This window comes from Pseudoalteromonas sp. CnMc7-15 (genome assembly GCF_022347925.1).
Lineage (GTDB): Bacteria > Pseudomonadota > Gammaproteobacteria > Enterobacterales > Alteromonadaceae > Pseudoalteromonas > Pseudoalteromonas ruthenica.
The window spans coordinates 1-57,671 of sequence record NZ_JAKRFT010000009.1; the positions used below are offsets into that span (position 1 = coordinate 1).

53 protein-coding genes and 1 tRNA gene (1 of these 54 running past the window's edge) are annotated in these 57,671 nt (G+C 47.3%); 14 read left to right on the forward strand and 40 right to left on the reverse strand.

Annotated elements, in window-relative coordinates; all coding sequences use genetic code 11:
- The 15 genes from MHM95_RS17815 to deoC form a co-directional block, all read right to left on the reverse strand.
- Positions 1 to 127, reverse strand: a 127-nt coding sequence (locus MHM95_RS17815; RefSeq protein WP_228553369.1) for a GTP-binding protein, incomplete at its 3' end; no start/stop codon positions are given.
- Positions 128 to 184: 57 nt separating this feature from the next.
- A complete protein-coding gene (gene fusA, locus MHM95_RS17820) occupies positions 185 to 2,302 on the reverse strand; it encodes an elongation factor G (RefSeq protein WP_022944283.1) in 2,118 nt (705 codons plus the stop codon).
- A gap of 27 nt (positions 2,303 to 2,329) precedes the next feature.
- Positions 2,330 to 2,800: a 30S ribosomal protein S7 gene (gene rpsG / locus MHM95_RS17825; protein WP_022944284.1), complete on the reverse strand. Its 471-nt coding sequence runs from the start codon at positions 2,798 to 2,800 to the stop codon at positions 2,330 to 2,332.
- Positions 2,801 to 2,898: 98 nt separating this feature from the next.
- The gene (gene rpsL / locus MHM95_RS17830; protein WP_022944285.1) at positions 2,899 to 3,273 is read right to left on the reverse strand and encodes a 30S ribosomal protein S12; all 375 of its coding nucleotides are present in this window, start codon (positions 3,271 to 3,273) and stop codon (positions 2,899 to 2,901) included.
- Positions 3,274 to 3,464: 191 nt separating this feature from the next.
- Complete coding sequence (gene rpoC / locus MHM95_RS17835; RefSeq protein ID WP_022944286.1) at positions 3,465 to 7,643, reverse strand: DNA-directed RNA polymerase subunit beta'; 4,179 nt, start codon at positions 7,641 to 7,643, stop codon at positions 3,465 to 3,467.
- Positions 7,644 to 7,731: 88 nt separating this feature from the next.
- Positions 7,732 to 11,757: a DNA-directed RNA polymerase subunit beta gene (gene rpoB, locus MHM95_RS17840; protein ID WP_053911724.1), complete on the reverse strand. Its 4,026-nt coding sequence runs from the start codon at positions 11,755 to 11,757 to the stop codon at positions 7,732 to 7,734.
- 274 nt (positions 11,758 to 12,031) lie between these two features.
- Positions 12,032 to 12,394 carry a 50S ribosomal protein L7/L12 gene (gene rplL / locus MHM95_RS17845; protein WP_022944288.1) on the reverse strand — a complete coding sequence of 121 codons (363 nt, stop codon included), beginning with the start codon at positions 12,392 to 12,394 and terminating at the stop codon, positions 12,032 to 12,034.
- 81 nt (positions 12,395 to 12,475) lie between these two features.
- Positions 12,476 to 12,970, reverse strand: a complete 495-nt coding sequence (rplJ, locus tag MHM95_RS17850) for a 50S ribosomal protein L10 (RefSeq protein WP_022944289.1) — start codon at positions 12,968 to 12,970, stop codon at positions 12,476 to 12,478.
- A 284-nt stretch (positions 12,971 to 13,254) separates the two neighbouring features.
- Entirely contained in the window at positions 13,255 to 13,959 is a 705-nt protein-coding gene (gene rplA, locus MHM95_RS17855) for a 50S ribosomal protein L1 (protein ID WP_022944290.1), read from the reverse strand.
- A 4-nt stretch (positions 13,960 to 13,963) separates the two neighbouring features.
- The gene (gene rplK, locus MHM95_RS17860; RefSeq protein WP_022944291.1) at positions 13,964 to 14,392 is read right to left on the reverse strand and encodes a 50S ribosomal protein L11; all 429 of its coding nucleotides are present in this window, start codon (positions 14,390 to 14,392) and stop codon (positions 13,964 to 13,966) included.
- A 179-nt stretch (positions 14,393 to 14,571) separates the two neighbouring features.
- Positions 14,572 to 15,129: a transcription termination/antitermination protein NusG gene (gene nusG / locus MHM95_RS17865; RefSeq protein ID WP_022944292.1), complete on the reverse strand. Its 558-nt coding sequence runs from the start codon at positions 15,127 to 15,129 to the stop codon at positions 14,572 to 14,574.
- A gap of 4 nt (positions 15,130 to 15,133) precedes the next feature.
- Positions 15,134 to 15,511, reverse strand: a complete 378-nt coding sequence (secE, locus tag MHM95_RS17870; protein WP_022944293.1) for a preprotein translocase subunit SecE — start codon at positions 15,509 to 15,511, stop codon at positions 15,134 to 15,136.
- 122 nt (positions 15,512 to 15,633) lie between these two features.
- Positions 15,634 to 15,710 (reverse strand) — tRNA-Trp (locus MHM95_RS17875).
- Between the two features lie 92 nt (positions 15,711 to 15,802).
- Positions 15,803 to 16,312 (reverse strand): hypothetical protein, encoded by a 510-nt coding sequence (locus MHM95_RS17880; protein ID WP_239385927.1) that lies wholly within the window; start codon positions 16,310 to 16,312, stop codon positions 15,803 to 15,805.
- Complete coding sequence (gene deoC, locus MHM95_RS17885) at positions 16,309 to 17,040, reverse strand: deoxyribose-phosphate aldolase (protein WP_239385928.1); 732 nt, start codon at positions 17,038 to 17,040, stop codon at positions 16,309 to 16,311. The genes MHM95_RS17880 and deoC overlap by 4 nt, the downstream gene beginning before the upstream one ends.
- A gap of 255 nt (positions 17,041 to 17,295) precedes the next feature.
- On the opposite strand from deoC, the gene cysG reads away from it, so the two are divergent.
- From cysG to cysQ, 6 genes are read left to right on the forward strand one after another with little or no spacing between them, the layout of a single operon-like run.
- Positions 17,296 to 18,717, forward strand: a complete 1,422-nt coding sequence (gene cysG / locus MHM95_RS17890; protein ID WP_239385929.1) for a siroheme synthase CysG — start codon at positions 17,296 to 17,298, stop codon at positions 18,715 to 18,717.
- Between the two features lie 46 nt (positions 18,718 to 18,763).
- Positions 18,764 to 19,663 (forward strand): sulfate adenylyltransferase subunit CysD, encoded by a 900-nt coding sequence (gene cysD, locus MHM95_RS17895; protein WP_045979801.1) that lies wholly within the window; start codon positions 18,764 to 18,766, stop codon positions 19,661 to 19,663.
- Positions 19,663 to 21,084, forward strand: coding sequence for a sulfate adenylyltransferase subunit CysN (cysN, locus tag MHM95_RS17900; RefSeq protein ID WP_151173562.1), 1,422 nt, complete (start codon positions 19,663 to 19,665; stop codon positions 21,082 to 21,084). Before cysD ends, cysN begins: the two co-directional genes overlap by 1 nt.
- Positions 21,085 to 21,087: 3 nt before the next feature.
- Complete coding sequence (locus MHM95_RS17905; RefSeq protein ID WP_152441333.1) at positions 21,088 to 22,806, forward strand: SLC13 family permease; 1,719 nt, start codon at positions 21,088 to 21,090, stop codon at positions 22,804 to 22,806.
- Positions 22,807 to 22,821: 15 nt separating this feature from the next.
- A complete protein-coding gene (gene cysC / locus MHM95_RS17910) occupies positions 22,822 to 23,418 on the forward strand; it encodes an adenylyl-sulfate kinase (protein WP_022944300.1) in 597 nt (198 codons plus the stop codon).
- Between the two features lie 3 nt (positions 23,419 to 23,421).
- On the forward strand, positions 23,422 to 24,192 hold the full coding sequence (gene cysQ / locus MHM95_RS17915; protein ID WP_239385930.1) for a 3'(2'),5'-bisphosphate nucleotidase CysQ: 771 nt from the start codon (positions 23,422 to 23,424) through the stop codon (positions 24,190 to 24,192).
- An 8-nt stretch (positions 24,193 to 24,200) separates the two neighbouring features.
- Here the strand turns inward: cysQ and MHM95_RS17920 are convergent, their stop codons facing one another.
- Positions 24,201 to 24,848, reverse strand: coding sequence for a hypothetical protein (locus MHM95_RS17920; RefSeq protein ID WP_239385931.1), 648 nt, complete (start codon positions 24,846 to 24,848; stop codon positions 24,201 to 24,203).
- 96 nt (positions 24,849 to 24,944) lie between these two features.
- Positions 24,945 to 25,247, reverse strand: a complete 303-nt coding sequence (locus MHM95_RS17925; RefSeq protein WP_022944303.1) for a hypothetical protein — start codon at positions 25,245 to 25,247, stop codon at positions 24,945 to 24,947.
- A gap of 243 nt (positions 25,248 to 25,490) precedes the next feature.
- Here MHM95_RS17925 and MHM95_RS17930 point away from each other — a divergent pair, with 243 nt between their 5' ends.
- Together MHM95_RS17930 and acnA are read left to right on the forward strand one after the other, a co-directional pair.
- Positions 25,491 to 25,841, forward strand: coding sequence for an RNA-binding S4 domain-containing protein (locus MHM95_RS17930; protein ID WP_045979796.1), 351 nt, complete (start codon positions 25,491 to 25,493; stop codon positions 25,839 to 25,841).
- 142 nt (positions 25,842 to 25,983) lie between these two features.
- Positions 25,984 to 28,722, forward strand: coding sequence for an aconitate hydratase AcnA (gene acnA / locus MHM95_RS17935; RefSeq protein ID WP_239385932.1), 2,739 nt, complete (start codon positions 25,984 to 25,986; stop codon positions 28,720 to 28,722).
- Between the two features lie 17 nt (positions 28,723 to 28,739).
- Here the strand turns inward: acnA and MHM95_RS17940 are convergent, their stop codons facing one another.
- From MHM95_RS17940 to rpsJ, 14 genes are all read right to left on the reverse strand, one after another.
- The gene (locus MHM95_RS17940) at positions 28,740 to 29,567 is read right to left on the reverse strand and encodes an arylamine N-acetyltransferase (RefSeq protein WP_239385933.1); all 828 of its coding nucleotides are present in this window, start codon (positions 29,565 to 29,567) and stop codon (positions 28,740 to 28,742) included.
- A gap of 69 nt (positions 29,568 to 29,636) precedes the next feature.
- Positions 29,637 to 30,518: a hypothetical protein gene (locus MHM95_RS17945; RefSeq protein ID WP_239385934.1), complete on the reverse strand. Its 882-nt coding sequence runs from the start codon at positions 30,516 to 30,518 to the stop codon at positions 29,637 to 29,639.
- Positions 30,519 to 30,619: 101 nt separating this feature from the next.
- Positions 30,620 to 31,213: a hypothetical protein gene (locus MHM95_RS17950; RefSeq protein ID WP_239385935.1), complete on the reverse strand. Its 594-nt coding sequence runs from the start codon at positions 31,211 to 31,213 to the stop codon at positions 30,620 to 30,622.
- 137 nt (positions 31,214 to 31,350) lie between these two features.
- Positions 31,351 to 31,608, reverse strand: coding sequence for a 30S ribosomal protein S17 (gene rpsQ / locus MHM95_RS17955; protein WP_022944309.1), 258 nt, complete (start codon positions 31,606 to 31,608; stop codon positions 31,351 to 31,353).
- A complete protein-coding gene (rpmC, locus tag MHM95_RS17960) occupies positions 31,608 to 31,799 on the reverse strand; it encodes a 50S ribosomal protein L29 (RefSeq protein ID WP_022944310.1) in 192 nt (63 codons plus the stop codon). Before rpmC ends, rpsQ begins: the two co-directional genes overlap by 1 nt.
- Positions 31,799 to 32,212, reverse strand: a complete 414-nt coding sequence (gene rplP / locus MHM95_RS17965) for a 50S ribosomal protein L16 (RefSeq protein ID WP_022944311.1) — start codon at positions 32,210 to 32,212, stop codon at positions 31,799 to 31,801. The genes rpmC and rplP overlap by 1 nt, the downstream gene beginning before the upstream one ends.
- Before the next feature lie 12 nt (positions 32,213 to 32,224).
- Positions 32,225 to 32,926, reverse strand: a complete 702-nt coding sequence (rpsC, locus tag MHM95_RS17970; protein ID WP_022944312.1) for a 30S ribosomal protein S3 — start codon at positions 32,924 to 32,926, stop codon at positions 32,225 to 32,227.
- Between the two features lie 12 nt (positions 32,927 to 32,938).
- Complete coding sequence (gene rplV, locus MHM95_RS17975) at positions 32,939 to 33,271, reverse strand: 50S ribosomal protein L22 (RefSeq protein ID WP_022944313.1); 333 nt, start codon at positions 33,269 to 33,271, stop codon at positions 32,939 to 32,941.
- Positions 33,272 to 33,281: 10 nt separating this feature from the next.
- Complete coding sequence (gene rpsS / locus MHM95_RS17980) at positions 33,282 to 33,560, reverse strand: 30S ribosomal protein S19 (protein ID WP_010367084.1); 279 nt, start codon at positions 33,558 to 33,560, stop codon at positions 33,282 to 33,284.
- 16 nt (positions 33,561 to 33,576) lie between these two features.
- On the reverse strand, positions 33,577 to 34,401 hold the full coding sequence (rplB, locus tag MHM95_RS17985; protein ID WP_022944314.1) for a 50S ribosomal protein L2: 825 nt from the start codon (positions 34,399 to 34,401) through the stop codon (positions 33,577 to 33,579).
- Positions 34,402 to 34,418: 17 nt separating this feature from the next.
- On the reverse strand, positions 34,419 to 34,721 hold the full coding sequence (gene rplW / locus MHM95_RS17990; RefSeq protein WP_022944315.1) for a 50S ribosomal protein L23: 303 nt from the start codon (positions 34,719 to 34,721) through the stop codon (positions 34,419 to 34,421).
- A complete protein-coding gene (gene rplD, locus MHM95_RS17995; RefSeq protein WP_022944316.1) occupies positions 34,718 to 35,323 on the reverse strand; it encodes a 50S ribosomal protein L4 in 606 nt (201 codons plus the stop codon). The genes rplW and rplD overlap by 4 nt, the downstream gene beginning before the upstream one ends.
- Positions 35,324 to 35,340: 17 nt before the next feature.
- Positions 35,341 to 35,976 (reverse strand): 50S ribosomal protein L3, encoded by a 636-nt coding sequence (rplC, locus tag MHM95_RS18000; RefSeq protein WP_022944317.1) that lies wholly within the window; start codon positions 35,974 to 35,976, stop codon positions 35,341 to 35,343.
- A gap of 27 nt (positions 35,977 to 36,003) precedes the next feature.
- On the reverse strand, positions 36,004 to 36,315 hold the full coding sequence (gene rpsJ, locus MHM95_RS18005) for a 30S ribosomal protein S10 (RefSeq protein WP_010376390.1): 312 nt from the start codon (positions 36,313 to 36,315) through the stop codon (positions 36,004 to 36,006).
- A 633-nt stretch (positions 36,316 to 36,948) separates the two neighbouring features.
- On the opposite strand from rpsJ, the gene plsB reads away from it, so the two are divergent.
- Together plsB and MHM95_RS18015 are read left to right on the forward strand one after the other, a co-directional pair.
- Positions 36,949 to 39,387: a glycerol-3-phosphate 1-O-acyltransferase PlsB gene (gene plsB / locus MHM95_RS18010; protein ID WP_022944319.1), complete on the forward strand. Its 2,439-nt coding sequence runs from the start codon at positions 36,949 to 36,951 to the stop codon at positions 39,385 to 39,387.
- 989 nt (positions 39,388 to 40,376) lie between these two features.
- Positions 40,377 to 41,786 (forward strand): S41 family peptidase, encoded by a 1,410-nt coding sequence (locus MHM95_RS18015; protein ID WP_239385936.1) that lies wholly within the window; start codon positions 40,377 to 40,379, stop codon positions 41,784 to 41,786.
- A gap of 238 nt (positions 41,787 to 42,024) precedes the next feature.
- On the opposite strand, the gene MHM95_RS18020 is transcribed toward MHM95_RS18015, so the two are convergent.
- Positions 42,025 to 42,339 carry a hypothetical protein gene (locus tag MHM95_RS18020; RefSeq protein WP_239385937.1) on the reverse strand — a complete coding sequence of 105 codons (315 nt, stop codon included), beginning with the start codon at positions 42,337 to 42,339 and terminating at the stop codon, positions 42,025 to 42,027.
- 700 nt (positions 42,340 to 43,039) lie between these two features.
- The gene (gene tesB / locus MHM95_RS18025; protein WP_022944321.1) at positions 43,040 to 43,897 is read right to left on the reverse strand and encodes an acyl-CoA thioesterase II; all 858 of its coding nucleotides are present in this window, start codon (positions 43,895 to 43,897) and stop codon (positions 43,040 to 43,042) included.
- Positions 43,898 to 43,981: 84 nt separating this feature from the next.
- Between tesB and MHM95_RS18030 the strand changes: the two genes are divergently transcribed.
- The gene (locus tag MHM95_RS18030) at positions 43,982 to 44,443 is read left to right on the forward strand and encodes an EVE domain-containing protein (protein ID WP_138587569.1); all 462 of its coding nucleotides are present in this window, start codon (positions 43,982 to 43,984) and stop codon (positions 44,441 to 44,443) included.
- Positions 44,444 to 44,456: 13 nt separating this feature from the next.
- Here MHM95_RS18030 and MHM95_RS18035 read toward each other — a convergent pair whose 3' ends face one another.
- The 6 genes from MHM95_RS18035 to MHM95_RS18060 all read right to left on the reverse strand — a co-directional run bounded on the left by MHM95_RS18035 (position 44,457) and on the right by MHM95_RS18060 (position 49,952).
- Entirely contained in the window at positions 44,457 to 45,245 is a 789-nt protein-coding gene (locus MHM95_RS18035; RefSeq protein WP_045979791.1) for a TIGR00266 family protein, read from the reverse strand.
- 79 nt (positions 45,246 to 45,324) lie between these two features.
- The gene (locus MHM95_RS18040; protein WP_239385938.1) at positions 45,325 to 45,984 is read right to left on the reverse strand and encodes a CoA transferase subunit B; all 660 of its coding nucleotides are present in this window, start codon (positions 45,982 to 45,984) and stop codon (positions 45,325 to 45,327) included.
- Between the two features lie 4 nt (positions 45,985 to 45,988).
- Positions 45,989 to 46,687 (reverse strand): CoA transferase subunit A, encoded by a 699-nt coding sequence (locus tag MHM95_RS18045; RefSeq protein ID WP_022944325.1) that lies wholly within the window; start codon positions 46,685 to 46,687, stop codon positions 45,989 to 45,991.
- Positions 46,688 to 46,695: 8 nt separating this feature from the next.
- On the reverse strand, positions 46,696 to 47,454 hold the full coding sequence (locus tag MHM95_RS18050) for a 3-hydroxybutyrate dehydrogenase (RefSeq protein ID WP_045979789.1): 759 nt from the start codon (positions 47,452 to 47,454) through the stop codon (positions 46,696 to 46,698).
- Positions 47,455 to 47,456: 2 nt separating this feature from the next.
- On the reverse strand, positions 47,457 to 48,635 hold the full coding sequence (locus MHM95_RS18055; protein WP_239385939.1) for a homoserine O-acetyltransferase: 1,179 nt from the start codon (positions 48,633 to 48,635) through the stop codon (positions 47,457 to 47,459).
- A 12-nt stretch (positions 48,636 to 48,647) separates the two neighbouring features.
- Positions 48,648 to 49,952, reverse strand: a complete 1,305-nt coding sequence (locus tag MHM95_RS18060; RefSeq protein ID WP_239385940.1) for an SLC13 family permease — start codon at positions 49,950 to 49,952, stop codon at positions 48,648 to 48,650.
- A gap of 285 nt (positions 49,953 to 50,237) precedes the next feature.
- Between MHM95_RS18060 and MHM95_RS18065 the strand changes: the two genes are divergently transcribed.
- Together MHM95_RS18065 and MHM95_RS18070 are read left to right on the forward strand one after the other, a co-directional pair.
- Positions 50,238 to 52,517 (forward strand): TonB-dependent receptor, encoded by a 2,280-nt coding sequence (locus tag MHM95_RS18065; RefSeq protein ID WP_045979787.1) that lies wholly within the window; start codon positions 50,238 to 50,240, stop codon positions 52,515 to 52,517.
- 130 nt (positions 52,518 to 52,647) lie between these two features.
- Positions 52,648 to 53,304: a response regulator transcription factor gene (locus tag MHM95_RS18070; RefSeq protein ID WP_138508894.1), complete on the forward strand. Its 657-nt coding sequence runs from the start codon at positions 52,648 to 52,650 to the stop codon at positions 53,302 to 53,304.
- 193 nt (positions 53,305 to 53,497) lie between these two features.
- Here the strand turns inward: MHM95_RS18070 and MHM95_RS18075 are convergent, their stop codons facing one another.
- On the reverse strand, positions 53,498 to 56,944 hold the full coding sequence (locus MHM95_RS18075) for a PAS domain-containing hybrid sensor histidine kinase/response regulator (protein ID WP_239385941.1): 3,447 nt from the start codon (positions 56,942 to 56,944) through the stop codon (positions 53,498 to 53,500).
- Between the two features lie 128 nt (positions 56,945 to 57,072).
- On the opposite strand from MHM95_RS18075, the gene MHM95_RS18080 reads away from it, so the two are divergent.
- A protein-coding gene (locus MHM95_RS18080; protein ID WP_239385942.1) for a DUF3857 domain-containing transglutaminase family protein crosses the window boundary here: on the forward strand, positions 57,073 to 57,671 show its 5' end (the start). Its footprint extends 2,365 nt past the window's final position; only the first 599 of its 2,964 coding nucleotides appear in the window; the start codon lies at positions 57,073 to 57,075; its stop codon lies off the right edge, out of view.

Sequence of the window (57,671 nt, forward strand, 5' to 3'; positions counted from 1 at the left end):
CACCACCGTATACTTTTGCTAGTACGTTAGTGATCGCTGCAGTTAGAGTTGTTTTACCGTGGTCAACGTGGCCGATTGTACCTACGTTTACGTGCGGTTTCGAACGTTCAAACTTTTCTTTTGCCATTTTCAAAATTCCTATAAAGAAATTAAAGTCCGACCCGAAGATCGGACCGAACTCAAATTACTTAACAGCGCGAGCTGCAATAATTCCATCAGCTACATTTTTAGCCGCTTCTGCGTACTTGAGGAATTCCATCGAGTACGAGGCACGACCTTGTGTAGCTGATCGTAAGTCAGTTGCATAACCGAACATTTCTGAAAGTGGTACTTCGGCGTTCACTTGTTTTAAGCCGCCTGGTGCCTCTTCCATTCCTTCGATCATACCGCGACGACGGTTTAGGTCGCCTACAACATCACCCATATTTGCTTCAGGAGTGATCACTTCTACCTTCATGATAGGCTCTAACAACACGGGGTTCGCTTCAAGCGCGCCGTTACGCATTGCCATTGCACCTGCGATCTTAAAGGCCATTTCGTTGGAGTCGACATCGTGGAACGAACCATCGAATAACGTCGCTTTAACGCCCAGAAGCGGATAACCAGCAAGAACACCTTGCTCCATCTGCTCGTGGAGACCTTTTTCTACCGCTGGAATATATTCCTTCGGTACAGTACCACCAACGATTTCGTTAACGAACTCGAATGTTGGTGCTTCTTCATCGCTAATATCAAGCGGTTCAAGTTTGACCCAAACATGACCATATTGGCCACGACCACCCGATTGACGAACAAACTTACCCTCAACCTTAACGGCTGAACGAATCGCCTCACGGTAGGCAACCTGAGGTTTACCAACGTTACATTCAACTTTGAATTCACGCTTCATACGGTCGACGATAATATCGAGGTGTAATTCACCCATACCAGAGATAATAGTCTGGCCAGATTCTTCGTCTGTTTGTACGCGGAAAGAAGGATCTTCTGCCGCTAGTTTACCTAGCGCGATACCCATCTTTTCTTGGTCTGCCTTGGTTTTTGGCTCTACCGCAACAGAGATCACCGGCTCTGGGAATTCCATACGCTCTAGCGTAATGATTGCATTCCCGTCACACAGGGTATCACCTGTTGTTACGTCTTTGAGACCAATCGCAGCGGCGATATCGCCGGCACGAACTTCTTTGATCTCTTCACGTGAGTTTGAGTGCATCTGGACGATACGACCGAAGCGCTCACGCTTTGATTTAACTGGGTTATATACCGTGTCACCCTGGGCAACTGTGCCTGAGTACACACGGAAGAAGGTTAGCGTGCCTACAAACGGGTCGGTAGCAATTTTAAAGGCCAATGCTGAGAAAGGCGCTTTGTCATCTGCTGGACGCGTGTCTTCAGTCTCGCCATCATCAAGAACACCTTGAATCGGTTTAACTTCGGTAGGTGAAGGCATGTATTCAATCACGGCATCAAGCATCGCTTGCACGCCTTTGTTCTTGAACGCACTGCCGCAACTCATCAGCACAATTTCGTTGCTTAGAGTGCGAGCACGAAGGCCTTGCTTGATCTCAGCTTCGCTGAGCTCACCTTCTTCTAAATATTTGTCCATTAGCTCTTCATTGGCCTCAGCCGCCGCTTCCACAAGAAGTGAGCGGTATTCTTCGGCTTGGTCTTGAAGCTCTGCCGGGATCTCCTCAAATGTAAATGACATCCCCTGGTCCGCTTCGTTCCAGTTGATGGCTTTCATCTTGATAAGATCAATTACACCTTTAAAGTCTTCTTCAGCACCAATAGGCAGCTGAATCGGAACAGGAGTTGCACCCAGACGGGTTTTCACCTGATCTACAACCGACAAAAAGTCGGCGCCAATACGGTCCATTTTATTTACGAAGATCATACGTGGAACTTCGTATTTATTGGCCTGCCGCCAGACTGTTTCTGTCTGTGGCTGTACACCTGATGAAGCACAAAGCACGACAACAGCACCATCAAGTACACGCAGTGAACGCTCAACTTCAATGGTGAAGTCTACGTGCCCTGGGGTATCGATGATATTGATGCGATGGTCGTCAAATTGCGCGTCCATCCCTTTCCAGAAACAAGTGGTCGCAGCAGACGTGATGGTAATACCACGCTCCTGCTCTTGCTCCATCCAGTCCATAGTTGCAGCACCATCGTGTACCTCACCAATTTTGTGAGATAGGCCCGTGTAAAAAAGTACACGTTCCGTCGTGGTGGTTTTACCTGCATCTACGTGAGCACAAATACCGATATTGCGGTAGCGCTCAATTGGAGTTGTACGTGCCATATAATCCTCTTAAAGGTTAAGGACAGATTACCAACGGTAATGAGCGAATGCTTTGTTCGCTTCAGCCATACGGTGAACGTCTTCACGTTTCTTAACCGCAGTGCCTTTGTTATCAGCTGCGTCGATCATCTCTTGAGCCAGACGAAGGCCCATAGATTTTTCACCACGCTTACGTGCAGCTTCAACCAACCAACGCATACCTAGTGCGTTGCGGCGAACTGGACGAACTTCAACTGGTACTTGGTACGTTGAACCACCTACACGGCGAGATTTAACCTCTACCTGTGGGCGAACGTTTTCAAGTGCAGACTCAAAGATTTCTAGGTGCGGTTTGCCTGATTTCTCAGCAGCCACGTCTAGCGCACCATAAACGATGTTTTCAGCAGTAGACTTTTTGCCGTCAAGCATTACTACGTTGACGAACTTTGCAAGTAATTCTGATCCGAACTTAGGATCTGGAAGAATTTTACGTTGACCTATTACGCGTCTTCTAGGCATTTTATCTCTCCGATTTCTTCAGGTCTGTTTTTTGAACAGATTCCCAAAACTAATATTTAATTAAAACTTAAGTGCTTGGCCTTACTAACGGAGAACCATTAGCCCTTAGGACGTTTTGCACCGTACTTAGAACGACCTTGTTTACGGTCATTTACGCCGGCACAGTCAAGTGCACCGCGAACAGTGTGGAAACGTACACCAGGTAAGTCTTTAACACGACCACCACGGATAAGGATTACACTGTGCTCTTGAAGGTTGTGGCCTTCACCACCGATGTAAGATGTTACTTCGAAACCGTTTGTTAAACGTACACGGGCTACTTTACGTAGAGCCGAGTTTGGTTTCTTAGGAGTAGTGGTATATACACGAGTACATACACCACGCTTTTGTGGACATGCCTTAAGCGCGGCTGAGTTACTAGTTGTAACCTTGCTGCGACGTGGCTTGCGCACTAGCTGGTTAATAGTTGCCATCAAATAGCTCCTGATGAAAAATTAAAGTTACTACTGAAATTAAAAATTCCGCCCAATTTACACACTGCGATAACACCAGCGAGTAAAAGGGTGGCGGAATTTTAATGAGCAAAGTTTAGCCTGTCAACCAAAACAACGCCGAGAGCGGTATTATACCGCCCTCAGCGTGACTTAATTATGAAATTAAGCGGTTATTCTTGGTCGCCAGACAAATCTGCATTAAGTGCATCAGTCAGTGCTTGGGTTGCTTCCTCGGCACTTACTGTTGGCTCAAGCAGTTCCTCTGCATTCTGTTTACGACGATTTTGGCGGTCTTGGTGATACGCAAAGCCGGTACCGGCTGGGATCAAGCGACCCACGATTACGTTTTCTTTCAGACCGCGAAGTTCATCGCTCTTACCATTTACAGCGGCTTCAGTTAGGACACGTGTCGTCTCCTGGAACGAGGCTGCTGAAATGAATGATTCGGTTGCCAATGATGCTTTGGTAATACCCATTAGCTGAATTTCATACTTCGCTGGGATCTTACCTTCGGCCTCAAGTTCACGGTTTGCGATGCTTACGCGTGCAACTTCAACCTGTTCACCGGCTAGGAATTCAGTGTCGCCACCGTCAAGGATGATACATTTACGTAGCATCTGACGAATAACAGTTTCGATGTGCTTATCGTTAATCTTTACACCCTGCAGACGGTAAACGTCTTGCACTTCATTAACGATGTAGTTAGCAACATCGGTCACACCACGTAGACGAAGGATATCATGTGGAGACTCTGGACCATCGGCGATTACTTCACCTTTGCTCACTGTCTCACCTTCGAACACGTTAAGCTGACGCCACTTTGGAATCATCTCTTCGTATGCATCACCTTCCGCTGGGGTGATTACAAGACGCTTCTTACCTTTGGTTTCTTTACCAAAGCTTACCGTACCTGAGATCTCCGCTAGGATGGCTGGATCTTTCGGCTTACGCGCTTCGAATAGGTCAGCAACACGTGGTAGACCACCGGTAATATCACGAGTTTTCGAACCTTCTTGCGGGATACGTGCAAGCACATCACCTGGGTTCACCGTGGCGCCATCGCTCACCTCAATGGTGGTGAATGACGGTAGGCGAATCTCTTGCAGGCCGCGCTCTTCATTCTCAATGATAAGCTTAGGCTCTTTCGCATTCACCTTGGCTAGGTCTTTAACAACCACACGCGTTAGACCAGTCAACTCGTCGGTCTGAGCTTCGGTGTTAGAGTCATCGATATCGCTGAACGATACTTTTGACTCGTGTTCGATGATGATTGGGTGACTGTGCGGGTCCCACATCGCTACGATGTCGTTGCCTTTCACTTCGGCACCATCTTGTACCGTTAACACTGCACCGTAAGGTACTTTATAACGCTCTTTCTCACGACCATGCTCATCAATGATGGTGATCTCGGTAGAACGTGAAGTGATAACGATCTTGCCTTCTGAATTCAACACATATTTCGCATTGTGAAGTTTCAGACGACCGTTGTTTTTAACTTGTACGCTGTTCTCTGCAGATGCCCGCGATGCCGCACCACCGATGTGGAAGGTACGCATGGTAAGCTGTGTACCTGGCTCACCGATTGACTGTGCTGCAATAACACCGACCGCTTCACCTGGGTTGATGATATGGCCACGAGCCAAGTCACGACCGTAACATTTAGCACATACACCAAAGTCATTGTCACAGGTGATAACAGAACGAACACGTACTTCATCCACTGAGTGCTCTTCAAGTAGGTCACACAGCTTTTCATCAAGCATGATGTTACGCTCAACCAACACTTCCTCAGTGCCTGGCTTAAGTACGTCTTCAGCAACTACACGGCCTAGTACACGCTCGCGTAGCGGCTCTACCACGTCACCACCTTCAATGAGTGGCTTCATAGTTAGACCATCTTCCGTGCCACAGTCGCTCTCATTGATTACCAAGTCTTGCGCTACGTCTACGAGACGACGCGTTAGGTAACCCGAGTTCGCTGTCTTCAATGCGGTATCGGCAAGACCTTTACGCGCACCGTGCGTTGAGATGAAGTACTGAAGTACGTTTAGACCTTCACGGAAGTTCGCGGTAATTGGCGTTTCGATGATTGAACCATCTGGACGAGCCATTAGACCACGCATACCCGCTAGCTGACGAATCTGAGCGGCACTACCCCGTGCGCCCGAGTCGGCCATCATAAACACTGAGTTGAATGAGTCTTGCTCTTCTTCGTTACCCTCAGCATTGATAACAGTGTCTTTCGATAAGTTCGCCATCATTTCGCGTGATAAGTTTTCGTTCACACGTGACCAAATATCGATAACTTTGTTGTACTTCTCACCCGCTGTTACAAGACCAGACTGGAACTGTTGGTTGATTTCGGCAACCTCAGCTTCCGCTGCATCGATGATCTCGGTTTTAACCGGCGGGATTTCCATGTCGTTGATGCCGATTGATACACCCGATTTCATCGCATAGTGGAAACCGGTGTACATCACTTGGTCAGCAAACACTACGGTGTCTTTCAAGCCTAGACGACGGTAACACTCATTAAGCATACCTGAGATTTGCTTCTTACCTAACGCACGGTTAACCAGTGAGAAAGGTAAGCCTTTAGGCATGATCAACGAGAAAATAGCACGACCAACAGTGGTATCGATAACGCCGGTCACTTCTTCAGTGCTGCCGTCTTCTTCGATTACCGTTTCTGTCATCCGTACTTTTACTCGAGCATGTAGCTCGGCAGTACCAGTACGATAGGCTTTTTCAGCTTCTTTCGCGTCTTTAAATACCAGGCCTTCACCTTTGGCATTAATGCGATCACGGGTCATGTAGTAAAGACCCAAAACAACGTCCTGTGAAGGTACGATGATTGGCTCACCGTTCGCAGGCGAAAGAATGTTGTTGGTTGACATCATCAACGCGCGTGCTTCGAGCTGCGCTTCTAGCGTTAATGGTACGTGAACCGCCATTTGGTCACCGTCGAAGTCAGCGTTATACGCCGCACACACCAATGGGTGCAGGTGAATCGCTTTACCTTCGATAAGTACCGGCTCAAACGCCTGAATACCCAAACGGTGAAGGGTTGGTGCACGGTTAAGTAGCACTGGGTGTTCACGAATAACTTCGTCTAGTACGTCCCAAACCTCTGGTACTTCGCGCTCAACCATCTTCTTCGCAGCTTTGATGGTTGTCGCCATACCACGGCGCTCAAGTTTGCCGTAGATGAAAGGCTTGAATAGTTCAAGAGCCATTTTCTTAGGCAGACCACACTGGTGTAGTTTCAGTGTAGGACCTACGGTAATTACAGAACGGCCTGAGTAGTCAACACGCTTACCAAGAAGGTTTTGACGGAAACGACCTTGCTTACCTTTGATCATGTCTGCAAGCGACTTAAGTGGACGCTTGTTGGAACCGGTAATAGCACGACCACGACGACCGTTATCAAGGAGCGCATCGACCGCTTCTTGCAACATACGCTTTTCGTTGCGTACGATGATGTCTGGCGCGGCTAAATCGAGAAGACGCTTCAAACGGTTGTTACGGTTGATCACACGACGATAAAGGTCGTTTAGATCTGACGTCGCAAAACGACCGCCGTCTAGTGGTACAAGTGGACGTAGATCAGGCGGTAGCACTGGAAGAACGCTCATTACCATCCACTCAGGATTGTTACCTGATTGGTGGAATGATTCCATCAACTTCAAACGCTTGGTAATTTTCTTACGCTTGGTTTCAGAGTTGATAGTTGGTAGCTCTTCGCGCATTTCTGCAATCAGCTGACCTAGGTCGAGTTCTTTAAGAAGATCAAGTACAGCTTCTGCACCCATCTTCGCTTCAAATTCATCACCGTGCTCTTCAAGAGCATCAAGGTACTCTTCTTCACCTAAAAGCTGACCACGCTCAAGCGTCGTCATACCAGGTTCGGTTACCACGAATGATTCGAAGTACAGCACACGCTCGATGTCACGAAGCGTCATATCAAGCATTAGGCCGATACGCGATGGCAGTGATTTTAGGAACCAAATGTGTGCCACTGGGCTTGCCAGCTCAATGTGACCCATACGGTCACGACGCACTTTGGTTAGCGTTACTTCAACGCCACACTTTTCACAAATAACACCACGGTGCTTCAAGCGCTTGTATTTACCACACAAACACTCGTAATCTTTCACTGGGCCGAAAATACGGGCACAGAATAAGCCGTCACGCTCAGGCTTGAAAGTACGGTAGTTAATGGTCTCAGGTTTCTTTACTTCACCATATGACCATGAACGCACCATGTCCGGCGAAGCAAGACCAATGCGAATTGCATCGAATTCTTCGGTCTTATTTTGTTGCTTCAGAAACTTAAGTAAGTCTTTCACCTTAGCTCTCCTGTCGGAGGTTAATCTCGAGGGCGGCAAGCCGCCCATTTATTTGTTCGCAGGTTTGGGCGCCTTGCGCCCGACCGGCTTATTCTTCTTCCAGCTCGATGTTGATACCGAGTGAACGGATTTCTTTCAACAATACGTTGAATGATTCTGGCATACCCGGTTCCATCTTGTGGTTACCGTCAACGATGTTCTTATACATCTTAGTACGACCATTCACGTCATCCGACTTCACAGTCAACATCTCTTGCAGGGTATAAGCCGCGCCGTACGCTTCTAGTGCCCAGACTTCCATCTCACCGAAGCGCTGACCACCGAACTGTGCTTTACCACCTAGCGGCTGCTGCGTTACTAGGCTGTATGAGCCAGTAGAACGCGCGTGCATCTTGTCATCAACAAGGTGGTTCAGTTTCAGCATGTACATGTAACCAACCGTTACTTGACGCTCAAACTGATCGCCAGTACGACCATCATACAGCGTTACCTGACCGCTTGATGGGTAACCACCGAGCTCCAACATTTCCTTGATTTCGCTTTCGCGAGCACCGTCAAATGCAGGAGTAGCAATCGGTAGACCGCCTTTTAGATTCTCTGCTAGGCGACGAACTTCGTCATCAGAGAAGCTAGCGATGTCTACTTGCTGGCGACATTCACCCAGTTCGTAAGCTTTCTTGATGAATTCACGCAGTTCGTGAAGCTCACGCTGCTCTTTCATCATTTCTTCAATACGCTCACCGATACCGCGTGCCGCAAGACCCATGTGAGTCTCTAGGATCTGACCGATGTTCATACGCGATGGTACGCCCAGCGGGTTCAATACGATATCAACGGTACGGCCTTTCTCATCGTAAGGCATGTCTTCTACAGGTACGATAGTCGAGATAACACCTTTGTTACCGTGACGACCCGCCATCTTATCACCTGGCTGGATGCGACGTTTAACCGCTAGGTAAACCTTCACAATCTTCAACACGCCTGGCGCTAAGTCATCACCTTGAGTGATCTTGCGACGTTTCGTTTCAAACTTCTTATCGTACTCAGCTTTAAGCTCATCGTACTGCGCTGCTAGTTGCTCAAGTTCTGCTTGCTTGCCTTCATCAGCTAGGCTTTGTGTTAATAGCTTATCAGCAGCGAGACCTTCTAGGCTGGCTGCATCCATGCCTGCGCCGGTCAATAGACCACGAGCACGGCTTAACACACCTTCTTCAAGAATCTTGAACTCTTCGTTGAAGTCTTTCTTCGCTTCACGAAGCTGCATTTCTTCGATTTCAAGCGCACGTTTGTCTTTTTCTACACCGTCACGGGTGAAGACTTGTACGTCGATTACGGTACCTGATACTGAGTTTGGTACACGTAGCGAGCTGTCTTTAACGTCAGACGCTTTCTCACCAAAGATGGCACGCAGTAGCTTCTCTTCAGGCGTAAGCTGAGTTTCACCTTTAGGTGTTACTTTACCTACTAGAATGTCGCCGCCTTTCACTTCTGCACCGATGTAAACAACGCCAGACTCATCTAGCTTGCCCAGTGCAGACTCACCCACGTTCGGGATGTCAGCAGTGATTTCTTCCGGCCCAAGCTTAGTATCGCGAGCAATACACTGAAGCTCTTGGATATGGATAGTCGTTAGACGATCTTCTTTTACAACATTCTCTGAAAGAAGGATTGAATCCTCGAAGTTGTAACCATTCCAAGGCATGAATGCCACGCGTAAGTTTTGACCTAACGCCAAGTCGCCAAGGTCTGTTGACGGACCATCAGCAAGTACGTCACCACGTACAATTGGCTCACCAACCATACAAGTTGGCTTTTGGTTAATACAGGTGTTCTGGTTAGAACGGGTGTACTTAGTTAGGTTGTAGATGTCGATACCCGCTTCGCCAGGTACACGCTCATCTTCATTTACGTTGATAACGATACGGCTCGCATCAGCGTAATCAACCACACCACCACGCTTAGCAACGATAGTTACACCCGAGTCTTTCGCAAGTGTAAGCTCGATACCTGTACCTACTAGTGGTTTATCAGCACGTAGTGTCGGTACAGCCTGACGTTGCATGTTCGATCCCATCAATGCACGGTTCGCATCATCGTGCTCTAGGAATGGGATAAGCGCAGCAGCGACTGAAATAACCTGTTGTGGCGAAACGTCCATATACTGGATATCATCGCGCGGCATCAAGGTTGACTCGCCTTTGTGACGGCAAGTAATCAGCTCTTCTACAAATCCGTTGTCATCGTTTAAGTCAGCATTTGCCTGAGCAATAACGAACTGACCTTCTTCGATAGCAGAAAGGTAATCAACCTCGTCGGTAACCGCACCATCAACCACTTTACGGTAAGGTGTTTCTAGGAAACCAAAGTCATTGGTACGTGCATACGTAGACAATGAGTTAATTAGACCGATGTTTGGACCTTCAGGCGTTTCGATTGGACATACGCGACCGTAGTGCGTTACGTGTACGTCACGTACTTCGAAGCCTGCACGCTCACGCGTAAGACCACCCGGACCTAATGCAGAAATACGACGCTTGTGCGTAACTTCTGATAGCGGGTTGTTTTGGTCCATAAATTGAGAAAGCTGTGATGAACCGAAGAACTCTTTCACCGCTGCCGAAATTGGCTTGGCGTTGATAAGGTCTTGCGGCATGATGGCATCAAGGTCACCAAGGCTTAGACGCTCACGTACAGCACGCTCAACACGAACTAGACCGACACGGAACTGGTTTTCTGCCATTTCGCCTACAGAGCGGATACGACGGTTACCAAGGTGGTCGATGTCATCAACATCGCCTTTACCGTTACGGATATCGATAAGCACTTTCATCACGGCAACGATGTCTTCTTTAGACAAAGTACCTGGGCCTTCGTCGGTGTCATAACCAACGCGGCTGTTGAACTTCATACGACCTACGGTTGATAGGTCATAGCGCTCATCGGTAAAGAATAAGTTTTCAAATAGCGCTTCTGCAGCTTCTTTTGTCGGCGGCTCACCTGGGCGCATCATTCGGTAGATTTCTACCAAGGCCTCAAGGCGATTTGTAGTTGAGTCGATACGAACGGTATCTGACATGTAAGAGCCGCTGTCTACTTCATTGATATATAAAGTAGCAATTTCGGTGTGACCTGCTTTAACAAGCTCAGCCATTAGCTCAAGCGATAGTTCATCGTTAGCATTGGCGATTACTTCACCTGTTGACTCATCAACATAGTTTTTCGCTAATACTCGGCCAATGACGTACTCATGCGGTACTTCTAGCTGCTTGATGCCTTTTTTCTCGATGCTCTTGATGTGACGCGCAGTAATACGACGGCCTTGTTCTACCAAGACTTCGCCATCTTCGCCTTTAATGTCAAAGGCTGCGGTTTCACCACGTAGACGCGCAGGCACAAGCTCCATAAGAACTTTACCGTCACTCACCTCAAAGGTAGTGGTTTCAAAGAAGATATTAAGAATTTCTTCTGTTGAGTAATCAAGCGCGCGCAAAATGATCGACGACGGCAACTTACGGCGACGGTCGATACGTACGTAGAGATTATCTTTAGCGTCGAATTCAAAGTCGAGCCATGAACCACGGTAAGGAATAACGCGAGCGTTATAAAGCACCTTACCAGAGGAGTGCGTTTTACCGCGGTCGTTATCAAAGAATACACCAGGTGAACGGTGTAGCTGAGAAACGATAACACGCTCAGTACCATTGATAACAAAGGTACCTGTGTCAGTCATGAGCGGAATTTCGCCCATGTAAACTTCTTGCTCTTTGATGTCTTTAACTGTGCCGGGTGCTTCTTTGTCCATAAGCACAAGACGAAGTTTTACGCGAAGTGGAGCAGAATAAGTCACACCGCGGATTTGACATTCTTTAACATCGAACACTGGCTCACCAATACGATAACTTACGTATTGAAGCTCAGAGTTGCCCGAATAGCTTTTAATCGGGAAAACGGAGCGGAAGGCAGCTTCCAAACCGAAATCGCCGTCAGCGTCCGGAGTTAAGAATTTTTTAAACGATTCTAACTGCATTTGCAGTAAGAAAGGTACGTCCAAAACCTGTGGACGTTTACCAAAATCCTTACGGATACGTTTCTTTTCAGAATAAGAGTAAGCCATGGGGTTCCTCAGCTTGCTGATCTTTGACCCTACCTGTTCTTGTAAGAACAGACATAACTGGCATCTATGCCAATATTTACAACATTTAGAATTGTTGTTCCTAAATGTCACTGCTATTGCCAATGAAGTTGCGTAACCAATTGAAAATAAAAGTGAAATTTAGGTTTAGAGCACCCTGGAGCAAATTTTCGCTCTATAGCGCAAAAGGGCCGGTGATTAAATAATCACCAGCCCTTGCCTGATTACTCAGGCAGCGAACCTAGCATACGCTAGATTACTTGATCTCAACTTCAGCACCAGCTTCTTCAAGATCTTTCTTAAGTGCTTCAGCTTCTTCCTTAGAAACACCTTCTTTGATAGGTGCAGGAGCTGATTCAACAAGTGCTTTAGCTTCTTTAAGGCCAAGACCTGTTGCGCCACGTACCGCTTTGATAGCAGCAACTTTGTTACCGCCAGCGCCAGCTAGGATTACGTCGAACTCAGTCTTCTCTTCAGCAGCTTCAGCAGGACCAGCAGCAACAACAGCAGCAGCTGCAGTTACGCCGAATTTTTCTTCCATTGCTTCTACTAGTTCAACAACTTCCATTACTGACATTTCAGCAATAGCGTCAAGGATTTGGTCTTTAGTTACAGACATTATAAATTTCCTAATATTCTCGAACCCGAGGGTTCATTAAATTCATTACACCGATAAAGAACAATAGCTTATAAATAAAAATTAAGCAGCTTGTTCTTGTTTCTGGTCGCGAACTGCAGCAAGAGTTTTTGCCAACTTGCCTGCAGAAGCTTCTTTCATAGCGCTCATTAGACGTGCAACTGCTTCGTCGTATGTAGGTAGCTTAGCTAGCATATCTACATCTACGATTTCACCGTCAAATACAGCCGTTTTAAGCTCAAATGCTTCGTTACTCTTTGCGAAATCTGTGAAGATACGCGCTGCAGCACCTGGGTGCTCAGAAGAGAAAGCGATTAGGCTAGGGCCTACTAGTGAATCGTTAAGACACTCGTAATCAGTCCCTTCGATAGCGCGTTTAGCTAGAGTGTTACGAACGACTTTCATCCATACACCTGCTTCACGAGCTTCTTTACGAAGTGAAGTGATAGCGTCAACAGTTACACCACGAGAATCTGCAACTACTGCAGATAGAGCACCTTTGGCAGCTTCGTTGACTTCAGCAACAATTGCTTTTTTGTCTTGAAGATTTAAAGCCATGGGTGTTACTCCTGGTTCAGTGAGATACCGAAATACCTCAGTTTTACTCTACTCCATCATCATGACGGAGCTGCTTGTTACGGCGAGAGCCAGAAGATTAGGAAAAATCTAGCTGGGATTCACACCGTCTACGTAGGAAATTAAGCAATACGTGACTGCACCTACGGTCTTGGACGGAAGCCAACAACGTTGGCTTCAACCCGAATTCGTTGATTGTTGAGTTCAATACTCAACAAAATGGCGCGAAATTATAGTATAAAAATCGCGCCACGTAAACTCCTAAATTACGCTACTTGCGTGCTTAGTGAGTTTTGGTCAACAGCAACACCTGCGCCCATAGTAGTCGAGATGCTTACTTTCTTGATGTAAGTACCTTTTGCTTGTGAAGGCTTAGCCTTCTTAAGCGCTACGATAAGAGACTCAAGGTTTTGTTGTAGCTGTTCAGCAGTGAAGTCAACTTTACCAATGGTAGAGTGGACGATACCGTTCTTGTCGTTGCGGTAACGAACCTGACCCGCTTTCGCGTTTTTAACTGCTTCAGCAACATTAGGTGTTACAGTACCAGTTTTAGGGTTAGGCATAAGACCACGTGGACCTAGGATTTGACCTAGTTGACCAACAACGCGCATTGCATCTGGAGAAGCAACAACAACGTCAAAGTCCATCTCGCCAGCTTTTACTTTGTCAGCAAGATCTTCCATACCTACGATATCCGCGCCAGCTTCTTTAGCTGCGTCTGCATTAGCACCTGAAGTGAATACAGCAACGCGAACGTCACGACCAGTACCATTTGGAAGTACAGTCGCACCACGTACGTTTTGGTCAGATTTACGTGCATCGATACCAAGGTTAACAGCAACGTCAACACTTTCAACGAACTTAGCAGTTGCTAGCTCTTTTAGAAGTGCAACAGCTTCGTTGATTTCGTAATCTTTAGTGACATCCACTTTTTCGCGGATAGTACGCATACGTTTAGTTAATTTTGCCATTATCTTAGTCCTCTACGTTCAAGCCCATTGCACGCGCAGAACCTGCGATAGTGCGTACCGCAGCGTCCATATCAGCCGCTGTAAGGTCAGGTTTCTTCATCTCAACGATCTCTTCAAGTTGAGCACGAGTAACTGTACCCACTTTTTCAGTGTTAGGACGGCCTGAACCAGACTTAATGCCTGCAGCTTTCTTAAGTAGGTAAGCAGCAGGTGGCGTTTTCATGTCAAACGTGAAAGAACGGTCATTGTAAACAGAGATGATTACAGGAACCGGAGCGCCTTTCTCTAGAGACTCTGTACGAGCGTTGAACGCTTTACAGAATTCCATGATGTTTACACCGTGTTGACCTAGAGCAGGACCTACTGGTGGACTAGGGTTAGCCATACCAGCAGCAACTTGTAGCTTGATTAAAGCTTCAACTTTTTTAGCCATGATTATACCTCGTTAGGTGGGTCTTAGCCTCGTGCGCGCGAGGACGCGTACTCAAACGGCTTCCCAATTAATAAAAAACCTATTTTGCAGCCAGCATTTTCAGCTGCTACAAAAAGGCCGCTGATTATAAGTTAGTCAGCGGCCTTTTTCAACATTAGTTTGCGTGTTTTACGAGCAACTTACTTGTCTTGTTCAACCTGACCAAATTCAAGTTCAACAGGGGTAGAACGACCGAAGATAAGTACTGATACTTTCAAGCGGCTTTTCTCGTAATCCACTTCTTCAACCACACCGTTGAAATCAGCAAATGGGCCATCAATAACACGAACCACTTCACCTGCTTCAAACAAGGTGGCTGGCTTCGGCGCTTCAGCATTTTCTTCGAGACGATTAAGAATGCGGTCGGCTTCGCGCTTGCTGATTGGTGCTGGACGATCAGAAGTACCACCAATGAAACCCATCACGCGAGGGGTGCTGTTCACTAGGTGCCAGCTCTCATCATTCATGTCCATTTCTACCAGTACGTAACCTGGGAAAAATTTACGTTCTGATTTGCGCTTTTGACCGGCGCGCATTTCCACTACTTCTTCAGTTGGCACCAACACCTCTCCAAAGCTATCTTCAAGGCCTTGGATTTTGATGTGCTCTTTGATGGTTTGCGCAACACGCTTCTCAAAACCTGAGAAAGCCTGGATTACATACCAACGTAATTTCTTTTCTTTGTTCTCATCCGTCATGGGATTAGATCTCCAATCCAGTTAAAAAGCCCACTAGGCGGAATAAAATTCCGTCCAATCCCCACAAGATAAGCGCCATAATCACTGTTGCGATCATCACGATAAATGTTGTGTGTGTGGTTTCTTGGCGTGTTGGCCAAACAACTTTGCGTACTTCGATGCGAGCTTCTTTCGCAAACGAGATGAAGGAGCGACCTTTGCCTGTCGTTGCCGCAATACCCAGGGCAACGGCGATTGCAGCAACCACGCCAATAGCTCGAATTAACGCAGACTCTTCACCATACATGGTGTTGCCTACTACTGCTGCTGCCAGCAACGCAATGGCGATAAGCCATTTTACCAAGTCCATCGGGCTTGACGAGTTTTCTACATTTGCACTCATAATCCTAATACCTTAAATACAGACACAACAACCCCGTCACACGACAGGGTAAATCTATCCAAATCTAACCTTAAAAACATGCTTTAAAACAGATTTTTAGACTTAGACTTGTCTGTGAAAAGTGGCAGGGGCGGAGAGATTCGAACTCCCAACCGTCGGTTTTGGAGACCGCTGTTCTACCAATTGGAACTACGCCCCTGCAAAGTGGATGCCCATTATACTGACCAGTGACGCTAAAACAAGAGCAAAACAAAGGCCATCGAAAATTAATTTAGTGGTCGTGGCTGTGATTTATTTAGCGCTATAAAGCTGTAGTGGCTCATGCGTGCCTTGCCAGTCGGTTAATAGCCAAATTTGTTCGAATGGATGACCAAGGGCAAGGACCAACTGCGGCTTTACTTCAAGAAAGTCTTGATGATGCCAAAGCGTGCTAGCATTACGAATTAGCAGCCATACGCGCTTGCTGTCATAACGTTTGGCGGCCTTGGCACTGAGTAGTTTAGAGAGTGCATAGCGCAGCTGCTCTGTATCTGGGTTTAGTGCCAACTGCGCCAGTTGGCGTTGTATATCAAGGCTCAAAGGTCGACCAAGCACGGCCATCGCTTCATGCTCGTTGGCATACAAATGCGCAATCTCTATATCTAAGCGCTCACTTTCCATGTAGCAACTGACATCGGGCTTCGCTGGTTGATTGTGCCAAATATGGCGCATCGGAATATGATAATAGCGCTCATAGGCGCGCAGAAAGCGTCGCGCAGCATCATGCTCTAGCGCTATTTTTTCCGCTTCACTGTCACTCATAACACTTTGTACAACTCACCCAGTAATGATGATGCCCCGAAACGAAAGTTAAAAGGCGTCAACCATGCTCCACCCATAGTGTTTACCGCCATATCCAGATATAACTGCGCTTGGCTTAGGTTTTTTACGCCACCAGAGACTTTAACACCCACTGCTCGTTCACTGTGCGCAACTTCGTCAAAAATCACCGCGACGGCCTCTGGCGTCGCGTTGATCGCCACTTTCCCGGTGCTGGTTTTAATAAAGTCGGCGCCGCCGGCTATGGCAATGCGACTGGCAATACGTACTTGCGACAAGCTCAATTCGCCACTTTCAATAATCACCTTTAGCTTCGCTTTATTGGCACAGAGTTCACGGCTTTGACGTACATAATCCAAAGCTTTTTGCTCGTCGCCCTGCTGCAACGCTCGATAAGGTAGCACCAAGTCAATTTCATTGGTGCCTAATTGCAGCGCTTCGCGCGTCTGCGCCAAAACAGTGGTCAAATCCTCGTCACCAGTTGGAAAGTTGGTCACTGTGGCCAACGGAATTTGTTGTAAGTTGCGATTATCGAGCTCGCGACGGGTTAGCTGCAACCATTGTGGGTAGACGCACAGCGCTGCAGGCAGTGCATAAGCGGTATTAATTTGCGCCACGAATTGACACATTGCATCCTCACTGTCGTGCTCTTGCAATCGGGTGTAATCTAAACAAGCGAGCGCTAACTGCGCATCGTGAACGTCACTCATGGTCATCTCCTGGTCCTGCGCTTAGTGATTATATCGCCGTTATCGCTTTCAATTTTATCACTTTAATCTACTTAAAATAGCGCCTTAATATTGATTTTCATTGCCTTAAGCCATTTCACAAGTCGGCATATAACTTTTAGATATATAAGCTTGGAACAAATTATTTTTTAACCGTTAATGCTGCCTATATCCTTGCATTCTCCAAGCTCAATAAAACATTGTCGCTTTCGGTGTTAACAAATTAGGTGGTGTGCGGTGCAATATTTACCCATTTTTACAAAACTTGATGACAAGCCGGTACTCGTGATCGGCGGCGGCGAGGTCGCACTGCGTAAGTCACAAGCTTTCCTCAAAGCACGCGCTAAAGTTACGGTTATTGCACCTGAGTTTTGCGCTGAACTTGAAGCCCTTGCAAAGCAGCAAAAATTAACGTTGCAAAGAGCTTATTTTCAGCCAGAGCAAGTGCTTGGCTATATGTTGATTATTGCTGCTACTGATAACGATACCGTAAATACCCAAGTATTCGAAGCCGCTGAACAGCATAATATTTTCGTTAATGTTGTCGACGATCAACCTAAATGCCGGTTTATTTTTCCCTCTATCGTGGATAGAGATCCAATCACCATTGCCATTTCCAGTGCAGGAACTGCGCCGGTATTGGCTCGCCGACTACGGGAAAAGTTGGAAACGCTAATTCCTCAGCATATAGGCGCATTGGCCAAATTAGTAGGTAGTTTCCGAAAACAAGTAAAGCAACGTTTTACAAGCTTTGATGATCGCCGTCAATTTTGGGAACGGGTGTTTGATTCCAATGTCGTAAGCACCGTGCAAAAAGGCAATATCGAACAAGCCAGTGACGAGCTTACCACCATGCTTGATGACAACCTACCACCTCAAGGCGAAGTATTTGTAGTTGGCGCAGGCCCTGGCGATCCTGAGTTATTGACCCTCAAAGCCCTGCAATTGATGCAGCAAGCCGATGTGGTGGTATATGACTACTTGGTATCAGATGAAATTATGGAGCTTGTGCGGCGCGACGCTGAGCTCATATGCGTGGGCAAACGCGCTGGCGACCACAGTGTGCCACAAGAGCGCACTAATGAGCTGCTCGTTGAGTTGGCACAACAAGGTAAGAAGGTCTGCCGCATTAAGGGCGGTGACCCCTTTATTTATGGTCGTGGTGGTGAGGAAGTACAGGTGCTAGCCAGTCACGGTGTAAGCTACCAAATTGTACCTGGTATCACTGCAGCAGCAGGGTGCAGCGCCTATGCGGGCATCCCGCTGACACATCGCGACCATGCTCAGGCCATCCAATTTGTCACCGGACACTGCAAAAAAGATGGTCAAGAACTGGATTGGCCCTCTTTGGCTAAACCCAATCAAACTTTGGCTATCTATATGGGTGTGATTAAGTCACCGCATATTCAAAGCCAGCTGCTGGCTCATGGGCGCAGTGCTACTACTCCTGTGGCGATAGTAGAAAATGGCACGCGCAAAGAGCAGCGTGTAATCACCGGGCAGCTGGCGCAGCTCAGCGAACTGATTGAAACACATGCGATTCAATCCCCAGCGTTATTAATAATTGGCGAGGTCGCTTCGCTACATCAGCAACTTGCGTGGTTCGGTAAAACAACGCAAACTAGCAGTTTTGCTCAGCCTCTCACTGATGTGGCCTAACCCTTGGTATTAACAGGTTTATCTAGAAATTAGTAGGACGGAAGCTATGGCTTTAACCCATCTTCAGCAACTTGAGGCTGAAAGTATCAAAATCATCCGCGAGGTTGCGGCTGAGTTTGACAACCCGGTGATGCTTTACTCCATTGGTAAAGACTCATCGGTGTTACTCCATTTAGCACGTAAGGCGTTTTATCCAGCCAAGATCCCCTTCCCTTTGCTGCATGTAGACACCAACTGGAAGTTTCGGGAAATGATTGCCTTTCGCGATCGCATGGCCAAAGAATATGGCTTTGACTTGCTAGTGCATAAAAACCCTGAGGGCTTGGCGATGAATATCAGCCCCTTTGAGCACGGTTCGGCCAAGCACACTGACATAATGAAGACTCAAGGTTTGAAACAAGCCTTGAATCAATACGGGTTCGACGCCGCCTTCGGTGGCGCTCGCCGTGATGAAGAGAAATCGCGTGCCAAAGAGCGAGTTTATTCATTCCGCGACAAGCATCACAGATGGGACCCAAAAAACCAGCGTCCAGAACTATGGAGCACTTTCAATGGTGAAGTAAACCAAGGTGAAAGTATTCGTGTATTCCCACTTTCAAATTGGACCGAGCTGGATATTTGGCAATATATCTACCAAGAAAACATCGAGATTGTGCCGCTGTACCTAGCAAAAGAGCGTCCGGTGGTCGAACGTGACGGCACCCTAATCATGGTGGACGATGAACGTATGCCTCTTAATGAAGGTGAACAGCCACAAATGAAGTCGGTCCGTTTCCGTACCTTAGGCTGCTACCCTCTGACTGGAGCAGTCGAGTCGACGGCTGACTCACTAACGGGGATCATCGAGGAGATGCTGCTATCAACCTCATCAGAGCGTGAGGGTCGGGTCATTGACCATGATTCAGCAGGGTCTATGGAGAAGAAAAAGCGTGAGGGGTATTTCTAATGTCAGCAACTGCTAATGAAGTCAAAGAGCTAGGCATCGAAGCCTATCTAGCACGTCAACAAGACAAAAGTTTATTGCGTTTATTAACTTGTGGCAGTGTCGATGACGGTAAATCAACCTTAATTGGTCGTTTGCTACATGATAGTCACCAAATCTATGAAGATCAGTTAGCCGCACTGCATAAAGACAATGAGAAAGTTGGGAATGCGGGTGAAGAGCTTGATTTAGCGCTGTTAGTCGATGGCTTGCAAGCTGAGCGCGAGCAAGGTATTACCATTGACGTGGCCTATCGTTACTTCTCTACCGCCAAGCGTAAGTTCATCATTGCCGACACTCCAGGGCATGAACAGTACACCCGCAACATGGTAACGGGTGCATCAACCAGCGATCTTGCTGTCATTCTGGTTGATGCTCGCTATGGCGTGCAAGTGCAAACCAAACGCCACAGCTTTATCTGTGACTCACTAGGCATTGAACAGTTCGTAGTCGCGATTAACAAAATGGATATTGTCGACTTTGATGAAACTGTTTATGAAAAAATTAAGGCGGACTATTTAAAATTTGCTGAGCAACTTAATGTTAAAGACATTAAGTTCGTACCAATGTCGGCGCTTAAAGGCGATAACGTGGTTACCCGCTCAGAGCATACTCCTTACTACACCGACAAACCGCTACTAGAGCTGTTAGAAGACTCGCCTGCAGCAGCGACCGATAACGGCTTTGAGCCACGGTTACCGGTGCAATATGTAGTACGTCCGAACCTTGACTTTAGGGGCTTCCAAGGAACCATTACGTCAGGACAATTTAAAGTTGGTGATGCCGTAAAAGTGTTGCCTTCAGGTAAAATATCCAGCGTCAAGGAGCTGGTCACTTTCAATGGTCACCTTGATCATGCTGAGGCAGGTCAAGCTATCACTATGACTTTGAACGATGAAATTGACGTAAGCCGTGGGGATGTCATTGTGCCTGCGCACTCGAGTGCGCAAGCAACCAACCAACTGCAAGCAAAATTGGTATGGATGCACGAGCAACCCTTAGAGCTGGGTAAAACCTATAATTTCAAGCTAGGTACTAAAAAAACCGCAGCGGTGGTGTCACGCATTGACCACACCATTGACGTCAACACGCTAGAAAAGGGTCAAGCTGAGAGCTTACAGCTCAACGAAATTGCCATCGTCACGTTGGAGTTAACCGAGCCAATGATGGCCGATATTTATCGTGATAACCGCGAAACCGGCGCCTTTATTCTTATTGATCGTCTCAGTAACCTGACCGTGGGAGCGGGAATGGTCGAGCAAGTGCTAGCGGCTCAAACGTCTCAGCATAACGCTCAGTACAGCGATTTTGAAATCGAGTTCAATGCCTTAGTACGTAAGCACTTCCCGCATTGGCAAGCCATCGATATTAGCAAGTTGAAATAAACGATGGATGTGGTCTTTTATGCAGCAATTATAGTCGCGTTGTTTGCCGGGTTGGTACTGACTCATGTACGCCCAGCAACACTCTTTTTCGCTGCATTATTAGGCTGCTATGTGTTGGGGTATATTGATACCCCAACATTACTTGGCAACTTTACTAATACTGGTTTAGTCACTCTGGTGTTGTTGATGTTGGTGTCTATCGCCTTGGAACGCACGTCGCTGTTACAGCACGTTGCTAAAGGTATCGTCAGCCCATCATTGCGAGCCAGTATTGTTAAAGTAAGCACCGTGACCGCTGCCGCCTCGGCTTTTTTGAATAACACCGCCGTAGTCGCTTCATTGGTGGGGCCCCTTACTCGCAATAAGTATCACGCACCTTCTAAGCTACTTATCCCGCTATCCTATGCTGCCATTTTAGGAGGAACGACCACGCTTATTGGTACCTCAACAAACCTCATTGTGAATAGCTTTACGCAGCAGTATGACGGCTTCAACCTCGCCATGTTTAGCTTTTTACCCATAGGTATCGCAGTGACCTTAAGTGGAATAGCCGTGCTGATTTTGTGTCGGCGACTACTGCCAAACTACCCAAGGGTAGAAGGTGAGCACAAAGAGTATCTCCTTGAAGCAAAGGTCAATGCAGACTCACCACTCATTGGTAAAACCATAGAAAAAAATGGCTTGCGAGATCTTGATGGCCTGTTTCTGGTTGAGATTGTCCGCGAGCGACGGTTGATAAGCCCCGTACGGCCAGAGAATAAAGTGCGGGCTGGCGATAAGCTTATTTTTACCGGTCATGTGCACAGCGTCGCCGCCTTACAGCGCATCCCGGGCTTAACTTTATTTGCCGACAGCAATGGACTATTGAGCTCGAACCTACAAGAAGTGATTGTCACACACACCTCAACGCTTGTGGGACGAACCTTAAAAGCAACGGGCTTTCGTGCGAAGTTCGACGCCGCTGTCGTGGCTATTCACCGCAATGGTGAGCGCCTCTCCGGTAAGCTTGGCGAAGTGACAATCCGCCCGGGCGACCGCTTTATGCTCGCAGTCGGTCATGATTTTCATAATCGCTCCAACCTGGATAAAAACTTTTACTTCGTCAGTGAACATGAGGTTGATAAAACCTATGGCCGTAAAAGTGAAGCCACTTTATTGGCAGGGTTTGCCGCTGTTATCGCCCTGGCGGCGACGGGGACGATTGCCTTGGTGCAAGGGCTATTGCTGTTTATTGCCTTGCTTTTAGCCACTAAGGTGCTTGATGGTCAAGAGCTCAAAAGGCGCTTTCCTTTTGAGTTAGTCATTATTATTGCCTCAGCACTGGGCTTAGCTCACGCTTTCAGTGGCTCCGGAGCAGAGCAAGCCTTACAACAATGGTTGGCTGGCTACAGCGCACTCACACCGTTTGTCGCGCTTATAGTGGTGTATGTGATCACCGTGGTGATGACTGAGCTCATCACCAATAATGCCGCTGCGGCGCTGATGTTTCCATTGGCCTATGGCTTAGCCAGCTCCTTGGAGGTGAATTTGATGCCCTTTGCCATGGCTGTTGCTTATGGCGCTAGTGCCGCATTTATAAGCCCTTATAGTTATCAAACTAATATGATTGTAATGAATGCGGGGCAGTATCGCTTTGCCGATTTTGCCCGCATAGGCGTGATCATGTCTATCGCCTATGCGGTGGTAGTGCTCAGCCTCATTACTTATGTCTTTCCGTTTTAATATCGAGACCGAGAAATGGACGAAAACATTGTGTGGCACCACCATGGTGTCGATAAAGCCAAGCGCCAACAGCTTAACAAGCATAAAAGTTGCATTATTTGGTTTACTGGCTTTTCAGGCTCAGGAAAAAGCACCATCGCCGGAGCCTTAGAGTCAGCGCTTTATCATTTAGGTCATCATACTTACTTACTGGATGGTGATAATGTTCGCCATGGTTTGTGTGGTGATTTAGGATTTAGCGATGCTGATCGTAAGGAAAATATCCGCCGTGTCGGCGAAAGTGCCAAACTCATGGTAGATGCGGGTTTGTTGGTACTGACCGCCTTTATTTCTCCCTTTCAAGCTGAGCGTGATATGGTTCGTAACCTAGTGCAAGAGCATGAGTTTATTGAGGTATACCTTGATACGCCATTGGCAACCTGCGAACAGCGCGATCCAAAAGGCTTATATAAAAAGGCCCGTGCTGGAGAAATTGCCCACTTTACAGGCATTGACTCCGATTATGAAATTCCGCAGCATCCCGAGCTCACACTAAATACCGCTGAGTTGGATGTACAAGCATGTGTCGCCCAGCTCATTGCCCATTTACGTACCCGAAATATCATAGGCTAGAGTATGAACCCTCCAGAGTTGCTAGAAAATATCCTCGACCTTGCTCGTGACGCAGGCCAAGCTGCGATGACAATCTATAACAAAGATTTCGCCGTGGAGTATAAGGATGATAAAAGCCCGATCACTGATGCCGATTTAGCGGCTCACAAGGTGATCGTCGCAGGGCTTCAAGCACTGACTCCGGAGCTTCCCATTCTCAGTGAAGAAAACGCGGGTATTTCATGGCAGCAGCGCCAGCAGTGGCAACGTTACTGGCTCGTTGATCCTATCGACGGGACCAAAGAATTTATAAAGAAAAATGGTGAGTTTACAGTCAATATTGCGCTGATTGACAAGGGTGAGCCAGTACTGGGTGTCGTTGATGCACCCGCTCTGGGAGTCAGCTATCTTGCTGCAAAAGAGATTGGCGCCTTTAAACAACAAGGCGAAGAGCGCATTGAACTTAAAGTGACGGCAAAGCAAAACCAAGGGTTAATAAGAGTGGTCGGCAGTCGCTCGCACCCATCTGAGGAGTTAGCGCAATACCTTACTCAGTTCGATGAGGTGGATATGGTCGCTAAAGGCAGTTCGCTCAAGCTATGCCTAGTCGCCGAAGGAGAAGCTGATATATATCCACGTTTAGGGCCGACATCGGAGTGGGATACCGGCGCCGGGCACGCTGTTGCCGCAATTGCCGGAGCCCGGGTCACAACGATTGAAGGTGAGCCACTGCGCTACAACCAAAAAGACAGCTACCTTAATCCGTACTTCATCGTTAGCGCATTAAACGACTAATATCGTCTTTAATTCATATTAATAGCAACAAAGGTGCACTTGAATGCACCTTGTGTGCCTGGCAACGCTTTAAGTACATGCGCCGGGCGCTCACCCCGGTAGGTTACCCGCGTGGTACGCTCATAATGAAGGTGGGTATCAACGCCGCTATCGCTAGTTAACACCACACGGTCACCTTGGCGACGCCAAGTACCAGCGAGAGGTTTTGAGACAAAATCATCAAGCTGCCATCGACCCTCTGGCGTTAGCATTAACGTGCGATAAGGGGTGCAATCCTCGCTCTCCACATATAAAGGCAACCTTTGCTCTTTAGGTAACAATAAATAGACACCGATGTGCCCTTCATAATAAAACTGTTGCTGCTGAGCGAAACGCAGTTCGTCCACCTTGTAATAACCTGCGCTGCGCAGCGCATCCTTTACTAAGCCCAATAACTTGAAGTCAGCAAATGTTGGGCTCATGGTGATGCTTGCCTCATTGAACTCGCTCGGGGCAAGCACTCCTTGAGCAAAGTTAACCTTCAAGTTTTGATCAGCAAAATGCTGTGCTAGCTGCTGCTTTTGCTGCTTATCAAAACTCGGCGCGACTATATGAATGTGAGCACTTTGGCAGCCTGCCAAAACGAAAATACCGATAAATAGTAATAATTCCTTCATTACTCACCAATTGATTACACTTGTAATCAATTAATTTACAGCAATTAAAAAAGCAGCACAAGGTGCTGCTCGTATATAAACTCATTATTGTAGTGGCTAAAGGTTTACTGTGTTTACACCGTGATTCGCCAACCACTTATTGATGCTGTCTTTGTGATAAGTCACTTCTTTGAACAGCTTATGGTGGCAATAAGTAAGCTCAGCTTCGCCACTGTGCCCTTGGTACAGAATGCGGTTATGATTGTCATTAAAACGAGATAATAAAGTGAAGAGCAACTCACGTTGTGGCGAATTAGCCTTAATAGCACGTGTTAACGATGTACGGACTTGCTCTGCACTGCAATGGTCTGCAAATTTACTACTTAAAAGCTCTTCGAATACAGCTTGTCTTGCGCCCATTTTCTTAGCTCCATTTGTTAAAGTTGGTGGGCCATTACACCTACCTGAAATATTTGGCTGGCACTTACCAGCAAATACTGCGCCAAAATCTCAAAGCGCTATTTTAATAGGCCTCAATGGCACTTTCATGAAGGTCACAGCAGTTAGAGTGGTAAATTTTGCATGAGTTCAGTGCAAATTTTCTCATTGTGGTGCAGCCTATCGGGTATACTGTACGTAATAACGATTCGCTTTGGTTCAACTATGAATGACGACATGATTGAAGTGCAATTAGAGGAAGAGCCTATTGAGCTATGTAAGCTCTTAAAAGTGCTCGACTTAGCTGAAGGTGGTGGCCATGCTAAACTACTTATCGCCGACGGCTACGTAGGTGTTAACGGAGAGGTCTGCACACAAAAGCGCAAGAAAATGCGTGCAGGAGACACCTTATATTTCAATGGCGAGCTATTTGCGCTAAGCGCGGCAGAAAATATGGTGCAACGACAACCTAAGCCCCATCCAGAAGCTAAAACTCACACTCCTGCAAAAAAACAAAAAGCCAAAAAGCCACAACGGGATGAGCGCACCGGACGCAAGCCTATTTCTTTTGGATAACCCTAAGACCCCTTGAAAACATCCTTTTCTACCCCACTTCTAATTTATGACTAAAATTTAGTCATAACCAAGGGCATTATTCATGTTGGATCGCATCTTGCGTTACCCATGAAGGAATAATGGAAAAATAAAAGGGGTCACAATGAACAACAGCTTCAAAACGCTTGAACAGCTTACTGTTAATGCTGAGCAATATCATATCCACTCTCTTCGTCCGCTCGGTAATGCTGCGAAACGTTTACCATTTTCGTTGAAAATTTTACTCGAAAACCTCCTACGCCATGAAGATGGCGAAAACATTACCAAAGACGACATTCAAGCTCTGCTTGATTGGGACCCTAGTGCCAAGCCAAGTAAAGAAGTCGCGTTCACACCCGCTCGGGTAGTGATGCAAGACTTCACTGGTGTACCGGCTATCGTCGACTTAGCGGCCATGCGCGATGCCATGGAGCAATTAGGTGGCGACCCCAGCAAGATTAACCCGTTATCGCCGGCTGAGTTAGTCATTGATCACTCGGTCCAAGTTGATAGCTATGGTAAAGACGGTGCCTTTGATCTGAATGCCAAACTTGAATACGAGCGCAATAAAGAGCGCTATGAATTTTTACGTTGGGGACAAACTGCTTTTGATAACTTGAAAGTTGTGCCACCGGCAACCGGTATTGTTCACCAAGTTAACCTCGAATATTTAGCGCGCGTAGTGTTTACCAAAGAGGATAATGGCCAGCGCGTAGCGTACCCCGATAGCCTCGTGGGCACCGATTCACACACCACCATGATTAATGGCCTAGGTGTATTAGGTTGGGGTGTGGGCGGTATCGAAGCCGAAGCAGCGATGTTAGGCCAGCCAATAAGTCTCCTGATCCCACAAGTGATTGGCTTCAAACTCAAAGGCGCTCTACCCGAGGGCACCACTGCAACCGATTTAGTACTCACAGTGACACAGATGCTCAGAGAGAAAGGCGTCGTAGGTAAATTTGTGGAGTTCTACGGTGACGGCCTAGCAGATTTACCGCTCGCTGACCGCGCGACTATCGCTAATATGGCACCAGAGTATGGCGCCACCTGCGGTATCTTCCCGATTGACCAAGAAACACTAGAGTACCTTAAGCTCACAAATCGCAGCGATGAGCAAATCGAACTCATTGAGTCTTACGCCAAACATCAAGGCATGTGGCGAGAGCCAGGCGACGAACCCATGTACACCGACACCTTGGAGCTCGACTTAGGTGACGTTGTACCCAGCTTAGCAGGGCCAAAACGCCCACAAGACCGCATTCCGCTCAATGAGGCGGGTGACACCATCACCAAACACCTGCGCGGCTTTCAAGATGAACGCGCAGAGAAGAAAGCATTGGAAGTTGAAGACGAAGCTCGCATCGTTTCCGAAGGCGGCCAGCCGAAGCAGTCTAAAACTGAACCTGAGGTCACCGGTGTTGCCAAAGTAAACTACAAGGGTGAAGAATTCGAGTTAAACGATGGTGCCTGCGTCATCGCCGCGATCACTAGTTGTACTAATACCTCCAACCCCAGTGTCATTCTTGCTGCGGGCTTGGTAGCGAAAAAAGCCAAAGAGATGGGGCTAAACGTTAAGCCTTGGGTGAAGACGTCTTTAGCGCCAGGCTCTCAGGTGGTCACTGATTATCTGAAAAAGGCTGAATTAATGGACGACTTGGAAGCCCTTGGCTTTAACCTAGTAGGCTACGGGTGTACAACCTGCATCGGTAACTCTGGCCCGCTACCTGATGAAATTCAGGAAGCCGTTTCTCAGCACAAACTCGTGGTAAGCTCGATTCTTTCCGGTAACCGCAATTTCGAGGGTCGTATTCACCAAGATGTGAAGATGAACTTTTTGGCCTCGCCGCCCTTAGTCGTCGCTTATGCTATTGCCGGGCGCACCGATATAGATGTATACAACGAGCCACTGACGCAAGATAGCAATGGCGAAGATGTCTATCTAAAAGATATTTGGCCATCGGTTAGTGAGGTGGCGGAACTGGTGAAATCAACGGTTACCAAAGAAATGTTCGCGAAAAGCTATGCCGATGTCTACAAAGGCGACGAGCGCTGGCGAAATATCAAGGTACCCGAGGCCAAACGCTATGAGTGGAGTGACGACTCAACCTATATTCGTAAAGCGCCTTTCTTTGACAACATGAGTAAGGAAGCCCCAGGTATTCCAACCATTGAGGGTGCGCGCTGTCTAGCCAAGTTAGGCGATTCGGTGACCACCGACCATATCTCACCAGCAGGTGCCATCAAAGCCGATGCTCCCGCAGGTCAGTATTTACTTGAAAATGGCGTAGCTAAAGGCGACTTTAACTCCTACGGCTCACGTCGCGGTAACCACGAAGTAATGATGCGTGGCACCTTCGCTAATGTCCGTCTGCGCAATCAGCTTGCCCCCGGCACCGAGGGCGGAATTACTCGCACTCAACCCGAGGATGACATTGCCAGTATTTACGATGCCGCGATGCAGTACCAAGAGCAAGGCACGCCATTGGTCGTGCTTGCTGGCGCAGAGTACGGCACAGGCTCGTCGCGTGACTGGGCTGCAAAGGGCTCTTTATTGCTAGGCATAAAAGCCGTGATTGCAAAAAGCTACGAGCGTATACACCGTTCGAACCTAATCGGCATGGGCGTGCTACCCCTGCAATTTAAAGAAGGCGAAGGGCACGAAGAGCTGGGGCTTACCGGCAAAGAAACCTTCGATATTAATGGCCTATTCGATAAAGCCGATGAACTTGAGATTATAGCCACCGACGAGGATGGCAATAAAACCGAGTTTAAAGCCGATGTAAGAATAGACACGCCCAAAGAGTGGGATTACTACAAGCACGGTGGAATCTTGCAATACGTGCTGCGACAGATGGTTGCTTAAATGTATCAAGCCGCGCATTATGCGCGGCTTTTTATTGTCTCGACTTTATTCACAAAGCGCTGAAAAAGCAGCTGTGAATCTGCCAAGCCAATATTGACCTGCAGTTGATTGCTCAGCAAACAGTGCAAATGATCAACACTGCGTATAGCCTGCTGGTGTTGTTGCCATCGTCCTTGTTGTAGCTCAAAGTGAGTAAAGCTGTCATTGCGCAACAACCACCGTTGCTCAGCGGTAATACGAGACACCACCAGGTTATTGACGAACGCCGCCTTATCATGCCGGTGGCTATAAAAGTGAGCGACTTCACAATCCTGTTCGTAAAATCTCGCCAAAGAAACCTGATATAAGCACACTTGCTCGGGAGCAACCTGCCATACTAAATATTCACCATCTCGCGCCTCTACACGATACTGCCGCCCAAAGGCCGACTGTATAGCAGTGTTATCGAGCTCTATTGCTACAGCCGGCGTCAATACGCCAAAGCCGACATCAACTAGAAAGGTTTTTTGCTGCCACCGTAATACGGTTAAGCGATGGGAACGGGGGTTGTCATTGCGACCATTAACCATGACCCTTGCAATCACTGGACGAACGTCATAACCCAAGAGCTGTAGCAATGTGTACATCAGCTTATTGTGCTCGAAGCAGTAGCCTCCTTGGCGCTTGATAACCACTCTTTCGGTTAAATCATCAGGCGCTAAACTCAGCGTTCGACCGAGTAGCGAATTGATACTGCTAAAGGCAAATTGCTGCAAATGAGAGCGGATCAACTGGTTAACTTGCGCGAATGAATTCTCGTAGTTGCGAACACTTAGCGCCTGTAGATATTGGTTCATAGGGGTCATGCTTAAGTTCCTTTACTATCAGTGTGATAGCAAAACTGTAAAACCTGAACCTAGCTTAAGGTCAAGCGCTTAATACACTAATTCAGATAATTCTTGTGGCGTGAGCCAATATTTCGGATCCAGCGTGGGTGTACTATCGGGAAGGAGCGGATTATCCAAGCGAATAAACTCGCGATCAGAGAAGTTAAGCATACGCAACGCATTAATATGGTGTGGATTATTGAGAATCATAGCTTTTAGCTCGCCGCTTTGCAGCATGGCCACCAGACCATACTCTAAGCGCTGCGCTAATGAGGCATCTTCATGACGCACAAAAAAATAGCTTGCGGCGGGGTAATGAAGCACCCATTTGGAGTCTATAGTCAGCGCATAGGCCGCTAACCCTTCCCCCTCAGCGCCAATTTCAAGGACGCCCCGAGGAAAATAATCAAACTTATCTTCGGCCAGTAATTTATACATACTTTGATGCCAACTTACGCCACGCACTTTAAAACCATTACTACTCATAATTTCCGTATCCGGCCAATCATGGCCTTGCAACGCAAGTAGTTGCTGTAGTTGTGCTTTGCTAGTTAATGTGGCAAAGCGATGGCGATCTCGCTGCTTAATAACAAAGACGCGATAGCCAATGAGCCCCATAGTAAGTGGTACACGAATAGGTCGGGCTTCAAGCTCACGGGCACGGGACGTCATCGACCATAATACGTCAATATCGGCGCGCGCCAATGCGCGAAATTGCCTTCCTTGCAACATAGGTGTATCTATTGCTTGCGTAGAAATTGCACCAAACTTGGCCTCTGACAAACTCAGTGCACGTTTGAGAACTTGGATATGAAAACTGTTATCACTGGTCGCATCGCCAAAAAAGGGCTCGATATATCGCACCGCCTTGGCACTGGCGCTGCCACAGAGCAAAAATAGGATTAATAAAATAGGTACTGCACTTTTCATCTACACGACACAGCTGTGATTGATAAACTCAGTTTAGAAGTACCATGGCATAATGCCAAGTTAAGCGATATCTGAGGCTATGTCGTCTCGACGCTTTGTGTTCAGGTTAACCACTGTAACTTGCCAGTATCGACAAGTTTGGCAACATAACGCTGCTCTAAGTCCCAAGGGTGCCGCTTCCAACCCTGAAAACCAAACCCGGTGATAGTAACGCGGTGGCCTTGCTGTAAGAAGTGGTCAATCGCTAAGGTACCAGAGCTCGGACAAACTGGCTTATATTGCGGTTTACCATAAGTATGCAAACGCTTTAGTAACTGCTTGCGAGTCTCTTTACTAACACGCCAACCAGACTGGCTTGATGCAAATTTAGCCAGCAGTGCCGCACCATGATCATACTTTCCTTGACGACGGATCAGTCGAAATAGTGATTGCACAACAGGCTGTGCAGGCGGGTCAGTGATCACCACATTTTGTAATCGCTCAGGGTCTACAGCGATAGGCTGTTGCAACAGTTTTGCAGCCTGACGTCCGCGTCCAGTTAACCATAAGTCAGTGCACTTGCTACCCAAATTTACGGGCATTCCGGCACAAAAGTTAAAACGTACTACGCGCTCAAATGCATCGACCTGCGCAGCTAAATTGTCTTTGATTGGCGCATTGCCAAGGATTAATACGTCTTGTAGTGAGGTGCTCATTGAGGCCCCTTTTTCGAGCTGGGCTAGAGAAAGCTAGGTAAGTGAACCCATTATGACACCAAGGTTTAAGGTCGCCAACAACAAAAAGCCCCAGCATATGCCGGGGCTTTTCAGTCGTCTAATCAAACTTAATAAAATTAAGCTTTCTTAGGACGCTCAACAACGTCTACCAAAGTCCAAGACTTAGTCTTAGAGATAGGCGCACATTCACGAATAGTAACTGTATCGCCTGTTTGAGCAGTGTTGTTCTCGTCATGCACGTGCAACTTGGTTGTACGCTTCATGAATTTACCGTATACCGGGTGCTTCACGTAACGTGCCACAGCAACAGTGAAAGACTTGTCCATCTTGTCGCTAATTACACGGCCTTGTAGAGTACGGATCTTCTCGCTCATTATGCACCTGCCTTCTGGTTGATAACCGTTTTAACACGCGCGATATCGCGACGTACTTTACGTAGCATATGAGATTGAGCTAGCTGACCAGTGCTTGCTTGCATGCGCAGGTTGAACTGCTCACGAAGAAGCTCGATAAGTTCAGCGTTAAGCTCTTCTACGCTTTTGTCTTTAAGTTCGCTAGCTTTCATTACATCACCGTCCGAGTTACAAAAGTGGTTTTGAAAGGTAATTTACGAGCAGCTAGGTTAAATGCTTCGCGAGCAAGCTCTTCTGAAACACCTTCCATCTCGTAAAGTACTTTACCAGGCTGAATTTCAGCAACCCAGTATTCAACAGAACCTTTACCTTTACCCATACGAACTTCAAGCGGCTTTTCAGTGATTGGCTTGTCTGGGAATACACGGATCCAGATTTTACCTTGACGCTTGATGTGACGTGTCATAGCTCGACGAGCTGCTTCGATTTGACGTGCAGTCATACGACCACGGCCAGTGGCTTTAAGACCGAAAGTACCGAAGCTTACTTTGTTACCGTTTTGTGCAAGACCACGGTTGCGGCCTTTGTGCACCTTACGGAATTTTGTACGTTTTGGCTGTAACATTACTCGCTACTCCTACTTAGCACTTTTCTTGGCTTTCTTCGGTCCGCGTTTAGCAGGCTTCTCTTGCTCAGCGTTTAGTGGAAGACCACCAATTACTTCGCCTTTGAAGATCCATACTTTAACACCGATGATGCCGTAAGTGGTTGAAGCTTCAGAAGTTGCGTAATCGATATCAGCACGTAGAGTGTGTAGAGGTACACGACCTTCACGGTACCACTCAGCACGTGCGATTTCTGCGCCGCCTAGACGACCGCTTACTTCAACTTTGATACCTTTTGCACCTAAGCGCATTGCATTTTGTACCGAACGCTTCATTGCGCGACGGAACATAACACGACGCTCTAGCTGTGAGGCAATGCCGTCAGCAACTAGTTGTGCATCAAGTTCTGGTTTACGTACTTCCGCAATATTGATTTGCGCAGGTACACCAGCGATTTTAGTTACAGCTTGACGTAGCTTTTCAACGTCTTCGCCTTTTTTACCGATAACAACACCAGGACGAGCTGTGTGAATTGTTACACGGATTGATTTAGCTGGACGCTCGATAACGATTTTAGCCACAGAAGCGTTCTTAAGTTCCTTAGTAAGGAAAGAACGTACTTTGTGATCGCCAAAAAGCTGTTCAGAGAAATCTTTTGTATTCGCGTACCAGGTAGAAACCCAAGGTTTAGAGATACCTAGGCGAATACCAGTAGGATGAACTTTTTGTCCCATTACTTATATCTCCTAGCTATCCGAAACCACAACAGTGATGTGGCTTGTACGCTTAAGGATGCGGTCTGCACGTCCTTTAGCACGAGGCATAATGCGTTTCATTGTAGGACCTTCGTCTACAAATACTTTCGCTACTACAAGCTCATCAATGTCAGCACCTTCGTTGTGCTCCGCGTTCGCGATAGCAGACTCAAGTACTTTTTTAACTAACACAGCCGCTTTTTTAGGGCTGTACGCCAGGATTTCTAGCGCGCGATCGACCGGTAGTCCACGGATCTGATCAGCAACTAGACGTGCTTTTTGCGCCGAACCAGAGGCGAATTTGTGTTTAGCTAATGCTTCCATCTTCAACCCCTTAACGTTTCTTCGCTTTCTTATCAGCAGCATGGCCGCGATAAGTACGTGTAGGTGCAAACTCACCTAGTTTGTGACCGATCATTTCGTCTGTGACAAACACAGGAACGTGCTGACGACCATTATGGACAGCGATGGTCAATCCGATCATGTTAGGTATGATCATTGAACGACGGCTCCAAGTTTTAATTGGCTTCTTGTCACCGCTTTCCAACGCTTTCTCTACCTTCTTCAGCAAGTGCAGGTCAATAAAAGGACCTTTCTTGAGAGAACGTGGCATGGCTATTCCTCAACTATTATTTAGTACGACGACGTACGATGAACTTATCAGTACGCTTGTTCTTACGGGTCTTGTAACCTTTAGTAGGCGTGCCCCATGGAGATACAGGGTGACGACCACCAGAAGTACGACCTTCACCACCACCGTGTGGGTGATCTACCGGGTTCATGGCAACACCACGAACGGTCGGACGAACACCGCGCCAGCGGTTAGCACCAGCTTTACCTAGTGAACGTAGCATGTGCTCTGCATTACCTACTTCACCTAGTGTAGCGCGACAGTCTGACTCAACTTTACGAACTTCGCCTGAACGAAGACGTAGAGTCACGTATTGACCTTCACGTGCTAGGATTTGTACGTATGCACCTGCTGAACGTGCCATCTGGGCACCTTTACCAGGCTTAAGCTCTACGTTGTGTACAGTCGAACCAACCGGCATATTGCGCATAGGCAATGTATTACCAACCTTGATTGGTGCATCTACACCAGATTGGATTGAATCACCGGCCTTAAGACCTTTTGGAGCGATGATGTAACGACGCTCACCGTCTGCATAACAAACCAACGCGATGTTCGCGCTACGGTTTGGATCATACTCTAGACGCTCTACTTTAGCTGGGATGCCATCTTTAGTGCGTTTAAAGTCAATTACACGATAGTGATGCTTGTGACCACCACCGATATGACGAACCGTGATACGACCTTTGTTGTTACGACCACCAGATTTAGAGTTTTTCTCTAGAAGCGGAGCGTATGGCTTACCCTTATGTAGATCAGGGTTTACCACTTTAACGACGTGACGACGACCCGCAGAAGTTGGTTTACACTTTTGAAGTGCCATAATTCTAACTCCCCTTATTACTCGGCGCCGCCGACAAAGTCTAGCTCGCTACCTTCTTTAAGAGTAACGTAGGCTTTCTTCCAGTCGCTGCGGCGGCCGAAACGCATACCAGTACGCTTTGATTTACCCTTAACATTCAGTGTGCGAACACCAGTTACTTCTACTTCGAAAAGCTTCTCTACAGCTGCTTTAACTTCAGCTTTAGTTGCATCTTTTGCTACTTTGAAAACAATGGTGTTGTTTTCTTCAGCAGATACAGTGCTCTTCTCAGAGATGTGTGGAGCAAGGATTACTTTTAAAAGACGTTCTTCACGGATCATGCTAGCGCCTCCTCAAGTTGCTTAACAGCACCCTTAGTAATAAGAACCTTATCGAATGCGATTAGGCTTACAGGGTCAATGCCAGCTACATCACGGACGTCAACCTTATAAAGGTTACGTGCAGCAAGGAATAGATTTTCTTCTACTTCCTCAGTCACGATAAGCACGTCTTTAAGCTCAAGCTCTTTAAGCTTAGCTACAAGCTCTTTTGTCTTAGGAGCTTCAACAGCGAAGTTCTCAACGACAACTAAACGCTCTTGACGAACAAGCTCAGACAAGATGCTCTTAATCGCACCGCGATACATCTTACGGTTAACTTTTTGGCTGTGATCTTGCGGCTTAGCTGCAAAAGTCACACCACCGCTGCGCCAGATTGGGCTGCGGATTGTACCAGCACGAGCACGGCCAGTACCTTTTTGACGCCATGGCTTCTTACCGCCACCGCTTACTTCAGAACGTGTCTTCTGAGCTTTAGTACCTTGACGAGCACCTGCTGCATAAGCAACAACTACTTGGTGTACTAAGGCTTCGTTAAACTCACGTCCAAAAGTAGCTTCGGAAACTTCAAGAGCGCCTGACGCGTCTTTAATTGCTAATTCCATCACTAAATCTCCAGGACTTATGCTTTAACAGCAGGTTTAACGATAACGTCACCGCCGATAGCGCCAGGTACTGCACCTTTAACTAGAAGCAGATTACGCTCAGCGTCAACACGTACTAGCTCAAGGTTCTGAGTTGTGGATTGCACATTACCCATTTGACCAGCCATTTTCTTACCTTTAAACACCTTACCAGGTGATTGGTTTTGACCGATTGAACCAGGAGCACGGTGAGAAATTGAGTTACCGTGAGTCGCGTCTTGCATGGAGAAGTTCCAGCGCTTAACACCACCTTGGAAACCTTTACCTTTTGAAGTACCAGTAACGTCTACTTTTTTCACTTCGTTGAATACATCAACAGTGATTTCGCTACCTACTTCAAAGTCGCCTTCACCGCCATTAAGACGGAATTCCCACAGACCGCGACCCGCTTCAACACCAGCTTTAGCGAAGTGACCCGCTGCTGGTTTGTTTACACGGCTAGCTTTTTTCTCGCCTGCGGTTACTTGAAGCGCGTTATAACCGTCTGTTTCGTCAGATTTAATCTGCGTAACACGGTTAGGAGTCGCTTCGATAACTGTCACAGGGATAGATACGCCATCTTCAGTGAAGATGCGAGTCATACCCACTTTACGACCGACTAGACCTAATGCCATTTTCCTAAAACCTCTCTAATCTTCCGATTAACCCAGGCTGATTTGAACATCAACACCAGCAGCAAGGTCTAGGCGCATAAGTGCGTCTACAGTCTTGTCAGTTGGCTCTACGATGTCGATCAGACGTTTGTGGGTGCGGATCTCGTACTGATCACGCGCGTCTTTGTTAACGTGCGGAGAGATCAATACAGTGAAACGTTCTTTGCGTGTAGGAAGTGGGATTGGACCACGTACCTGAGCACCTGTGCGTTTCGCAGTTTCCACAATTTCCGCCGTTGATTGGTCAATCAAACGGTGGTCAAAAGCTTTTAGGCGAATGCGAATGCGTTGATTTGACATTCTAAAACCTCAATTAAAAGAGCATTTAAAAAGAGCATAAAAAAACCGCCGAAGCATCCCTAATATTTTAAGGAGTCGGTTGTTCTCTTATATCTACGTTGAGTTCCAAATCGGAACTCCTGTTTATTGCTTGAAATCCAAGCCTATATTTAACTTCCTTCTACCTAGGCGAGCCTATGGCAAAGAAAGTCTGCGTATTATAGAGAGATTGGCGATAAATGCAACAACTATTTGCATAATAAAAGAAGTACGTTAGACAAGAAGAAGTACGCCTACAGAGCAAGGGTGCTGCTGCTATGCAAACGCCCTCTTCATGTCCTTCGTAACGAGGTAATTAGTCCCAGGGATACGACTTATTACCTAGCCTGATGCTTGATGTAAGCGCCATTGTTCGTATTATCCGTTTTGGGAACTGACAACAAGCTTAAAGCCAGGTTATTTTATAATCAACGCATTAGTAACCCCTTATTAGAAAAGCTAACGTGAAGATTTCTAATATGAATAGCCTTCAGCTTCTTGCCCAAAAATGGTCAGTCCAGTGATAACTTGGTATCCTATCGCACTATTTTGTGTTTTCTTATCCATTGCCAATGGTGGCAAAGTGATAAAGTGCTTTAGTGAGTGACCCATTCCATGAAAGTGTTAAGCCGTGGTATAGATTTCTTAGCGCGCATCCTCAACGCCTTGAGCGTGAACTCTAAGGTGCTCCCCAAGGAGCCTGTGACAGAGTACGAGCTTGATGTGAACGTACCGACCTTTTATATTGGTCGACTCAATTCGCGCACCGATATCGCCGCCTTAGCCAAGGTATGTCGACGCCTAAACCTCCCAGATCCAACCAAAGAACAATTGTTGGCTTCAAAGTCGTTACCACGCTTTATTGGTATCCAAAACCCGCCGCCATTGTTCGGCTCAACGAGTAAACCCAGTGACGCCACCGAACAAGGCAAGCGTATTTTCGCTGCGTTAGAGCAAGCTCCGGAGCAGAAAATTCAAATAATACCGGTGACCATTTTATGGGGTCGTAATCCAGGAAAAGAAAAGCCTGGTTTAGGAACGTTAATTTCTCACTCGCTCACTCCGAGCTGGTTTCGCAAAATATTTGTGGTGCTTTTTTCCGGGCGCGACAACTTTATTCGCTTTAGCCAACCGCTGGATTTAACCCAACTAGTGCATGAAAAAGGGGATAAAGACGAGCTACCTCACAAACTTATTCGCGTGGCGCGGGTGCACTTTCGCCGTCAAAAGTTAGCCGCCACCGGGCCTAAACTCCCCTCGAGAGAACAGCTTTTTAACTCACTGTTGGCCTCACCGACGATCAAAAAGGCCATTGCTGATGAAGCCAAAGCGAAGGGCTTAAGTCATGAAGAAGCACGACAAAACGCCTTACGTTTACTCGATGAAGTCGCAGCCAATTATTCTGACGCCATGGTTCGTGTTGCCGATAGAATCTTAACTTGGCTTTGGAACAAGCTGTATAACGGTATTGATGTACGTTACGCCGAACAAGTGCGTGAGCTCACCGACAAAGGCCACGAAGTCATTTATGTCCCCTGTCATCGCAGCCATATGGATTATCTACTGCTCACGTATGTAATTTATCACCAAGGCTTAGTACCGCCGCATATTGCCGCCGGCATTAATCTGGATTTTTTCCCTGCAGGGCCGATATTCCGTCGCAGTGGTGCGTTCTTTATTCGTCGCTCGTTTAGCGGTAATAAACTCTACTCAGCGGTATTCAAAGAGTACCTCAGTCAACTCTTTATTAAAGGCTACTCGGTAAAGTTTTATACCGAGGGTGGACGCAGCCGTACTGGCCGTTTACTTCCCCCAAAAACCGGAATGCTGGCAATGACATTGCAAGCGATGCTAAGGGGGATTGACCGCCCAATTTCTATTGTACCGGTGTACATTGGTTACGAGCACGTCATGGAAATTAACACCTACCTAAAAGAATTGGCGGGTAATAATAAAAAGAACGAATCGGTCTTTGGGGTGTTTAAAGCCATCAAGAACCTGAAGAACTATGGCCGTGGTAATGTGAATTTTGGCGCCCCCATTAACGTTAATCAATTCCTTAATGAGCAACAGCCTGATTGGCGCGACGCCATTCACCCTACCGATGTACAAAAACCAGCATGGCTAGGCTCTCAGGTAAGCAAGCTAGCCGATGAAATTATGGTCAATATTAATAGTGCTGCCGCCATCAACTCGGTCAACCTATTAGCTACCATTTTACTGACTAACGACCAGTTTGCGCTCAGTAAAGTGCAGCTAATTGAGCAAATGAACTTTTATCTGCGCATGCTCAGCGATGCGCCATTAAGCGAACAAATAACCTTACCCGAACAAAACGCCGAGCAATTACTGGAACATGCACTGACACTCAACAAGTTTGATGTGCTTAAAGACCAATTCGGCGACATCATTGCCATAACCGAAAAAGAGCGCACCTTATTTAATTACTACCGTAACAATGTGCTGCACTTATTTGCTGTGCCTAGCGTTATTGCACAACAACTGTTTAACAACCATCGAATTACCCGCAGTGAATGCAAAGCCCAAGTTAAACGTCTATACCCGCTGTTTGCCAAAGAATGGTTCTTACTGGAGCTAAAAGATGAGTATATCGACAATATTCTTAGTAGCTTTGTTGACCAAGGGCTGATCCGCGAACAGGGCGACCAGCTTGAAGTACTTAAAGACGGAGACAACCCAGCAACGCTTGAAATGCTGGGTAAAGTGGTACACCACACCTTGATGCGCTACGCCTTAGTCATTGGCTTACTCAGTGAAGACAAAAGCTTAAGTCCAGCAGAACTGGAAAAAGAAAGCACCGCCGTGGCGCAACGTTTAGGCACTTTGCATGGCATTAAGAGCCCCGAGTTCTTTGACAAAAAAGTGCTTTCCAGCTTTATTGCCAACCTAAGCGAGCAACAATTAATCAGCAAACAAGATGACAATAAACTAATACACAGTGATGCCCTGCTTATTCTCAATGAGGATTTACATCAGCTGTTACCCGCACGGATTTGGCAATCGATTAGTGATACGGTGGCAGCAACACGCTAACGAAGAGTCAGGTGCAAGCCTGACTGACAGCCTCGCTTGAATTAATACTTGTAGGTCAGGCTGTGCCACCAAGAACGGCGTTACTAGGGTAAGGCAGGAGCAGTTACCTAGTAGCCTGCCCTGAGTTTGTTATCTGTGGGTCAGGTTTTAACCTGACAAATCAATCGATTTTATTTAGGTTTATCACATTAGCCAACCGTTGTAGGTCAGGCTTTAGCCTGACAACTCAGTGACACAGTTTAGATCTTGTCGGGCCGCCGACAACGGGTTAGAGGAAATGCGCGCCCATTCCCTCTAACAACTCCTAAGGCGCCCGTGATTCGCCAATGCTTACGAACTCAGGTTTTTGTTAAACGCTCCGCTTAGCTTTCAACATGGTTTAACTCGTCGTCCTAACTCGATAAACCTAACTTCGCATCCATGCTCAGTTGTTTTAAGCACACTGCACAACAAAAGCTGAAATCGAAAGCGCGAATCATAACGGGATTAGGTGATACCTTTAGTTCAGGCTTTGCCACCTAGGACGGCGTTACTAGGGTAACGCAGGAGCTATTACCTAGTAGCCTGCCCGTCATCTCTGAATTAGTTATCTGTGGGTCAGGTTTTAACCTGACAACTCAGTGAAATAGTTTAGATACTGTTGGCGACCTGACAATCTCGAGATTAACTTACACAGTTATCAGGCTAAAGCCTGACCTACAACTAATCACACCCTATGTGGACGTGCCCTGCCCTATAAAGAATAACTGCAATCATAGACATCGCAGTATCAAAAGGTGCCAGCGTAGTGCTACACCTACAATAATCTAAATCGCCACTTAGACAAATAACGCCCTAAAGCTGCTGATTGTACATATAGCACTTAATCCGCCGGGAAATAGCCCTGCTACCAACGCAACTAGATATAAAAGATAGCTCTAGGTTTAATATTTCTTAGGGTATAGTACTGACATACCCCCCTACTTATATATGAAAGGACTTCGCCACCTATGAAAAAGTTAGCATTTTTACTGTTATTTTTCCCATTGACATCTACCGCCAGTGACTATAGCTGTGAACAGGAATTTAATTGGCTAAAGAAAACTTTTGAGAACAACGATGCGGGCTTTCAGTATGCGCTATCTCAAAAAGGCGAAAGAAACTACCTCGAACATAATAAAGCATCTCTTAAGGCTATAAAAAATGCTGACGACATAAGTGACTGCCACCAAAAGCTTCAACAATGGTTGTTATTCTTCCGTGAAGGCCATATAGGGCTCAGCCTCAATGTAAAAAAAGAGAATAACGCTTCTGTGCATAACTTTAATAAAACAGAGTTCCAACAGCATTTAAATAATAAAAGTAAAGAGGGTATAGAGGGCATATGGCGCTTGCCGAGCTATACAGTTGGACTAAAAAAAGAAGGCAGTGATTATAATGGCTATGTGATTGAGTCGACAAATCCAAAGTGGCAACCAGGCCAACTGAAACTCATCCTCAATGAGGAGAATGATGGTACTTATAAAGCCACCTATTATATGGCTGACCATTCTATACGCCATGTAGATTCAGTAGACTTTATAGATCAAAACCATCTTAGCTTGGGAAATAATTGGCTGACCTTATCAAGACAGAACCCCAAAGAAGAGAGCAAAGCTGAAGTTCTTCAATATGTTCAACTTATGGAGTCTAAAACACCATTGGTTAAACAATTAAGTAAGGAAACAGCCTTACTTAGAATTCCATCATTTTCATATACCGATAAAAAACACATTGATACCGTCATTCGAGACAACCTAGAAACCATTCTAAGTACCGAAAATCTTATCATAGATATACGCGGCAACGGCGGTGGTAGTGATATCAGTTATGAAGAAATATTGCCTATCATCTACACCAACCCTATACGCAATGTAGGAGTTGAGTTCTTATCAACACCGCTGAATAATTCAAGAATGCTAAAGTTTATCGACGATGAGAATTTCAGTGACGACGATAAAAAATGGGCCAAAGAGGGTTACAAGACGCTGCAACAACGCTTAGGTCAATTTGTTAATTTGGATGCACAATCAGTTAGCGTAAAGAAATTAGAAAACGTTAATCCTTTACCAAAGAAGGTGGGTATTTTAATCGATGAGAGTAATGGCAGCACAGCAGAGCAGTTTTTACTTGCCGCAAAACAAAGCTATAAAGTGAAGCTATTAGGCGCTCCAACGCGTGGTGTTTTGGATATCTCTAATATGCACCAAGTCGATTCCCCAAGTAAGAATCTAACGCTGCACTACAGCCTTAGTAAAAGCCTGCGAATCCCAGAAATGACAATTGACGGTAAAGGCATTCAACCTGATTTCTATCTTGATTCAAGTATTCCCGCTTACCAATGGGTTTCTTACACGCGTGGTATGTTAGAAGAGATGTGATCTTTCGCGCTTTCGATCTCAGCTTTTGTATTGGAGTGTAAAGTTGATAACGAGGCAGAACGCCGAGCTAAATTGTCCAGTACATGGATGTGCGGTTAAATCGAATCAACGGCTAAACGGAGCGATTAACAAAAACCTGAATTTGCAAGAAAGAGTAAATGAGAAATCGGTGAACCCGAGGGGAAATCTATCATCCCCCCTTTTTGGTGCCGTTGTTGAAGCGGTCAGAAACTCCCTTTTAGTGAGTTAAATCAATAGCCTCTTTCAGGGTCAAACCCTTAGCTAGCCACTTTGACGTTTGCTCCGCACTAAACCCAGCTCGATGCCAACTAATAATAGTATCTGTCGAATTAATCCCTAATTGCACCCAATCTTTTACATCTAATGGTGTAAAACCGTTTCTTCTAAACTCCTTAGCTTCATATGCTTGAATACCGATACCTGACCAAGCATTTCTTTCCTGGCTGGGAATTCCACTCCAGGGAGAAGTACTTGCACAACCAGTAGCAAATAAAACTCCAGTTATAGTTGCAACTGCTGCTAGCTTTTTCATTTAAATTTTCCTTTTAAAACTATCTTATCAACCAATATAAAAATAATTTAATGTTCACCCTTGCCAAGGAAGTTATCCATAACCTCGACTTTCCCACTAAATTAATAACTCTTTATAAACAGCACTAAGTTATCAGGCATTTGAATTACAAGCAATTAAAGTGGAAATTAGACAAACAAGTCAACCACGTTGAAAGCTAAAAGGAACGATTAACAAAAACCTGAGTTCGCAAGCTTTTGCGAATTACGGGCGCCTAGGAGCTGTTAGAGGAAATGAGCGCGCATTTCCTCTAACCCGAGGTCGGCGGTCCGACAATAATTTACTTTGAAGACCTGAGTTAGACGAGTGCAAGCAATTCCTCCATGAAGCTGTGTTCCAGTCGACACCCATGCCTCCACCTCCTCGCGCTGCGAAGCGGTGCTTCGGTCACTCGTCGCCCACCGCGACAGGCTCTAACCATTATTACATGGTTTTCATGCTGCTAGGTAACTGCTCCTGCGTTACCCGAGTACCGCCGTCCTTGGCGCGAAGGCCGACCTATGGGTAACCTGTTCAAATAGATTGTCAGGCTAAAGCCTGACCTACAACGAGTGCCTCCGACAAGAGGCCATCAATGTCAGGTTGAAACCTGACCTACAGCCGCGCCGTGGGCTTTGAAGCGATTTTTAACGCTGTGCTGATGAGCGCAGCAGTTTGATGCCTAGCGCTCGCGCATCACCCCTTCTTGAATGGTCGAGGCTACGAGTTCGCCGGCACGGTTAAAGAACTGTCCACGCACAAGGCCGCGTCCGCCGCTGGCACTGGGGCTGTCGACGCTATACAGCATCCACTCATCCATACGGAATGGGCGGTGGAACCACATGGCGTGATCGATGGTCGCCACTTGCATGCTGGGGTGCATAAATGATTTACCGTGGGGCTGGAGCGCCGTAGGTAGAAACTCGAAGTCAGAAGCGTAGGCTAGCAGATAATTGTGAATACGCTGGTCATCTGGCATCTCGCCATTGGCTTTAAACCAAATGTGCTTCACTGGCTCAGAAACTTCTGGCTTAAAGGGGTTTTGGAAGTTCACCGGGCGCATTTCAATGGGCTTTTCACTGATAAATTTATTGCGGATTGGCTCAGGGATCTGATGAGCGTGCTCTTGATAAAATTCAAGTGCTGGGCGCAGCCCCTCAGGTGCTGGCACATCCGGCATAGCGCTTTGGTGTTCAAGGCCTTGAGATTCACCAGAAAATGACGCCGTCATGTAGAAAATGGGCTTACCATACTGAATAGCGCTGACGCGGCGCGTACTTAGACTTCGACCATCGCGAATATTTTCGACATCGTAAACAATGGGGCGAGAGGCATCGCCAGGGCGCAGGAAGTACGAGTGCAATGAGTGAACAACGCGCCCCTCTGGCAAAGTTTCCTTCGCAGCCGACAGCGCTTGGCCCATTACTTGGCCACCAAATACCGCTTTAAAGCCAAGGTCTTGGCTGGCACCACGATAAAGACCGAGTTCGATTTCTTCTAACTTGAGTAAGGAAAGTAATTTATCTAATGCTTGGCTCATTGCGTCCTCATTACCACATTGCAGCTAATACAATGATAATACTATACAATGAACCTGATTACCTAGTTCAGCACAGGATAGAGCATGGCTTACTGGTTATTAAAAACAGAGCCCGACGCGTTTTCGTTGGCAGACTTACAAGCCGCCGAAAACGGCACTACAGTATGGGATGGGGTACGCAATTACCAAGCCCGTAATTTTATCCGCGATGGCATGCAAGTGGGTGACAAGGTCTTTATCTATCACTCTAGTTGCAAGGTGCCCGCGATTGTCGGTATCGGTGAAGTGACACGAGGCCCCTATGCAGACCCCACGCAGTTCGATGCCAGTAGTGATTATTATGACCCTAAGGCCACACCAGAGTCACCACGCTGGTTTAGTGTCGATGTGCAATACCGGCAAAGCTTTCAGCAGCCGATAACCTTAAAAGCAATTAAGGCAGACCCCGCCATCGCAGAGCTGGCTTTAAAAAAGTCAGGGCGTTTATCGGTCATGCCGGTGAGCGAACAAGAATGGCAATACCTGTGCGGCATTGCCAAACCGTAATCCAGCTGAGCCCTTAGTCACCGTCAATAAGATCGCCAAGGCCACCTAAGATAGAGCCTTCACCTTGGCGCGAACCGCCCGCTCTCGGAGCATGCTCTAGCACGCGGTCGGCAAGTCGGGAGAATGGTAAGCTTTGCACCCACACCGTGCCATGGCCTCGCAACGTGGCTAAAAATAGCCCCTCGCCGCCGAAGAACATTGACCTAAGTCCTTTCACGCGCTCAATATCAAAGTCGATATCGCCGCTAAAGCCGACTACACAACCGGTGTCTAAGCGCAGGGTTTCGCCATTTAGACGCTTCTCAACTACCGTACCCCCGGCATGAGCAAAGGCCATACCATCACCTTTGAGGTGCTGTAAGATAAACCCTTCACCACCAAAAAAGCCTGCTCCTAGGCGGCGCTGAAAGGCGATATTCACCTCGGTGCCCATCGCCGCACACAGGAACGAATCCTTTTGCAAGTACACTTGCTCGCCTAATTCGGCCATATTTAAAGGGATGATGGAGCCAGGGAAAGGCGCCGCGAAAGCCACACGTTTTTTGCCCTCTCCTTGGTTGGTAAAATGAGTCATAAACAAGGACTCACCACTGATCATGCGCTTACCCGCACTGAACAGCTTACTCATAAAGCCCTGGTTTACCTGCGAGCCATCGCCCATTTTCGCCTCGTAGCTGATCCCTTCTTCGAGGTAGTTCATGGCGCCCGCTTCGGCGATAACTGTTTCACTGGGATCCAGTTCGACCTCCACCATTTGCATCGATTCGCCGATAATTTCGTAATCAATTTCATGACATTGCATTGCACTTTCTCCTTTGCATTAACCGCTTTAGCATGCCGCAAAATACCGCCTTATGCAGCCATGAAAATGTAAGTAAGTTTTACGCCAAGACCATCTCTGGCACTTCATCGGGACAGACTAACTGACCTTGAGTCTTGGCTTTGATTTCTTCCACGCTCACACCCGGTGCGCGCTCTAGCAGATGAAAGGCTCCATCTTTTATTTCTAGTAGCGCTAAATCGGTGATCACCTTGTTTATACAACCTACACCGGTCAGGGGAAGCGCGCATTGCTTTAGCAATTTCGAGTCACCATGCTTGCTGGCATGGGTCATAGTACAAATAATGTTTTTAGCACCGGCAACTAAGTCCATGGCACCCCCCATGCCCTTAACCAACTTCTTGGGGATCATCCAGCTAGCAATATTGCCATTTTGGTCCACTTCAAAGGCTCCGAGCACGGTTAAATCGACATGGCCACCTCGGATCATGGCAAAACTTTCAGCGGAATTAAAAATAGCCGCGCCGGTGCGCGCAGTCACCGTTTCTTTACCCGCGTTTATCATATCGGCATCGACCGTCTCTTCTGTTGGGTACTCACCCATTCCCAGTAAGCCATTTTCCGATTGCAGCATCACATCAATGCCTTGTGGCACATAGTTGGCAACCAAGGTAGGAATACCTATGCCTAAGTTTACATAGTAGCCATCGCGTAATTCCTGAGCCACACGCTGCGCCATTTGTTCTCGCGTTAATGCCATGCTGTTATCCTCTTACCGTGCGTTTTTCAATGCGCTTTTCAAATTGCCCTTTGATCACCCGCTGCACATAAATACCTGGAGTGTGAATCTCACTGGGCTGCAGCTCACCCGGCTCAACAATTTCTTCCGCTTCAACCACAGTGATTTTACCTGCCGTTGCCGCCATAGGGTTGAAGTTCATCGCCGTATGGCGGTACACACAATTGCCATAGCGGTCTGCCTTCCATGCTTTAACAATGGCAAAATCACCGACAATACTCGGTTCAAGCACATAGTCACGGCCGTTAAATTGCTTAATCTCTTTCCCTTCGGCCACTACAGTGCCCACCCCAGTAGCGGTGAAAAAGGCGGGAATGCCGGCGCCACCGGCGCGCATCTTCTCCGCTAGGGTGCCCTGCGGCGTTAATTCCACAGCCAGTTCACCGCTGAGCAATTGCTGCTCGAACAGTGCATTCTCACCCACATAGGAGGCCACCATTTTTTTAATTTGTCGGTCTTCCAGCAAAATACCCAAGCCAAAACCATCGATGCCACAGTTATTGGAAACCACAGTGAGTCCAGTTGTGCCTCTTTCTTTAATTGCTTTTATCAGACCCTCGGGAATTCCACATAAACCAAAACCACCGGCGATCACGGTCATGTCATTTTCTAACCCTGCCATTGCTTCTTGGTAGCTGCTTACAACTTTATTAAAACCTGCCATGTGCTCTCCTATTGCGCGGTCCAACCGCCATCAAGGGCGATGGCTTGAGCGGTGATATTGCGCGCCGCGTCAGCCATTAAAAAATCAACGGTATGGGCTATTTCATCTAAACCAATAAAGGCCTTTTTCGGCATCGGCGCGAGCATAATGGTATCGATCACTTGCTGCTCGGAAATACCATGTTGCTTAGCTTGGCTAGCAATCTGCGCCTCCACCAGCGGTGTTTTTACATAGGCGGGACAAATGGTGTTCACGGTAATATCCACATCTCCTGTTTCCAATGCCAGCACTTTGCCGAGGCCAATCAAACCATGCTTGGCAGCGACATACGCCGACTTATACTTGGACGCCACCTGAGCGTGAATAGAGCCAATATTAATGATGCGGCCAAAATTTTGTTCGCGCATTGCCGGCAACACCGCTTTGGTGAGCATCGCTGGGCCATTAAGCAACACATCTTGCAGGAGCTGCCATTTATCTAAAGGGTAATCCTCTAAGCGCTCCACATGCTGAATGCCCGCATTATTAATTAGCACATCAATTGTTGGCTGACTGGCGATAAAGTGCTCTAACGCTGGCAAGTCTGCAACATTCAAAGCAAGTCCTTGGGCTCGAATGCCCTGCTCTTTGAGTCGATTAGCCTCAGTCTTTGCGCGTTCACCGTCCAAGTCGGTAAGTAATATTTCATGCCCTTGGTTGCCGAGGTGTTCGGCCACGTAGCGACCAATGCCACTGGCCGCGCCGGTAATTAAAATTCGCTTATTCATGGTTACTCCGCTAAAAACTCGGCAATGACAGGCGCTTTTGTTTGAATCGAAAAAATACCATCAAGGTGCCCCCAAATACCGTCTATTTCTTCTATTTTTACGTTTTTCCCTTGTGCTTTTAGCAGCTGCGCAAACGCCCGTACTGGACCTGGGCGCAGCAGTAAGTCATTGCTCGCCGGCATCAATAAGATATCTGCTTTGATTTTCTGTGCAGCAGCGCTTAAGTCTTCTTGCATACCGGCACTGTAGAGCTGAGAAGCGCGAACTAAGTACAAAATATGGTTTGCATCTTGGGTCTGAGCGCGGGCAGCGGCACGTTGATGTAAGGTTTGGCTAATGGCCGGTAAAGTACGAATATCTTGCTTAGCACCTTCATCCTGCACTGTAAAATTAGGGAAGCTCGCTTGGTAAATTTTTGGATGCATGGCATCTTGGGTGATATTCAACATGGTGGCCGTCACCCCAGCCAGTGGGCGTTCTCCGTCGTAGTAATTGCCGTTGTTCCAATTAGCATCAAGGCGAATAGGCAATGCCCACTTCTCTAATGCAGGGACCGTCCAAGCGTCCATTTTTGCTGCGCCAATGACATGCACCAAACGCTCGACCATATCGGGGTAGCGCACCGACCACTCTAAGGCTTGAAATGAGCCCATTGATGCACCTATAACGGCGTGTAATTTGTCGATCCCCAAGCTATCCAGCAGACGCTTTTGTACTTCCACAAAATCGCCAATGGTTACCACCGGGAAGTCTAAACCATAGGGCTTTCCGGTTTTAGGGTTGATAGACGCCGGACCGGTGGTGATCACCTGTTCGTTATGCCAATTGGCGTTTACCAAGGTGTCAGAGCTAATCACATAATATTTGTTGGTATCAATGGCCTTCCCTGGGCCGATAATCGCATCCCAATACCCGGGCTGGGCATCATCAACACTGTATTTACCCGCAGCATGAGACGTCCCCGAGAAAAAGTGGGTGATCAGAATAACGTTGTCTTTGGCTTCGTTAAGGGTGCCGTAGCTTTCCCAGCCGACCTGCACCTCGGGCAGGGTCTCGCCCGATTCAGTGGTGTAGTTTGTAAAGGCAAAGCGCTGCTTTTCCACCAGCATAGGGTCGCTTTGCGCACTCGCCCAATGGCTCGCAATAATTAAAACAACGCCAATGACTTTTATCATGGACATGAGGTTCACTCCTTAAAATAAGATAAATAAGGCCAGCGCTAGCGCCACGCCAATTAATGGGATCACCGCTGTCAGTGCCGCCATTGACCAGTACGCGCGTTGATGGGTTTCTTTACAAATTGCGCGGATGGTGGTGACCACATAGCCATTATGCGGCAAGGTATCGAGCGCCCCTGAACTGATTGCCACCACCCGGTGTAATTGTTCAGGATTGACGCCAGCATCAAGGTAATGAGGCGCGACTAAAGGTAAGGCGATGGCCTGCCCACCGGAGGCTGAACCGGTCAGCCCAGCAATCACGCTTACTGCCACAGCTGCACCTAATAGCTCATTACCTGGCATATTAGTCATGACTTCGACCGCCAATTGGAAGGCCTCGGTGTTTTTCGCCACCGCACCAAAACCAACCACGGCACTGGTATTACCGATCGCCACCAGCGCGCCGGTCGTGCCTAAGTTGATAGCACCGCTGAGATTGTGAAAGTGTTTAAAGTTGATAATCAGCAGTGCGAGTACACCGCCGAGTAATGCCACTATCAAGGCACTTTGCTGTAGGACATCGTGCAAGCTAAAAGACAGCGCGAGCACCACTAGCAAGGGAATAACACCGGTAATGGGGTGCGGATAGTCTCGCTCTGGTATTTCCGGGTCATCATCACGACTTTCAAAGCGCTCGCCATTATTTACCGCTTTGGTGATCATCCGTTTCAGCCACCAGTAGCCAGTGATGGCCATAAACACGGCAATCACTAAACTGACTTCCCATGCGGCGTAGGGTGAGGTGCCGAGGTACTTAATGGGGATCCAGTTTTGGATCTCTGGTGAACCCGCCGAGGTCATGGTAAAGGTCACCGAGCCAAACGCGAGCGTAGCGGGAATAAAGCGTCGTGGTAAGTCGGCATCTTTAAACAAGCTAAGGGCCATTGGATAAACCGAAAAGGCGACGATAAATACACTGACGCCACCATAGGTTAACACCGCACAGGCTATAACCACGGCCAAGACCGCGTGCTTCATACCCAGTTTATTCACTATGGCACGGGCAACGCTGTCGGCGGCACCGCTGTCTTCCATAAACTTACCGAATAACGAGCCCAGTAAGAACATGAAAAACCAGGCGCTTAAAAACCCTGCGAAGCCACTCATGTAGGTGCTGACAAAATCCAGCTCAACATCACTGCTTGGAAACAACGCCATATTGCCACTTAGAGCAACAAGCAGCGCACACAAAGGCGCGGCGATAAACAAGTTCATGCCACGCAAAGTCAGAATTATAAGTAAAACTAAGCCACCGATTAGGCCAACCATACTGAGCATAAATGCGCTCCTTCGTTATTATTTTTCTATTAACTGCATCCAGCATAGCACCTAGATGTGTTAACAAAGCTAGTCCCAGTCTGGCTAGAGTGTGCCATAAAATACATAGTACTAAGGTTATAGAAAGACGCCAGGCCTTGAACTATAAGGCCTAGAAGCGCATTAGTACTAAGGTACTAACCCCAAGGAGATGTTTTTCCCCTACATTCACAGTTAATTGACATTTTGCCAACAACCCATAGGGTGAGCACAGCCACCCATAACGACAACAACAGGGGACACAGGATGAACACACTAACTTTAAGGCATTCAAGCATCGCCTTAGCCATTAGTACCGCACTCACAAGCACCGCAGCACTGGCTGGCGGTGGTGGCGAAAAAGCGGAGTTGGAACGCATTGAGGTGACTGCGCGTAAATCGGTGGAAAACTTACAAGAGGTGCCGGTGGCGGTTACCTCCATCGGTGAGACCGAGTTATTAGAAAACGGCATTTCGGTAATGACAGAAGTGCAACAATTCTCACCCAATACCACCTTACAAGCGAGTCGCGGCACTAACTCAACGATTACCGCATTTATTCGTGGCGTCGGCCAGCAAGACCCGCTATGGGGTTATGAGCCTGGGGTCGGTATTTACATTGATGATGTGTACGTGGCCCGCCCACAAGGCGCCGTTTTAGATCTCCTTGATGTACAACAAATTGAAGTGTTACGCGGCCCCCAAGGCACACTTTACGGTAAAAATACCATAGGCGGAGCGATAAAATACGTTACCAAAGAAATGACTGGCGATATGACCTTTGATGTTGAAGGTACGGTAGGCAGCTATAATCAGCGCGATTTGAAGATCACCGGGCAACTGCCTTTAGTGGATGACACGCTTTATCTAGGCTATGGCTTTGCCACCTTAAACCGCGATGGTTTCGGGGAGTTCTTAACCTCAGCGCAGCCCGACCAAGACCGTGAGAACTACAATAAAGACCTAACCGCAGCTCGGGTGACCTTAGAGTATCGCCCTAGCGACGATTTGTTCTTCCGCCTCGCTTGGGATAAAACCGACGATGAGTCGAACTCCAAAGGGGGCTACCGCTTACTGCCAAGCCTGCTCACCGATGCTCCCGTGCCAGATAGCGTTTATGATTCTTACACCAGCTTACCAACATGGAATAAGGTTGAGTTAGAAGGTTACAGCCTTACCGCGCGCTGGTATCTCAATAACAACACTTCATTAAAGTATATTGGCGCGCAGCGCGATAGCTACTCGCCGACCAATATCGACTTTGATAATACCTCAGTGCGCATTTTTGACGTGCCGGCCATCTATGATGACGAGCAAACTACCCACGAATTGCAGCTCAATCACGAGGGCGACAATTACAAGCTTGTTTCCGGTCTCTATTACTTCGATGGTGAGTCTTGCGGTCAGTTCCAGGCCATTTTGGAAGTACTCGGACAAAGCTTAGGAGCACCGGGGCTCACTCGTGAGGTGAGTGGTTGCAACAACTCCACCAGCAAAGCAGCTTATATTCAAGGCAGTGTGGATTTAAGTGAACAGTGGTCAATGACGCTCGGAGCGCGCTACACCCGCGACAGTAAAGAAGCCATTGTTAACAACGGCCTGGTGTTCGACACTGTGTACCCTGAGTCTGGCTGGATCCCCGGTTATGTACGCCCAGAAGGTCAACTGGTGCCGACAGTGCTCGATGATGACAAAGATTGGTCACGGTTTACTCCACGGGTAGGCGTAGAGTATCAATACAATAACGATATTATGTTCTTTGCCAGCTATGCGCAGGGCTTTAAATCGGGCACCTTTAACCCGCGTGCCAGCACCGCCGAGCCAGCCGCCAACCCGGAGATTGTTGACTCCTTTGAGCTCGGTATGAAAAGCGAATGGAACAATAACCTGCGTGCCAATGTCACCTTATTCACCTTAGATCATGAAGATCGCCAATACATTTCGGTACTCCCAGGAGACACCTCTGCCGATTTAAATCAGCGCTTAGGAAATATTGGTAAATCGTCTGCAAACGGTGTGGAGCTCGAGCTTAACTATGTAGCCACCGATGCACTGAGTTTTGATGCCTCACTGGGCTATATTGATGCTGACTTTGAAGAAGTACTCGACACGAATCCAGAGACCGGTGAAGTGTTTGATAAGTCAGACCGCTTTAGTATTTCTAACACCCCAGACTTAACCTTTAACTTGGGCGCGACTTATCGCCTTTACAGCGAACATGGCGACTGGGTCATTAACGGTAACTACTACCATCGTGGTGATTACGTGCTATTCGAAGAAGACAGTCTGCTAAGCCAAGACAGCTATGGCTTGCTCAACCTAAGCGTTAATTGGTATAGCCCAGACGGCCAGTGGCGAGTGGGTCTGCATGCTAAGAACTTAACTGACGAAGAGTACATGATTGGCGGCTATCAGTTTGTTACGCCTGATCCCACTGACCCCAGTGATGTGAGCAAATACACGCCAGGCTTAGGCGGTGATAATACATTGATCGGTTACTATGGTGACCCTCGCACTGTATCGTTAACCGTTGGCTATCGCTTCTAATGTTCAGCTAGTATAGGTGGCCGGCCTTCCCCCGGTCATATGGCCACCTTTTTATTCTTAGTCACTCACCGTATGCTCTTGCTGCGGAAGGAAAAATCCCCTATAACGAGGAACACGGAGTTTATATAGGATGTCCAGTGTGCAAGCAATTATTGCCGATGACCACCCGTTATTTCGCAGCGCCTTAAAGCAAGCCGCAGCGCAAGCCATGGCTGATGAGCCCATTTTAGAGGCCAGCGACCTTGATGCACTGTTTCGCGCTTTAGCAGAGCACCCAGAAATAGAATTGGTGTTTCTGGATTTAACGATTCCCGGTGCCCAGGGGCTGGAGGGTCTTGCCCGGCTGCGTAATCAATACCCAGATATTTTGGTGATTATGGTTTCTGCCAACGAGCAAGCACAGATTATTGAACAAGCCATGGCAATTGGTGCCAGTGCTTATATTCCCAAGTCGTCGTCTTTGGATGTCATCAGTGAAGCTATTGCCCAAGTAATTGAGGGGGAAAACTGGCTGCCACCACAAGCCGACATTTGCACCGACAGTAATACCGAACAAGCCCAGTTTGCTCGTAACTTAGAGAAGCTAACCCCGCAACAATATCGAGTATTGAGTATGATTGCCGATGGCATGCTGAATAAACAAATCGCCTATGCGATGTCGATTCAAGAAACCACCATCAAGCAACATGTCTCAGCAATCCTAAAAAAACTTAATGTATACAACCGCACTCAAGCGGGTATCTTATTTAAGCAAATGGCCACTGTGGCAGATAATATGGAGAACTAATCATAGTGTAATCGTCAGCTTCCATACTCTTTAAGCTGACGCACAGTTTCTTTAGTCATAATCTAAATGCGAGCTAATAAAGCGTAAAAAAATGACGCGAAATTATCCTCTATAGCCATATCAAAACCCATTAGACCCTCTTTTCCAATACAACCTTAACTCCCTTTGAAGGTACGTTATTGTTCAAGCAGAGCTATTTCGGCTTTAAGCGTTTCAGCATCCGTTTAAGCGCGGGCGTTTTCAGTGGTTTGTAAAGCAGTGGATAACCGCAGTCGCTCACTTGCTCACGAATATTCTCATCGTGATTAGCGGTGTTAATCACAATAGCCATAGTCGTTAAATTCAGCGCACTGATCACCTCTAAGCCGGTGACACCATCGTCAAGTTGATAGTCAGCAATTAAAATATCGGCTTCGCTATGAGCTTGCACATCACGCAGCTGCGCTTGATTACGCGCCACTTGTACTTTGCAGCCCCAGTTCTCTAGCACTTGCGAGAGCGCACTGAGTACATTGTCATCATTATCTAATAGCCAAATACGCAGCCCTTCAAGCTGGTTATCGACATGCCGCGTCTCCACCGGGGAGGAGGTCTCTAAGCCAGTCAGCTCAAAACAAGGTAAGGTAAGAGTAAATTGCGTGCCCTTACCAAGTTGCGAGCCGAGTGTGAGGTTAATGGCTAATACCGAGCAAATGCGCTTACTAATAGCAAGGCCCAAGCCTAACCCCTGCGCCTGCTCTTTGCCTTGCAGTTGTTTAAATTCCTCAAAAATAAGTTCTTGATCTTGCTGAGCAATACCGGAGCCAGTATCTTCCACCATAATCGACAGCTGGCCTTGATGACTTTCGCACAGTAACCGTATTTCACCCTGCTCAGTGTAACGAATGGCATTGCTAAGCAAATTACCCAATACCCGTTTAAGCAAGGCTTTATCAGTCTTGAGCATTACTTCAGCGCCTTGCACTTGAAAGGCGAGCCCTTTGTCTCGGGCTAGAGCACCGTATTCATTGGCCAAAGGTTGCAGCAAGCTCGAAAGAGAGAAATCACTACTATTAACCTTAAAAGAGCCGGACTCTAGCTTGGTTAGCTGCAATATGCTTGATAACAGGTCTTCCGCACTTGCCAATGAGCTGCGTATATTATTGGCTAGCTCGCTCAGCTCTGTATTGCTGGCTTTTTCACTCATCAACGAGCAGAACAAACTTGCGGCATTGAACGGTTGCAGCAAGTCATGGCTGGCGGCAGCAAAGAAACGCGTTTTGCTCTCGGTGGCTTGCTCGGCCTCGCGTTTTGCCTCTGCTAGGGCATGATTAGTCGCCACCAGTTGCTGGGTGCGCGCTGCAATTTTTTCTTCTAGATTTAAGTTGGCTTGCTCAAGCTCACGCTGCTGGTTTATAAAATCGGTAATATCGGTGTACGTGGTCACAAAGCCGCCACCGGGTAATGGATTACCCTGCATTTCAAATACCCGTCCATCATTGTGCTGACGTCGATACTTGTAGGCGCTGCCGCGACGCAAGTGGGCTATGCGCTTCTCAACCTCAGTATCAATATCTTGATAGGCGAATAGTCCACGCTCGGCATTAAAACGGATCAACTCGGCAACCGGGCGACCAACGACCAGTGAGTCGTCAGGATACGAAAACATACTTTGATAACCTTGGTTCCATGCAACCAACTTGAGGTCACTATCAACCACACTGATCCCCTGCTCGATGTTTTCGATAGTCGCTTGCAGTAAATCACGGTTAAATCGCAGTACTTGGGAGGCTTCGTCAACGAAATCGGCGACTTGCTCAAAAGGCTGACGTTTCTCATCCTTGGCCACATCGAGTATAAGCCGTGCTGATGCGCCTCCAACTAACGCCGACATTTCGCGTTCAACTCGTTGCTCAATATGTTCTGGGGCTTGTTCTTTCCAGCGACTGGAGCTTGCAGGAAAATAATGACTCACCAGTGCTTTAGCTCGTTCTGGCTCACTAAAGCGCTGCAACAGCAGCGCCAAGTCTTGATAACTTAGGGCAATATGCCCGCTACGCTGTGGGCTTGCTGTGATGATAAATTTATTACTTTGTAAGCGCTCGGCAAGCTGCGCTGAACTCAGTAAAGGCACACTAATGTATACCAGCGTATTCACCCCTAGAGATAACAATACCGCCTGGCTAAGCTCATCGAGCCCCAATGCAAATAAATCTCGCGGCGCCAACCACTCTATGCCCCAGGGCCCAGTTGATAGCCACAATGCCTCGCCAAACAATGCGGCGTACAAATTGGGTAACAGCAAGGTGTAAAACCAAATTGCAAAACCCGCGATAATCCCCCACTGCGCTCCACGACATGACGCTTTAGACCACCACAAGCCGATAATCATCGCTGGCGCAAACTGCGCAACGAGCGTGAATGACATCAGGCCCATATTGGCTAGAGTATTGCCCTCCGCCAATACTCGGTGACTGGCGTAGCTTAGTAACAACACCGCGACAATCACGGCCCGCCGTGCTTGCAGTAGCTTAAACTTCGAGAGACCGCGATGAGATGAACTTAGTTGTGAGCGCCGTAATAAGAATTGGTTGATGAAGTCGTTGGTGATCATAATCGACAAAACAATGGTAGAGACAATCACCATACTGGTCGCAGCAGAAAACCCACCTAGAAAGGCCAGCAATGAGAAACTTGGCGACTGCGCTGCAATAGGCAATGCTAATACAAAGGTGTCATAGCCCACACTCTGGTCTTGAAAATAAACTAAGCCAGCGTAGGCAATGGGCAGAATAAACAGATTAATCAACAGTAAATAAATCGGAAATAACCAGCGAGCGGTAACGAGTTGATGTTCATTGTCGTGCTCAATAAAGGCGGTATGAAACTGACGAGGTAAGCACAGGGTTGCTAAAAAACCCAGGCCTACATGTACCCAATACACGTAGGTAGGGCTTGCTGTCGCCGCAACCTGGGCTGAAATGTCTTGCTGCTGAGCGGCCGAGTACAGGGCGTGTGGAGAATCGAAAATCTCAAAACAAATAAACAGCCCCACTCCTAAAAAAGCCAACAGTTTAACCACCGACTCAAAAGCAATAGAAGCCATCAACCCGGGGTTATGCTCACTGGGACGTACCCGGCGAGCACCGAATAAGATGGCAAAAAGCGCCAACAAGGCGGTAATAAAGAAGGTGCTATCTTGCCAAAAATAACCGCCTTGTATCGGCCTATCGGTGAGCATAGCGATACTGGCACTGGTTGCGTTAAGTTGCAGAGCAATATAAGGCACGATGGCTATTACCGAGATCAATGACACTAACCCGGAGAGCTGCGACGACTGACCATAACGGGTGGCAAGAAAATCGGCCAAGGAAGTCAGCTGTTGCTGCCGACAAACATGAGCAATACGGCGGTAGATGGCCCAACCAAAGGTGAACAACAAAATGGTGCCGGCGTAGGTCGGTGCTAACCACCAACCATTGTTAGCGGCCTGAGCAGTGGTGCCATAAAAAGCCCAAGAGGTACAATACACCCCCAACGAAAGGCCATAAATCCAACCACTCGAGTGATTTTTTGTGTGCTTATCGGCATACCAAGCAACGGCAAAGAGCACGCCTAGGTACGCCAAAGCAATCAGGCTAATAACACCAATCGAAAACATCAGAGATCATTTTTTATTATTTTCTGATAGCATAACGATATCTGCTTATAAAAACATCACTGACTTTAGTGCTACCCCCTGCAGGCTACCCACCTAGCATCATGGATGTATGCAACTGAGAAATTATAATGATAAGAATACTGCTTTTATGCTGGCTATTAGCCTGCACCCTTACCCCTAATACGGCCTTAGCCAACTATCAGATAACGCCTGCAGCTGATTGGGTTGCCCCAGCTAAACTGCCCCCTTTGGTTGCAGAAACAATTCCCACAGAGCAACTCTCTGATGGTACTTACTATCGCCTGTTGGAAGATCAGATTCAGGTCCCAGGCGATAACCCCAATGCCATCAGCCACTACATCCGCTATGTTATGCACGCCACCAACCAAAGCGGTGTCGAGAACATCTCTCAGCTGAACTTGGATTATGATCCCAGCTACCAGCGCATTGAGCTTAATCACCTCCGAGTGATACGCGATGGGCAAGTAATAGATAAAATCCCTACAGCTCAATTAAAAGTGTTGCAGCGAGAAACTGAAGCGGAGCAACTAATTTATGATGGTACGCAAACACTGAATATTATTGTTGATGATGTGCGTCCAGGTGACTCTTTGGATTATGCTTTCACGCGCATTGGTCGTAATCCTATCTACCAAGGCCGCTTTAGCTATTCAGCGCAATTAGACTGGAGTGTGCCGGTCGCCGAGCAATATATCCGTATCGATTG

Excerpts from the sequence above, each read along its gene's own strand:
- MHM95_RS18065 (WP_045979787.1), top strand. The coding sequence starts at position 50,238 with ATGAACACACTAACTTTAAGGCATTCAAGCATCGCCTTAGCCATTAGT.
- rpsL (WP_022944285.1), bottom strand. The coding sequence starts at position 3,273 with ATGGCAACTATTAACCAGCTAGTGCGCAAGCCACGTCGCAGCAAGGTT.
- rplD (WP_022944316.1), bottom strand. The coding sequence starts at position 35,323 with ATGGAATTAGCAATTAAAGACGCGTCAGGCGCTCTTGAAGTTTCCGAA.
- MHM95_RS17940 (WP_239385933.1), bottom strand. The coding sequence starts at position 29,567 with ATGACCCCTATGAACCAATATCTACAGGCGCTAAGTGTTCGCAACTAC.
- rplW (WP_022944315.1), bottom strand. The coding sequence starts at position 34,721 with ATGATCCGTGAAGAACGTCTTTTAAAAGTAATCCTTGCTCCACACATC.
- rplP (WP_022944311.1), bottom strand. The coding sequence starts at position 32,212 with ATGTTACAGCCAAAACGTACAAAATTCCGTAAGGTGCACAAAGGCCGC.
- rpsS (WP_010367084.1), bottom strand. The coding sequence starts at position 33,560 with ATGCCACGTTCTCTCAAGAAAGGTCCTTTTATTGACCTGCACTTGCTG.
- acnA (WP_239385932.1), top strand. The coding sequence starts at position 25,984 with ATGAACAACAGCTTCAAAACGCTTGAACAGCTTACTGTTAATGCTGAG.
- rpmC (WP_022944310.1), bottom strand. The coding sequence starts at position 31,799 with ATGAAAGCTAGCGAACTTAAAGACAAAAGCGTAGAAGAGCTTAACGCT.
- MHM95_RS17880 (WP_239385927.1), bottom strand. The coding sequence starts at position 16,312 with ATGAGTGACAGTGAAGCGGAAAAAATAGCGCTAGAGCATGATGCTGCG.
- MHM95_RS18070 (WP_138508894.1), top strand. The coding sequence starts at position 52,648 with ATGTCCAGTGTGCAAGCAATTATTGCCGATGACCACCCGTTATTTCGC.
- secE (WP_022944293.1), bottom strand. The coding sequence starts at position 15,511 with ATGAGTGCAAATGTAGAAAACTCGTCAAGCCCGATGGACTTGGTAAAA.
- cysD (WP_045979801.1), top strand. The coding sequence starts at position 18,764 with ATGGCTTTAACCCATCTTCAGCAACTTGAGGCTGAAAGTATCAAAATC.
- rpsG (WP_022944284.1), bottom strand. The coding sequence starts at position 2,800 with ATGCCTAGAAGACGCGTAATAGGTCAACGTAAAATTCTTCCAGATCCT.
- rpoB (WP_053911724.1), bottom strand. The coding sequence starts at position 11,757 with ATGGCTTACTCTTATTCTGAAAAGAAACGTATCCGTAAGGATTTTGGT.
- MHM95_RS18020 (WP_239385937.1), bottom strand. The coding sequence starts at position 42,339 with ATGAAAAAGCTAGCAGCAGTTGCAACTATAACTGGAGTTTTATTTGCT.
- rplJ (WP_022944289.1), bottom strand. The coding sequence starts at position 12,970 with ATGGCTTTAAATCTTCAAGACAAAAAAGCAATTGTTGCTGAAGTCAAC.
- rplB (WP_022944314.1), bottom strand. The coding sequence starts at position 34,401 with ATGGCACTTCAAAAGTGTAAACCAACTTCTGCGGGTCGTCGTCACGTC.
- cysC (WP_022944300.1), top strand. The coding sequence starts at position 22,822 with ATGGACGAAAACATTGTGTGGCACCACCATGGTGTCGATAAAGCCAAG.
- nusG (WP_022944292.1), bottom strand. The coding sequence starts at position 15,129 with ATGACGGATGAGAACAAAGAAAAGAAATTACGTTGGTATGTAATCCAG.
- MHM95_RS18045 (WP_022944325.1), bottom strand. The coding sequence starts at position 46,687 with ATGGCAGGTTTTAATAAAGTTGTAAGCAGCTACCAAGAAGCAATGGCA.
- MHM95_RS18040 (WP_239385938.1), bottom strand. The coding sequence starts at position 45,984 with ATGGCATTAACGCGAGAACAAATGGCGCAGCGTGTGGCTCAGGAATTA.
- MHM95_RS17920 (WP_239385931.1), bottom strand. The coding sequence starts at position 24,848 with ATGAAGGAATTATTACTATTTATCGGTATTTTCGTTTTGGCAGGCTGC.
- rpsQ (WP_022944309.1), bottom strand. The coding sequence starts at position 31,608 with ATGAGCGAGAAGATCCGTACTCTACAAGGCCGTGTAATTAGCGACAAG.
- MHM95_RS17950 (WP_239385935.1), bottom strand. The coding sequence starts at position 31,213 with ATGAGCACCTCACTACAAGACGTATTAATCCTTGGCAATGCGCCAATC.
- MHM95_RS17925 (WP_022944303.1), bottom strand. The coding sequence starts at position 25,247 with ATGGGCGCAAGACAAGCTGTATTCGAAGAGCTTTTAAGTAGTAAATTT.
- rpsC (WP_022944312.1), bottom strand. The coding sequence starts at position 32,926 with ATGGGACAAAAAGTTCATCCTACTGGTATTCGCCTAGGTATCTCTAAA.
- MHM95_RS18075 (WP_239385941.1), bottom strand. The coding sequence starts at position 56,944 with ATGTTTTCGATTGGTGTTATTAGCCTGATTGCTTTGGCGTACCTAGGC.
- MHM95_RS18035 (WP_045979791.1), bottom strand. The coding sequence starts at position 45,245 with ATGCAATGTCATGAAATTGATTACGAAATTATCGGCGAATCGATGCAA.
- fusA (WP_022944283.1), bottom strand. The coding sequence starts at position 2,302 with ATGGCACGTACAACTCCAATTGAGCGCTACCGCAATATCGGTATTTGT.
- cysQ (WP_239385930.1), top strand. The coding sequence starts at position 23,422 with ATGAACCCTCCAGAGTTGCTAGAAAATATCCTCGACCTTGCTCGTGAC.
- MHM95_RS17930 (WP_045979796.1), top strand. The coding sequence starts at position 25,491 with ATGAATGACGACATGATTGAAGTGCAATTAGAGGAAGAGCCTATTGAG.
- MHM95_RS17905 (WP_152441333.1), top strand. The coding sequence starts at position 21,088 with ATGGATGTGGTCTTTTATGCAGCAATTATAGTCGCGTTGTTTGCCGGG.
- MHM95_RS18030 (WP_138587569.1), top strand. The coding sequence starts at position 43,982 with ATGGCTTACTGGTTATTAAAAACAGAGCCCGACGCGTTTTCGTTGGCA.
- MHM95_RS18050 (WP_045979789.1), bottom strand. The coding sequence starts at position 47,454 with ATGAATAAGCGAATTTTAATTACCGGCGCGGCCAGTGGCATTGGTCGC.
- MHM95_RS17945 (WP_239385934.1), bottom strand. The coding sequence starts at position 30,518 with ATGAAAAGTGCAGTACCTATTTTATTAATCCTATTTTTGCTCTGTGGC.
- rplA (WP_022944290.1), bottom strand. The coding sequence starts at position 13,959 with ATGGCAAAATTAACTAAACGTATGCGTACTATCCGCGAAAAAGTGGAT.
- cysN (WP_151173562.1), top strand. The coding sequence starts at position 19,663 with ATGTCAGCAACTGCTAATGAAGTCAAAGAGCTAGGCATCGAAGCCTAT.
- MHM95_RS18060 (WP_239385940.1), bottom strand. The coding sequence starts at position 49,952 with ATGCTCAGTATGGTTGGCCTAATCGGTGGCTTAGTTTTACTTATAATT.
- rpsJ (WP_010376390.1), bottom strand. The coding sequence starts at position 36,315 with ATGTCAAATCAACGCATTCGCATTCGCCTAAAAGCTTTTGACCACCGT.
- MHM95_RS18015 (WP_239385936.1), top strand. The coding sequence starts at position 40,377 with ATGAAAAAGTTAGCATTTTTACTGTTATTTTTCCCATTGACATCTACC.
- rplL (WP_022944288.1), bottom strand. The coding sequence starts at position 12,394 with ATGTCTGTAACTAAAGACCAAATCCTTGACGCTATTGCTGAAATGTCA.
- deoC (WP_239385928.1), bottom strand. The coding sequence starts at position 17,040 with ATGAGTGACGTTCACGATGCGCAGTTAGCGCTCGCTTGTTTAGATTAC.
- rplC (WP_022944317.1), bottom strand. The coding sequence starts at position 35,976 with ATGGCATTAGGTCTAGTCGGTCGTAAAGTGGGTATGACTCGCATCTTC.
- tesB (WP_022944321.1), bottom strand. The coding sequence starts at position 43,897 with ATGAGCCAAGCATTAGATAAATTACTTTCCTTACTCAAGTTAGAAGAA.
- rplK (WP_022944291.1), bottom strand. The coding sequence starts at position 14,392 with ATGGCTAAAAAAGTTGAAGCTTTAATCAAGCTACAAGTTGCTGCTGGT.
- plsB (WP_022944319.1), top strand. The coding sequence starts at position 36,949 with ATGAAAGTGTTAAGCCGTGGTATAGATTTCTTAGCGCGCATCCTCAAC.
- MHM95_RS18055 (WP_239385939.1), bottom strand. The coding sequence starts at position 48,635 with ATGTCCATGATAAAAGTCATTGGCGTTGTTTTAATTATTGCGAGCCAT.
- rplV (WP_022944313.1), bottom strand. The coding sequence starts at position 33,271 with ATGGAAGCATTAGCTAAACACAAATTCGCCTCTGGTTCGGCGCAAAAA.